Source organism: Acidovorax sp. YS12 (genome assembly GCA_021496925.1).
Lineage (GTDB): Bacteria > Pseudomonadota > Gammaproteobacteria > Burkholderiales > Burkholderiaceae_C > Paenacidovorax.
The window spans coordinates 3,276,307-3,331,608 of record CP053915.1; the positions used below are offsets into that span (position 1 = coordinate 3,276,307).

Consider the following 55,302-nt stretch of genomic DNA (forward strand, 5'->3'; position numbering starts at 1 on the left):
AGCTTCGTGCCGAATCGCAGTCATCCGGCTTCAAGCCCGGACGCTCTGATCTGGACTGACGCTTCGGACCTGCGCGCTACGCTTGTCAATACCGGGGTGGCTGCGTGGTGAGGTGTGGCGGCTTGCTGTTCCCTTCATCGTGCCACGGCGTGCTCGCCGTCAATGACTGCGCACCTTCGGCGCTTGCGGCCTGGCGGCCGTCTTCGATCTTTGACTGCTTGCGCTGCGCCGTGCCCTGCAAGGGCTGGGCAATTCCGCCCGGTAACCTTACAGGAGTTCACCATGAACCACGCATTCATCACGGACGAGCAGCGCATCGTGCTGCTGGCCAACGGCCGCGAATCCTTGGAGAACCCGGACTTCGATCCGGCCCCAGTGGTCAAGCTGTTCACGCCGGATGCCGGCGCGACCTGGCTGCTGACCGAGATTGATCCCGATGACCACGATCACGCCTTCGGTCTTTGCGACCTGGGCCTAGGGATGCCGGAAATCGGCTGGGTCAGTCTTTCCGAACTGGCGACCGTGCGCGGGCGGCTGGGCTTGCCGGTAGAGCGGGATCTGCACTTTCGTGCCGAGAAGCGGCTGAGCGCCTATGCGCGCGATGCGCGGCTGGCGGGGCGTGTCGTTGTCTGACCTGGTTCTGGGGCGCCGCAAGGCGCTCCTGAGCGTTCTCAATCATTTCAGGAGGTCAAGGCCATGAGCAGCCACCACGACTACATCCTCGAAATCACGGCAGAGCATGATGCGTTCAAGCCGTTCCCACCGGAGAACGGCCAGCCCTTGCGCTTTGCGCTCGGCGACGCGGTGATCTATACCAACGAGTTTGGCGCACAGTTCCGGTGCCGCGTCACCGGGTTTTATCGTCCCAGCGGACTTTCGGGCCTGTACGCGCGCGGTGCGCGCTACCTGCTGGACTCGTCATCGCCGTGGATGCCGGTGTCGGAAGCCAGCCTGCGCCCCGACGACCCGGCCTGATGCCTTCGCGCCCCTGGCGGGGCGCTGCGCGCTGCGCTTGCCTCCAGGGGAAAGCCCTGCGGGCTATCCCCGCCGCGCAGGCTTGGCGCCCCTCTCGCGCAGCGAACCGGCTGGTGCCGGATCGCTCCCTTCATGCCGGACATTACGATGGCACTTCGGGCGTGGGTGTGTCGGGTTCGTAGTCGCCCAGCCACTCGAAGAGACGTTCGATATCGCAGTCCAGCTGGTTCAGCGTGGCCTGGGCCATTGCGTACCAGGTGGTGCCGTCGTCCGTTTCTTCGGAGGCGGACAGCAGGACGTTGAGCTGTGCGCGCCGTCCCAGCAGGCGCTGCATCTCGTTGCCTACCGTCTTGCGGTCGGTGGTCCAGATGAGGGTCGGCAGAAAGATGCCAGGCCCTTCTGCTCCAGGCGCAGGCGTTCCGGGTTGCATGGGATCGCTCATGGTGGTTCTCCAGAAGGTGGAGATTCCACGGTAGGCATTGGCCCGTGACCGGGCCACTCGAAATTCGCGCTATTTCGGGGGGATTTCGGGATCAGCGCCGATCGGCCGTGGCGCAGTCATGCGGGCGGGCTGCCTTTGAGCCGGTGCTTACCAGGGCTTCCAGCGCCGCTGGGGTGTTTGCGGCACGGCGCCGAGCAATTGGATCGGCGGCAGTGCATGGGGCGCATTGTTCCTGGGGAAGCGCCGGCGCACTTCGCATTCCAGTTCGTGCGCGAGGCCGCGTGCGTCCTTCTCGCCGCGCAGTGCCCGTTGCCGCCAGTCTCGGGCCTGGGCCATCAGTTCATCGTCTTGTAGGGCTCGTATGTCCATGCCATTGCCATTTTGCCGATGGCTGGGTGGGTAGCTGTCCACGGGGATTTCATTGAAGTCATGTGGGCGTCCCCGGCCACCTGGGAGATGGCCGGTCGCGCTCTCGTGCTAGCGCATCGAGCCGCCTGCGGCGTCTCGCCCCCTTCGGGCTTCGATCGTTCCCTCACTCCGTTCGGCTGACGCCTCCGGCCCGGCTTCCAGCTTCGAGCCTGCGCGCTTCGCTTGCCGTGCGGTCGGCTTGTGGGATGGCCGTTGCCATGTCCAGTCCTCTTCCCTGACTTCATCACCTTGTCCGCGACTGTAGCCCGCGGCCGTGTGCCGTCAAGGCGCGCAGGGCCGTGTCCTCGGCTGCGCCTGCGGGCCGCCCCCACCCTGCGCTTGTTTCCTTGACGGCCCCCGTCCGCGCGCTCCCTTTCGTCGCGGGCGATGAACTCAGGAAAGACGGTGGCAACAGGGCCAACCGGGTTCCTCGCGCCGACCGCACCGAACAGCCGAAAGGCTGGGCTTCGAATCTTGGAATCCGGTGTGCGGTTTTCTTCAACAGCCTTTTTGTTCAGGAGAAAGACCATGCAACTCGCATCCCGCTTCGCTTCCCATTCCCCCGCATTGCGCAGCGACTCCCCGCTGTCCGATGACCAGATCCGCCGCGTGGCCCCGTCCATCTTCGCGGATGCCCCCCATGAAAGCCGCTCCGAGCGGTACAGCTACATCCCCACCGCCGCCGTGCTGACCGAGCTTCGCAAAGAGGGGTTTCAGCCCTTCATGGTGTGCCAGACCCGCGTTCGCAACGAGGGCCGGCGCGAGCACACGAAACACATGCTGCGCCTGCGCCACGCCAACCAGATCAACGCCCGCGAAGCCAACGAAATCATCCTGCTGAACTCGCACGACGGCACGAGCAGCTATCAATTACTGGGTGGCATGTTCCGCTTCGTTTGCAGCAATGGCCTTGTCTGCGGCGACACCGTGGGCGATGTGCGCGTGCCCCACAAGGGCGACGTGGCGGGCCATGTCATCGAGGGCGCCTATCAGGTGCTGAGCGGCTTCGAGCATGCGCAGGAATCGCGCGAATCCATGCAGGCCATCACGCTGGATGCCGGGGAATCGGAAGTGTTCGCCCGCGCCGCGCTGGCCCTCAAGTACGACGACCCAACCAAGCCCGCGCCCGTCACGGAATCGCAAATCCTGATGCCGCGCCGCTTCGACGACCGCCGCCCCGACCTGTGGAGCGTGTTCAACCGCACGCAGGAGAACCTGACCAAGGGCGGATTGCATGGCCGCGCCGCCAATGGCCGCAGACAGCAGACCCGCCCCGTGCAGGGCATTGATTCGGACATTCGCCTGAACCGCGCCCTGTGGCTGCTGGCCGATGGCATGCGCGCCCTCAAGGCCTGACCCCCTCTGACGTGTTCCCCGCCGGAGGGGCGGTTTCCCCTCCATTCCCTTGTTTCACTTGATTGGAGATTCACCATGAACGCCGTTACTTACACCGAAGCTCAAGCCCTCGACAGCCGCGCAAACGTGCTGCAAGCCGCCGACCCGAGCAAGCACATGATTCTGGTTCCGCTGTCGCGGCTGGTGCTGCGCCCCACGGGCCGCAACGTGCGCAAGACCGTCCCGCGCATGTCCATCCCCGAGCTGGCCGCGAGCATTCAGCGCGTGGGCCTGCTGCAAAACCTGATCGTGATTCCCGCCGCCGATGACCTGCATTACGAGGTGGTGGCAGGTGGCCGACGCTTTGCGGCCCTCAAGCTGCTGGCAAAGAAGCACCGTATCGCCAAGGATTGGGACGTGCCTTGCCTGCAGGTGGCCGATGGCACGGCCCGCACCGCCAGCCTGACCGAGAACGTGCAGCGCGAAGCCATGCACCCAGCAGACCAGTTTGAAGCCTTCGCCGCGCTGGTGGCCGAAGGCCGACCGATTGAGGACATTGCGGCGGATTTCTCCGTTACGCCGCTGGTGGTGCAGCGCCGCTTGAAGCTCGCCAATGTCTCGCCGCGTTTGATGGAGGACTACCGGGCCGATGCCGTGAGCCTCGATCAGCTGATGGCGCTCTCCATCACCGACGACCACGCCGCGCAGGAATGCGCGTTCTACGATGCGCCGCAATGGCAGCGCCAACCCTCGCACTTGCGCGAACGTCTGACGGAGCGCGAGATTGACGCCTACCGGCATCCGCTGGTGCGCTTCGTCGGGCTGGACACCTACGAGCAGGCGGGCGGCGGCATCCGCCGCGACCTGTTCGCGGAGGGCGATGCAGGCGTGTACCTGACCGACGCCGCGCTGCTGGAACGACTGGCGCAAGACAAGCTGGCGGGCATCGCCGCAGAGGTGAAGGCCGAGGGCTGGGCTTGGGCTGATGCCACGCCGGGCGTGACCCATGCCGATCTGCACGCCTTCCAGCGTGCGCCGAGGGAGCGCCGCGAGCCGAACAAGCGCGAAGCACAGCGCATCGAGAGGCTGCAAGCCAAGATGCAGGAGGTGGCCGAAGCCATTGATGCCGCGACGGACGCCGACGACGAGGACAAGGCCGATGCGCTGCAAGAGGAAGGCGAGCGGCTGGGCGAGCAGTTGCAGGCGCTGGAAGACGGCTTGCAGGGGTACGGCGCGAACGTGAAGGCCGCAGCCGGGGCCATCGTCACCATCGGCCGCAACGGCGAGGTGGTGATTCATCGCGGACTGCTGCGCGAGGCCGAGGCCAAGGCACTGCGCACACTGGAGAAGCTGCGCCAAGGGTTCAGCGACCCAGATGCCGCGAACGATGACGAAGGCGAGGACGACGAGCCGCCCAAGGCAGCAGCGATTTCCGACCGACTGGCCCAGCGCCTGAGCGCCCATCGCACCGCCGCGCTGCAAATCGAGGTGGCCCGGCATCCGCAGGTGGCGGTGGCCGCGCTGGTGCATGGCATGGTGCAGACCGTCTTGCAGGGCCGCTACTACGGGCGCGACCTGCCGCTGGGCGTGAGCCTGAAAGTCCAAGACCGGCTGGACGGCATGGCCCCGGACTGGCCCGAGTCACCCGCCGCCGTGGCGCTGCGTGAATTGCAGCAGGCGTGGAGCGGCAAGCTGCCCGAGGACAGCGCCGAACTGTTTGCCGCGCTGCTGGCGATGGAGCAAGGCGAACTGGTCAAGCTGCTGGCCGTGTGCGTGGCTTCCACGGTGGACGTGGTGACGCCTCGCGCCACACCGCACCAGCCCGGCGAGGAACTGGCGCAGGCCGTGGGCCTCGACATGGCCGCATGGTGGCAGCCGACCGCCGAGGGGTATTTCAAGCACGTTCCGAAGGCGGCAGTTCTGCAAGCCGTGGGCGAGTACGCGCCCGATCAGGTTTCCCGGCTGGCGAAGCTGAAGAAGGCCGACATTGTCAGCGAAGCCGAGCGGCTGGCCGATGGCGCGGGTTGGATGCCTGCCATCTTTAAGGTCGAAGGCCCGCAGCAGGCAGTGAAGGAAAGCGCGCAGGAGGCAGGCCCGGAGCAGGACGCCCCGGAGGATGCCGAGGCAATGGCGGATGAACCCGCCGAGGCGCTGGCCGCTTGACCCACGCCGAAGGCAAGCGCCCCGGCTTCGACCGGGGCGCTTCGCTGCAAGGAGAAGCCCCCATGACCCGCACCACCACCAACCGCCCGCGCATGGCGGCGGTCTATGCACCCGGCACGGTGCGCGCCCGCCGCTGGCACGGCGATGGCGACGTGCGCGGCTACCGACCGCCCTCGGGCTGGTCGGCCCGCGCTGACCTCACCGACATACATCCCATCACGGGCCGCGCCTTGCCGCGTGCCGTGTGGTGGATCATCGAAACGAAGGAATGATCATCGTCAGCACCGCGCCCAGGCCGTTCCGCCCTGGGCGCGGTGAAACGCATAATCCGGGCGCGGCGGTGGCCGCGCCCGGTGTTGAAGCCGAATAGCCGGGGCATTACGCCGCCGCCTTCACTGGCACTCAGGCGGCGGCGTTGAAGGCATCGCTGTACTGCGCGATGCCTTCGGGCACTGGCCCATGGAAGGCCAGTGCGAGAAAATAGCCGGGCGGCACGCCCGGCAGTTGCAGGCCCACATGGGCCTGGAAGCCAAAGCGCCCGTAGTACGCGGGCTCTCCGAGCAGCACACAGCCTTCGGCCTGCATGGCCCGCAGTTCAGACAGCGCCTGTTCCATCAGGCGCGAGCCGATGCCGTGCCCCTGCCTCTGCGGCAGGACGGAGATCGGCCCCAGGCCGCACCAGCCTTTGGCCTTGTGGCCGTGGTCGTTGGTGATAGTCACCGGCGACAGAGCCACATGGCCGACGACCTGGCCGTGTTCTTCGGCCACGATGGAAAGCGTCAGTTCGCTAGCGTCGCGCAATGCACGCACGATGAATTGCTCCGTGTGGCTGGTGTGCGGCGCATCGGCGAAGGCGGCAATGGTCACGGCCTCGATAGCGGCAATGTCGTTCGTGGTTTCGTGTCGTAGCTGGATGGTCATGGTGTTCTGCGTTCCCTGCTCAAAATATAGAACGGCCTGGGCGTGTCGGCGCGTAGCGCCGCCGGGCTTTCGGGCTGCGCCCCGTGCCGACTTCGCTGTCACGGCCATTCGGCTTCAATCCACTCACGCCTTCGCGCCTGCGGCGCTGCGCGCTGCGCTTGCCTCCGGGGGATCGGCGCAAGGCCCATCCCCGCCGCGCGAGCTTGGCGCCCCTCGATGCCGCCGAACCGTCGATGCCGGATCGGCCCGGCCAGCGCCCCGCCGCAATGGACGGAGCTGGCGAACACGCTGGTGCTTGCTGCGGCAGGTTGTGCGAATGCGTGCCGTCCTCAACGCTGGCGGTTCTCGCCCATCACGTCACGAAGGACGGTTCACGGACATCCCGCCCGGCATCGCTATGGAGCTTCCACGCCACGCCTCAAGACCGGCGCCGCAAGGTGCGGCCGGGGCGTTCTCGCTTGTCGTCGGGTGGTTGACCTGGCCCGCGTCAGTGGGCGAGCCGGTGCTGCCTTCGTGCGGGGATGCCGAGCCGGCCCTGCCTCCTTTCGATGCGGTTCGGCCCAAGGCGTCCTTGTGTTGTTGTGAATCCTAGCGGTGGCGCGGCTGCGCCTCGGGCTTCATGGCTGCAACCGTCCGGCGAAAACAATTTCCCCTGCTTTGTCACTGCGTTCGGCGCATTCCTCGCGGGACAAATTCTTTTCGCCTCCCGGCTCTCCACTGCGTTGCGACCGCAAGCGGTGCAGCCCGCCCGTCCTCCGCCGGCCGGATCACAACAAGGACGCGATGGGCGCGAACCTTGTTCCACCAAAAGGAGTTTCATCATGGCCAACATCGGCACCTTCACCGCAGACAAAGACGGCTTCACCGGCACGCTTCGCACCCTGACGCTCAACGTCAAGGTCAAGCTGGTGCCCAACGACAAGGGGGACAACGAGAAGGCCCCGGACTTCCGCCTGCAGGCCGCCAGCCACGACATCGGCGCGGCGTGGAAGAAGACCAGCGAGGCCGGGCGGGAGTACATCTCCGTGACCCTCGACGATCCTTCGTTCCCGGCCACGGTCTATGCCCGCCTGATCGAAGGAGAGAACGGCACGCACGACCTGATCTGGTCGCGCAGCAAGCCCCAGGCGGCCTGACGGCCGCCAGCGCCCCGCCCACTGCGGCGGGGCGCTGTACTGCTTGGATCAGCAGACTGGAAGGCTTGGCTCTCCCAGCTTCGTGATGGTGGTGGTCGGGCAGCATCACCATGACTTCGTGTTGCCAGGGCGAATGCAGGGCGATTCGGCGCACTGCGCCGACCGGGCTTTGCGGGCTGCGCCCCATGCCGACTTCGCCGTCATGGCCATTCGGCTTCAATCCCTATCGCAGCTGCGCGCTTCGCTTGCCTCCGGGGGAAAACCCTGCGGCCTCTCCCCGCCGCGCGATGCTTGGCGCCCCTGAAGTCCCCGAACCGGCTGCACCGGATCGGCCACGCCAGCGCGGTCGCACGCTATGGCGTGTCACTCTTCTTCGCCACAGTCTCCAACTCCTGGCGCACCTGCGCCAGCAGCTGATCGACCTGCTGCAGGTCGTCGCCGGCATAGGCCAGCGTCAGCAGCGTGAGCGGGTGCACCTCCATGACCTCGCACAGCTCGGCCAGCTTGTTCAAGGTGGGGCTTTTGAGGTCGCGTTCCAGCGTGCTCATGTAGGTGCGGCTGGACACGTCCGAGAACGCTTCCTGGCTCAAACCACGTGCTTTCCTGATGGTCTTTAGTGCCTCCGACAATGTATGTTTCGCTGCCAACCCTGGATCTCCGCAAAATCCAAGATGACATCCGATTGAGCCCTATAGGGCTACAATCTATAGTGTTCAACTATGCCCGCCTGCCGCTTTCGTGCTTTTACGGAAATCCGTATCTGCAGCTTCTCACAGAAGCACAAAACCGCATCCGTGCCTTTCCACAAACCCGCCGATGCGGTTTTGCGCTTTCACGCTTCGGCGGTTTTGTGCGAATGAGGTGACGCCCATGAACCAACTCATGACCGAGGACGAGCGCAAGCAACTGCTGGAACACGGCCGGGTCCGGGCCGCTGGCCGGGCCATCGACCCGCTGCCCGTGGTGCGGTTGTTCACGCCGGACGCACACGCCACTTGGCTGCTGGTGTCGCTTGACCCCGCTGACGGCGATACGGCCCATGGCCTGATCGACTTGGGGATCAGCATGCCTGAGCTGGGCGAGATCAAGCTGTCCGACCTCGCATCCATCGTCGGGCCGAGCAAACAGCCCGTGATGCGAGATCGGTATTTCCGGGCGGTGCGCCCGTTGTCGGAGTACCTGCGGCTGGCCCAGGAGAACGGTTCCGTCCTCGATTGAGCCGTTCGCGCCCCGGCCAAGCCGGGCGCATTGAGACTATTTCGGTCTTGCTCCAGACCTGTCAGGTCTTAGTCGGCACTGTTGCACCAATCGGGTGCCACCTTGGCATAAACAGCCATGACGCCAGCCGTGCCATCGGGCACGGTGGATAGCGCAGGAGGCGCGCATTTCCTCGCGCGCCACCGTCGCATTCAGACGATCCACGCAATCCATCGGATGCTTTTCGTCTTGACACGCAAGTTACTAATCTACCAGCTTATTCACGATTGGATGCTAGTTCGATGCGGTGACGTTTGCGTGTGAAACCGGTGACGGCGGTCCTGCTCTACGGGAGCTTGCGTCATGGCCGAACCGCACCACCTTGCGCACTGGTATCCGACCGCCGCCTACCTCTACGTGCTGTGCCTGGACACACTGGCGCTGGCCTGGGAGTACCTGCGCCGCCATCCCGATTACCGGCTTGACTGGCTGCACCGTGCGCGCCGCCCCGATGCTGCGCATCGCTGGGGCTTGCGTCTGCTGGAAGACCCGGCCCTGGATGCGCGTGACGCGCATCCAGCCTGGCTCCCCGGCCATGGGGCCGTGGCGCAGCTCTACCCTGATGCCGACCCGCCACCGGATGCCGAGCCGTTCGCGTTTTGGCGCATCCCTGGCCACAAGCAACTGCTCCACGACGGCAAGGGCCTGGCGCTGATCGCGCGCAGTCCCGGCCATTGCCTGCGCTTCGTGCTGGCACCTGGCCTGGAGGACGGCATGGCCGTGGCCCATGCCTACCGTGGCCGTGGGGCCACCCACGTGCCTGACACGCCTGCGCCGATGGCTCGCCCCCGACCGCCCCCATCCGCGTTGCTGGAGCTGCACACCCTGCAGGCGCTCGACGCCACCCTCGCGGGTGCGTCCTTGCGTGACGTGGCCGAGGGCTTGTTCGGCGTGGACGCCGCGGCCGGTTGGTACAGCGACGGCGGCCTGCGCTCCAAGGTGCGCCGCCTGGTGCGGCGCGGCGATGCGTTGATGCGCGGCGGCTATCGCCGCCTAGCACAACTGCCTCCGCTTGAGAAGGGTCGTTTTGAAGAGGGCGCAAAACGACCCTGAGCACGAGGGCTTCGTTTTCTGAGACTGCCTCCATCCGGTTGCGCTGTGTGGCCGGAGCTTTGAAAGCTATGGAGGTTCTCACCATGCGTCCTGCTCCCTTGCGGCCTGCTGCCGCTCCCATTGCTTCCGCTGCGCAGCCGCAGCGCTATCTCACCAACGACGAAGCCGCCGACTACCTGCGGCTGTCGCCGCGCACGCTGGAAAAGCAGCGCGTGCTGGGAGGCGGTCCCAAGTTCCGCAAGTTCGGCCGCCGCGTCATGTACGCCGTGGCCGACCTCGACGCCTGGGCTACGGATCGCAGCTTCGAGAGCACGTCCGATCCTGAGTACGCCGAGCACCATGCGGCGGACAGCCGTGCGCGCTGATCGCTGGCGCGCGGGTGGCCTTCGCCATGTCCAGCCCTGCGCTGCCGTCCCGGCAGCGGCCCCTGCCGGAGCGCGAACAGCTCGACCTGTTCCGCGCCCTGCCGGGCGACATGGCGCCGCGCGACAGCCAGGACCTGATGGCCTTTCCGTTCTTCTCGCTGGCGAAGTCACGGCGCACGGCGCCGATCGACTTCCAGGCCAGCGGCGTGACGATCCGCGTGGAGGGGACGCAGGAGCATGGCATCGCGACGATTTGGGACGCGGACGTGCTCATTTGGGCGGCCTCGCAGATCGTGGAAGCGCGCGACGCGGGCTTGCGCCCGTCGCGGCTGATGCAGGCCACACCCTACGAGATCCTGCGCTTCATCGGGCGCGGTACGTCGCTGCGCGACTACCAGCGCCTCAAGGCGGCCTTGGATCGCTTGCAGTCCACCACGGTGGCCACGTCGATCCGCGAGACCACGGGGAGGCGGCTACACCGCTTCTCGTGGATCAACGAGTGGAAGGAACTCGCCGATGCCAAAGGCACACCCTTGGGGCTGGAACTGATCCTGCCGGACTGGTTCTACGCCGGCGTCATGGACGCCGCCTTGGTGCTGACCATCGACACTGCGTATTTCCGGCTCACGGGCGGGATCGAGCGATGGCTGTACCGCCTAGTGCGCAAGCACGGCGGGCGACAGCCTGGCGGCTGGCAGTTCGACTTCCAGCACCTGTACCGCAAGTCGGGCAGCGTGGCGCGGTACTACGACTTCGCCGCCGACCTGCGAGCACTGGTGGCGCGGCAAGCCCTTCCGGGCTACCAGTTGGGCATCGAGTACGTCTCGGGCATTGCCTCGCCGCTGCTGACGTTCCGGCCCGTGCCGTCCACGGCACGGGGATAACTGCTGCGCAGCCTGTGGACGGACTCGTGCTATCAGGCAACAGAGGTATCGTGCTATCAGGCAACGAATCCTCGTGCTATCAGGCAACAAAACCGGCCGCAAAGCTAATACTGGCGCGGGTTTCGGCCTCTCCTAACTTCCCTAACTTAAATACTCTAACTGGTAGTAGCAGCGCCGCGCCTCGGTGGACAACCGCCACAGGACGCGAAGCGCAGCGGCAACAGGCGGGCTTTCCGACACGGAGGGTCCGGTCATGATCGTCGCGCTGCTCAACCAGAAAGGCGGCGTGGGCAAGACCACGCTCGCCACCCACATCGCCGGCGAGCTGGCGATGCGCGGGCAGTCGGTCATCCTGCTGGATGCCGATCCACAGGGCTCCGCGCTGGACTGGACACAGCGCCGCAGCCAGCAAGGTTTGCCAAGGCTATTTAGCGCCGTGGGCCTCGCACGCGAAACGCTGCACCAGGAAGCGCCAGAACTCGCCAGGCGGGCCGATCACGTCGTCATCGACGGGCCACCCAGGATCGCTGCCTTGGCGCGCTCCGCGCTGCTGGCGGCCGAGCGGGTGCTGATCCCGGTGCAGCCCAGCCCCTACGACCTGTGGGCCAGCGCCGAGATGGTGGCGCTGATCCGTGAGGCGCAGGTGTTCCGGCCTGCGCTGCGCGCGGCCTTCGTCATCAACCGGCGCGTGAGCACCACCGTGATCGGACGCGAGGCCCGCGGCGCGCTGGCCGAGCAGCCGCTTCCTGCGCTGCGCGCGGAAGTGCATCAGCGCATCGTGTTCGCCGACAGCGTGGCCGCCGGCCGGCTTGCACGCGAGACGGCGCCAGACAGCGCCGCCGCGCGCGAAATCACCGCGCTGGTCGATGAACTGCTGCGGTGGCCGTCATGAGCACTCCTGCCAGCAAGCGCACGGGCAAGCGCATCGGCATCGGCGCTCGCCCGCCCGCGAATCCGCACGCCGAGGCGTGGATTCGCCAGGGCAGTGCCGATGACCTCCAGAAAGGCGACCTCTACACGGCCCGCCTGACCCTCGACATCACGCCCGCCATGCGGGCGCGCATCAAGGTATCGGCCTTCACGCAAGGCGTGACGGTGGCCGATCTGTTGCGCGCGCTGCTGGAGCGGGAATTCCCGGAGAAGTCCTCATGAACACACCCGCCTCGACGGCTTCGGCACCGCCGTCCATCCCGCCTGTCGGCGTGGCCGACGGCGTACCGCTGACGCGCGTTGCGCTCGCATACATCGACCAACGCTTCGACCTCTACCTGCGCTTCGGTGATCCTGCCCGCATCATCCGGTTCGACCGCTGGCGCCGCTGCGCGGTGTTCACGCCGAATGCGGTTCTCTGCCGCATCCGCTGGCAGGCCAACGACTACGGCACGATCCGCTGGCAGCTCATGGTGATGCAGGCGTGCATGCCGATGGATGGCGCGCAGCGCATCTCCGGCGTGCAACCCGGCGCGCGCCTCTTGCTGCACGCCGAGGGTGAGCAATCGGTGCGTGCCGTGCTGGCGCGCATCGACGCCATCGAGGCGCTGGGCATCACGCCTGTCGGCGTCTCGCCCGCGTACTGGCGCACGCTCGCCAACCGGCTCGCAGCGCACTTGCCGCTGCCCGAATACACCGCCGAGCGGCACGCCGCCTGGCTGGCCGGGAGGGCGCTGCCATGACCGCAGTTTCCACTTCCGGCACCGCGCCGCACCCTCGCTTGCGCGTGCGCGCTCGCCTCGTGCTGGCGGGCCTGTCCGCCTGCGGCCTCGCTGCGCTGGCCTGGGCGTCCTTCGTGCATCCGCTGCCACGCCTGACCTACAACCCGTCCGACAGCGTGGAGGTCGGCTGGTATCGCATCGATCCGCTCGACCATCGCACCAGCTCGCCACCACGTCCGTTGTCGGTAGGCAGCATCGTGCTGGTGCCGCTGCCTGCCGAGGCTGCCGCGCTCGCTGCGCAGCGCGGCTACCTGCCGACGCGCATTCCTCTGCTCAAGCGCGTGGGCGCGGTGGCGCCGCAAGAGGTGTGCATCGCTGACGGCAAAGTCCACATCGACGGCGTGCCTTCAGCCGCCGTGCTGTCTGCCGATCGCTGGGGCCGGCCGCTGCCATCCTGGCAGCAATGCCACCGCTTGCGGCATGGCGAGCTGTTCCTCCTCAGTGTGACCAATCCGGCGTCGTTCGATAGCCGGTATTTCGGGCCGGTCAGCGCAGCTTCCGTGATCGGCGTTGCGCGCCCCGTCTGGCTGGAGTCGCGCCCATGATGGCCACCGATTCGCTGCGCATCATCGTGCTATCGGGCGTGTCGTTCTGCTGGCCGTTGTCATGTCGTCGCGCGTGCAGTGCGAGCGCATCCGCGCTGCACTTCGCGCTGCCTCCGGCGCAGCCGTCCCACGTGCAGGCGTCTTGCCTCGAACACGGCTGGCCTGCGGCCATTGCCGTGTTGGCCGGTGCGCTGGCTGCTGGTGCAGCCTTGCCACCGGGCCGCAGTTGCCGGGATCGAGAACCTGGGGGACAGGGGGAGGCAAATGCGGAAGGCAAGACAAAAGGGGGCGGCACCTGTCGGCCCGCAAAGCCAGTCTGCACGTGGGGGTGGCGCGGCACGGCGCAGCTTCGCCGCCGTGCCGCTGGGGGCGCGAGGCTCGCACCAATGCGGGCATGTCCGCGTGCTTCGCACGACGGCCTACGCCATAGCTTTCAAGGGATGCAGCCATGACCAAGCGCCGCGATGACGATTTCCGCATCCGCCCCAGCGCCCCCAAGAACCGGGGCCAAGGCTTCATCGCCAAGGTGCTCCAGCAGACCGGCAAGGCCAGCAGCGGCAAGTCCTCGGTGCGTCGTCCTGGGGCGACCGGCAACAGCAAATCTACCGGCCAGCGGCCGGGCTCGCGCTTGGGGCGCGGCCACACAGCAGCGCGGTTTGCGGGCGCGAAGCTCACGCCAATGTCGCGGCGCGTGACCATCAAGACCTTGCTGCTCAACCAGCAGCGGGCCAGCCCGCAATCGCTCGCCAAGCACCTGCGGTACGTCGAGCGTGACGGCGTGGGCCGCGATGGCGAGCCCGGCCGAGCCTATGGGCCGCAGACCGATGTCGCCGATCTGGATGCTTTCAAGGAGCGCTGCGCCGATGACCGACACCATTTCCGCTTCATCGTCTCGCCCGAGGATGGCGCGGAGCTGGAAGACCTGCGCAACTACACGCGGTACCTCATGGGGCGCATGGAAGCCGACCTGGGCACGCGGCTGGAATGGGTAGCGGTCGATCACTGGAACACTGACAACCCGCACACGCACCTGATCGTGCGCGGACGCGACGACACGGGCAAAGACCTCATCATCGCGGGTGACTACATCGCCGATGGCTTCCGGCATCGCGCGTCCGCGCTGGCGACCGAATGGCTGGGGCCGCGCACGGAGCTGGAGATCCAGCAGACCTTGCGGCGCGAGGTGGAGCAAGAGCGGTGGACGAGCTTGGATCGCACCCTGAAGCGCGAGCTTGGCGACGACGTCCAAGTGCAGATCGACCGCTTCAACGAACCGCGGCTGCAACGCCAGCGCTTGCTGCTGATCGGCCGCCTGCAACGCTTGCAGCGCCTGGGCCTCGCCGACGAGACGCAGCCGGGCACGTGGGCCGTCCATGCCGACGCGGAGAAAACCTTGCGCGCCCTGGGCGAGCGTGGCGACATCATCCGCACCATGCAGCGGGCCATGCGCGGCGAGCCGCGCGAGCTGGCGGTGTTCGAGCCGGGCGACGACGGCCGAACGATCCTCGGCCGCGTGGCCGCGAAGGGACTGGCCGACGAGCTGCGCGACCGGGGCTATCTGGTCATCGACGGCGTGGACGGCAAAGCCCACTACGTCGCGCTCAATGCGCGCGACGAGCTGGCGAACTATCCGACCGGCGCTGTGGTGGAAGTGAAGGGCTCGGCCGACGTGCGCGCGGCCGACAAGAACATCGCCGCGCTGGCGAGCGATAGCCTGTACCGCACCGACCACCACCTCGCCATCGCGCAGGGGCAGGCCGTGCCGGGCCGTGATCCGCAGGAAGTCGTCGCGGCCCATGTTCGCCGGCTGGAAGCCCTGCGCCGCGCCGGCATCGTGGAGCGCGTGGCCGAGGGACTATGGAAGGTGCCGGACGATCTGCCCGAGCGTGGCCGTCAGTACGACGCGCAGCGCCTGGGCGGCGTGGCCGTGGAGCTGAAATCGCACCTGCCCATCGAGCGGCAGGCGCGCGTGATCGGCGCGACCTGGCTGGATCAGCAGTTGATCGGCGGTGGCTCAGGTCTGGGCGACCTGGGCTTTGGCAGTGAGGCCAAGCAGGCGATGCAGCAACGCGCCGACTTCCTTGCCGAACAGGGGCTGGCCGAGCGGCACGGGCAGCGTGTGATCCTGGCGCGCAACCTGCTGGGAACGCTGCGCAGCCGGGAGCTGGCGCAGGCCGCCAAGGACATTGCGGCCGACACTGGCCTTGAGCATCGGCCTGTGGCCGACGGGCAGCGCGTGACCGGCATTTACCGGCGCTCCGTCATGCTTGCCAGTGGGCGCTACGCCATGCTTGATGACGGCATGGGGTTCAGCCTGGTGCCGTGGAAGCCGGTGATCGAGCAGCGGCTAGGACAGCAGATCGCTGCAACGGTGCGCGGCGGTGGGGTGTCGTGGGAGATCGGGCGACAGAGAGGACCTTCCCTGGGATAGTCGCCGTCAATGAATATCCGTAATTCGGATTGCCCGACCAGTACTGCGTGGAGTCCCCGTCATGTTGTGCTCACCCCCGATAGAAGGTCGGAATATGAGCTCAACGTCAAACCGAAGTATTAAATTGTTCACCTTGTAATAACAATTCCTTCTTCAAAACCTTTGGGGTAGGCAAGCCAGCCAGAAATGTATCGACTCCTGAAGACAGAATCAGCCTTGAAGGCATCATCCTCTTAAAAAGAGCCTTGATTCTAGCTTGCCTCTCACTTGACCTGCTTGCTTTTAGGTCGGAAGCGGCGAAATTTTATCGCCGTCTTTACAGACATGCATGATCCTGCAGAGTACCATTTTCTATACTTATTGCGCGTCCAAAGATGCAGCTAACTAGCTGCTTCGAATAGAGAGGTGGTATGGCTGGAAGGCTAATTGTGGTGTCCAATCGTTTGGCCGATTTTCATAAACCAGCTGCTGGCGGGCTTGCCGTTGCGCTTAGTGGCATTCTGCGGCAGCGAGGGGGGGTATGGTTGGGCTGGAGCGGGAAGATCGTTAACCGTGGAAAAGAGGATGCACAAATAATTCGTACAGCGGTCGGGAATGTAGAGTATCTTTCGATCGATCTCAACGAAGAAGAGTTCAACGGCTACTATAAAGGATATGCAAATGCAACGCTTTGGCCAATTTTACATCATCGTGTTGATTTGGCAAAATTCGACAAGGCATCCGAAAAAATATATCGTTTGATGAATGCACGGTTTGCCAAGGTGCTATTGACTGAAATTCAGGATGATGATGTGGTTTGGGTGCATGACTACCACTTAATTCCCCTTGGTGAAGAACTTCGCGCCGCCGGCAAACTTAATAAGGTCGGGTTCTTTCTCCATACACCGCTTCCGCCCTCCGCCATCCTGGCAACTTTGCCGAATAATTCATCATTGTTGAGTTCTCTTTTTTCATATGATTTGATTGGATTTCAATCGCAAGAGGACAAGAGAAATTTTCTTAATTATGTAGAGTGGCAATTTGGAAAAGATTCAGTTGAAGGATCAAAAGTCATTCGCAGGGGAAAGTCAGTTGTAGGAGCATTCCCAATTGGAATTGATGTCTGCGAATTTCAGAGCATCGCCCAGTCCAAGACAGCGCAAGCCATGCGAGATGGGATGCGGGAGGAGTATTCCAAGCGGCAGCTGGTTGTTGGTGTTGACAGGTTGGATTATTCAAAAGGCATTCCTCATCGCGTCCATTCTTTTGGTGAGTTTTTGCATAGATTTCCGCAAATGCAGCGCAGTGCAACGCTCATACAGATCGCCTCTCCCAGTCGAGGTGAAATAGAGACATATGCTGATATCCAGCGAGAGCTGGAAGCCTTGTGTGGATCAGTCAATGGAGACCTTGGAGAGCTTGACTGGATGCCCGTCAGATATATCCACAAGACTCTGTGTCAAGAAGAATTGGCTGGTTTGTATCAAGCGGCGAAAGTTGCCCTGGTCACACCTTTGAGAGACGGGATGAATCTTGTCGCAAAGGAGTTTGTAGCCGCACAAAACCCATATAAACCAGGCGTACTAGTCCTTTCGCGATTCGCCGGAGTTGCTGAGCAAATGCCAGAGGCCTTGATTGTTAATCCATATGATACGGAATCAGTAGCATATGCCATACACCGCGCTCTCGTCATGCCTCTCGCGGAGCGTCAGGAACGGCATCGTGCGCTTTTGGGAAAGATCAAGGATAACGATCTTCACTGGTGGTGCAGAAGCTTCTTGCAGCGACTGACTCAACCTGAGTTCGAATCCAGATCGATCAAATCTGTCTTGAAGAACTTCTGGGCTCGTTTGGATCCAAATTCAAATCACGCCTGATGAATCCGGTAGCTACTTTTTTCTGGGTCCTTGCATTGGCCAACCTATTTCTCTCGACAGCTTTGCAGTTACGGGTGGCACGGCTTCAGAATACTAAGAATATAAAATTAATGAAAGGTCAAAGAAAAGACGACTGGCTGGGTGCAATCATTATGTCTTTTACTATCATTTGTGATAGCACCTCCTTGACAGGATGGCTCTATCTCAAAGTACGGGAGCTCGCAAGCACCACCTTTGGTGATTTGTCGAGCATTGTCGGTGTTGTTTATCTCCTGAGCACAATAACAATAGCTTGGCTACTAAAAAGGACAGTCCAACGACTTGCTTTATTATCATGGCGATAGCAGTTGGATTGTGTCATTAATCGACACCTCTTATTGGGTTAATTGATGCGCACAGTATTTCGAGCCACTGATCGACATGGGTAACTGAGGCCAATCTATACTTGGCACATGTTGAACCTGAGCCAATCTTGAAGCTCATTCCTCCCATTTCATTAACCACCTCAAACGCAGACTCATCGGTGGCATCATCACCAAAATACACAGGGCTGCGCTCCCGGAATGGTGGCATTTGCATAAAGGCACGGACAGCATTACCTTTGGATATATCCGCAGGTATGACTTCAAAAACATACTTCCCGGGAATGACTTCAACCCCGGAGTACCCTTGAATTAGCTGATCTATGAGCTCTCTGATCAATAATCCTTTTTCCGGTGCCTGGCGATAATGAACGGCGATGGCGCGCTCTCCCTTTTTCTCCAGATAAATATCTGGATGCTCACATCCTAAACGTAATACTGCCTCAGCTAATGGCTTGGGTAGCGTGTTAGATGTAAGTAGCTTGACGCGATTGTTAAAACGAATCTCAGCGCCATGAACTCCTGCAGTTGGCAAAACCAATGGCCGCAGGAAATGATCCAACTCATCTAGCGATCTACCACTGACTATAGCCATAGATCGTATTTTTTCAAAAACATGTCGAAGCTGGACAATTCGACGAGGTGGGACTTTTATTTGGTCAGGATGCATTCCCAACTCCACTAGCGTTCCATCAAAATCAAAGAACAGTGCATGGCGATCCAGCAAATCGACTTTATTTATGAGGTGGATTTCTTTTCCTGCTCTAGATAAGGGATCATCTTCGCTGAATGTACTGCACTGCATCTTCATATCAGTTTGGATAGAACAATGAGCGGGAGGCCAGGGAGGTAGTCTGGGAGGCGGTGTATGATCTTGTAACCTCTCCCCACGTAAAGATTCGCGGTCTTGACAGACAGCGATTCGATCCGAGATTCAATGCATCCCTTTGTGGCAGCATCACTTTCCGCGGTTTTGAGAAGACTAGATCCAATGCCATTTCCACGATAGCAATGTTCGACCCAAAGGTACTCTATATATAGGCGGCGCAATTCCATATGACCGCAGATGCCTCCAATCAATGCGCCATCAATGCGAGCACCGAAATGAATTGATCTTGGAGCTCCCGCCCCAACGGAGACACGGTCATGCAGAATTACCTTGTGGATAATATGCTCCTGCTCGTTTCTGCTTAATTTATTTGTATATTCGACTTCCATACATACCCAGTCATTGACTGACCTAACCACTTCTTTACAGTTAATTCTTTTGATCCGTTGGTTTCTCGGTACCGACGAATCGCAGGCCCACGCCGGGCTCCGTCATGATGTATCGAGGCGCGGATGCATCGTCGTGCAACTTGTGGCGCAACTTTCCGACGAGGATGCGCAGGTAATGCGCATCCTCTTCATGGGAGGGGCCCCATACACCGCGCAGCAGCTGTGCTTGGGTGATGAGCCTTCCTGGCTGCTGGATGAGCAAGGCCAGTAGCGCGAATTCTTTGCGCGTGAGCGCAATGGCCTCACCTGAAATACGCACCTCCCGCTGGGCAAGGTCTACACGCAGGATTCCATCGTCGTAGATGGGACCTGCCGTACCACGCAGGTGAGCAGTGCGCAGAAAAGCCCGGATGCGTGCCATTAACTCCTCTATGCCGAATGGCTTGGTGACATAGTCATTCGCCCCGGCATCCAGCAGGGCGACTTTCTCTTCTTCGCCAGAGCGAACCGTCAGAACGACGACCGGCACACTCGACCATTGCCGCAATTCCTTGAGCACATCCTGACCATCACGGTCTGGCAAGCCAAGATCCAGTACCACGATGTCTGCGCCCTTGCTGGCCAGAAGCGCCAGGCCTTGCTGTCCCGTTTCGGCAAGCAGGGTGGCGTAGCCTTGTGATCGCAAGCTGATATCGACGAATTTGCGTATCTGCGGTTCATCGTCAATGACGAGTACCCGTGGCATAGATGCATTTTCAGTTGGGTTCATCTCTTATGGCTCCAAAGCCGGCGGCTCGCCGCGTGGCAAGACCATGCGGATGAGCGTTCCCCGCCCGTTCGGGCCGGGCAGCGCTTCCACTTTTCCCATATGGGCACCCACAATCCCTTGGACGATGGTCAACCCTAGGCCTGTTCCGTGCTTTCCCCGATCACCACGCTCGACGCTATAGAACATGTCGAATATCCGACGCCGCTCTGCCTCGGGGATACCTGGCCCCATGTCGGAGATGTCTATGCGAACCGTATTGCATTCAAATGGCACAGCGCTGACCTCAATGGGTCTGTCGGGAGGCGAGTATTTTGCGGCGTTCTCCATGACGTTAAAGATGGCCTGCTCAATCAATGCCGGGTGTACGTGGATAAGGCCTAAGCTTGGATCGATCTGGCTTTGAATCTTCACGCCCGGCACATACCGTTGGAGACGATGCCCTGCTGAGCCAATCAATTCATCAACACCGATCCAGTCGCGCGTCAATGTCAGTCCCTGTTGGCCAAGCCGGGTCATGTCCAGCAGGTTCTGGATATAGCGGTCCAGACGCTCTCCTTCGGTGTGGATCGTCTCCAACAAGCTGTTCTGGTCATCCGTCCCCATATCCTTGCCATAGCGGCTGAGGCTTTCGGCGGCACCGATGATCGAGGAGAGTGGGGAACGCAGGTCGTGCGATACGGAGGAAAGTAAGGCCGAACGCAGACGCTCGGTTTCACTAGTGATCCGCGCTGTCTCCAACTCATCGACCAAGCATGTGCGCAGGGCCGCTTGCCCTATGTCCTCCACCATGCTCTCCGCGAGGCGACGTTGCTCAAATGCAAGACGGCCGGTATTGGCTGGAAACCGCAGGCCAACCACTCCCAGCGCCTCCGTGTCCGAGAGAATCGGCAGGAACCACCAGTTCGAGTCAGTAAGTGTGTCCGTATGGCGGCCGCTCGGTTGCCCATGCCGCTGCGCCCAGTCGGCCGCCACCATGTCTGTTTCAGTCATCTCGCGAACAGCGTCTGCAGGCCCAGAATCTCCTTTGATTCGTATCCATGCTTGTGCACGCATGGTTGCCTGTAGAACCGACGATCCTGCACTAATCACTTGCCCCAGATCAGCCGACTTCGAGAGCGCGCGCCCCAGCTTCTGCATTGCTGCGGCGTGGCCATTGGCGGCACGCAACGCCACAACTTGCATTCGCAGCCGGGATGCTAGCCGCCCCGCGATCAGGGCCGCACCGAGAAACAACAACACCGTGGCCACCCCGCGGTGGGCACTGATCAGGAAAGTAAAGCGTGGCTCGATGAAAAAGAAGTCATAGGCCAAAAAGCAAATCACTGCGGTGATAACCGCCGAAGTCATGCGCGTGCGAGAGGCGACCAATAGCACAGCCACTAGGAAAACCATGGAAAGGTCTTGCAGCCCTGCAAAGCGCTCAACCAGAGCCGCCACAGCAGTGGCGCCCGCGCTGGTCAGCAAGATCAACATTGGTTCTCGCCGCGAGAGGCGCTTGCTTGCGACTTCGGCTAGCCGCAACGAGCGGCGGCGGGCTTGGGGTGTACTGATGATGGTCAGTTCGTAGCGCGCACCACGTGACAGCAGTTGCTGAGTCAGCGTGCGGTTAAACATCCGTGCGACCGGTCTTTCGCGCGTGCGGCCGATGACGATGGATTTGGCGCCTCGCAGCTCGGCTGCGTCCAGCAGGCCTTGGGCGATGTCCGTGTCGTGAAGCACTTCCGTTTCGCCGCCAAGGCTGCGTGCCAGGGCGAATGCCTTGTCAATTTCCAGCTGGCGTGCTTGCTCCACCCGAATGACTGCCGAAGCGCCGCCTGGCGCGTCCGCAGCAGAAATTGTTGCTTGTGCGGAGTGGCCCGTGTCTACGGTCACCACCGACCACGGGGCGCCACGGCGCTCCGCAATACGAACCCCGGCTCGCACCATGTATTCGGATTGGCCCATACCGTCGATCGCTATCAGCACGTGGCGCCGTATCGAGACGCCTGTCAAGCCGCGGGCGGTGCGTGTCTCTCGCAGGTCGGCATCGACATGCTCAGCCACGGTTTGCATCGCTAATTCGCGCAACGCTGTGAGATTAGACGGTGAAAAGAAGGCTTGCAGAGCTCTCGCGGCCTGCTCTGGAAGGTAGACCTTCCCGTCATTGAGCCGCTCAATCAGTTCACGTGCAGGGAGATCCACGAGACGGATGTCCCTCAGACGCTCGAACACTGCATCGGGTACTGTCTCGCTCACACGAATACCGGTGATCTGATGCACCACGTCATTCAGGCTTTCTAGATGCTGAATGTTGACGGTGGTGTAAACATCGATACCTGCATCCAGCAGTTCGTCGACGTCTTGCCATCGGCGCTCGTGCCGGCTCCCCGGGGCATTGCGGTGAGCAAGTTCATCCACCAATGCTATTGCCGGCTTTCGCGCCAGCAGACCATCGAGGTCCATTTCCTCCAGAACACGTCCTTGATATTCGACTTTCCGACGTGGCAACTGGGGCAATCCTTCCAGCAAGGCGAGGGTTTCCGCTCGTCCGTGAGTCTCCACAATGCCGATGAGCACATCGATGCGTTGGCGGTGCAACTCGCGTGCACGCATCAGCATTGCGTAGGTCTTCCCTACCCCTGGGGCAGCCCCTAGAAACACCGTAAGCCGGCCGGCGGCCTGGCGGCGAAGCTCGCCTATGAGAGCATCAGCCTTTTTTGCATTCTCGATACTCATCGTTGTTCATCCCATTTCATCCTAGGGCGGTATTTGTAGAACTGCTTTATTGAAAAAAAGGACGGCTGGTCAAGGACCAATCCTCTAGTAGCTGCAATCTGCAATCGCGTATCCTCCCAGCCGTCCAAAAGGGAAACCGTTTGGCTCCTACACAGCGATCACTACGCCTTCATGACCGATCCTCATGTCGAGATTGAAGCAACCCGCTCAATGGGGCCATCGTTCAAATAGCCGCAACACATCAGCAGGGTTCAGACAAGCGCGCAGTGCCGTCCTGAACCCTGGTTCAGAAAACAGTGATGCGACATGGGCGAGGACATCCAGATGCTCTTGCGTCGCTGGCGCGGGTACGAGCAAAACAACAATGTCAGTGACTGGATGGCCGTCTGCCGCATAGGACATCATTGGCACAATTGGTCGCACGTAAAGAACCCGAATATTGTTGAGGCCGATTACGCGTGCATGAGGAACAGCTACGCCATTACCCAAAGCGGTTGATGCCGCAAGCTCCCGCCGATGCAAGGCGGCCGTGACGGACTCGTGGGCGACCCGATGGGTCTTTTCCATGTGTTGACCGATCGCCTCGAACAGGCATTTTTTGCTCGCGGCTTGAAGATTCAGAAGAATATCCTCGTTCGCAAGATGACGGCTCAGGGTACTCATACGGCTTCCTCACTCCCCGTACAACGGCTTTCATTTCGATATCGCTCATAGAAACCCCAAAGAGGGATGTGCCATCCGCTTGCGATGGGGGTATACGAAAATGGATCGGGGGCGACGCTTTCATATCGCCCCCACCAAAGCGCCGCGGCTGCTATCAGAAGAATGGGGTCAACAGGATGTCGATCAGCTTGATCCCGATGAATGGTGCGATGAGGCCACCGACCCCGTAGATCAGCAGGTTGCGCCTGAGCAGATGCGAGGCAGGTTCGGCCCGATACTTCACCCCACGCAGGGCAAGCGGGATCAAGGCAACGATGATCAGCGCATTGAAGATCACTGCGGACAGAATCGCCGAACTGGGGCTGTGCAGTCCCATCACGTTCAAGGCCCCTAATGCCGGATAAGTGGCGACGAACGCGGCCGGAATGATCGCGAAGTACTTCGCCAGGTCATTCGCCACACTGAACGTGGTCAATGCCCCTCGCGTCATGATCATTTGTTTGCCCACCTCGACGACACGCAGAAGCTTGGTGGGATTGCTGTCCAGATCCACCATGTTGCCGGCTTCCTTCGCTGCTTGTGTGCCACTGTTCATGGCCACGGCCACGTCAGCCTGCGCAAGGGCTGGCGCGTCGTTGGTACCGTCGCCCGTCATGGCCACCAAGTGGCCCTCGGCTTGGTACTTGCGGATCAGATTCAATTTGTCTTCGGGCGTGGCTTCAGCCAGGAAGTCGTCCACGCCCGCGTCAGCGGCAATCGTAGCGGCAGTGAGCTTGTTGTCGCCCGTGATCATGACCGTCTTGATGCCCATAGAACGCAGTTGGCCGAAGCGCTCCTTGATCCCACGCTTGATGATGTCTTTGAGCTCGACAACGCCGATGACGCGGGGGCCATCGGCCACAACCAGCGGAGTGCTGCCGCGCCGAGAAATTTCCTCGACTGTCAGGTTGACGGCTTCAGGGAACGTCCCGCCGGCACGCTCCACGTAGGCGCGGATCGCCGATGCGGCCCCTTTGCGCAGTTGCCGATCATCGATGTCGATGCCGCTCATGCGGGTCGTTGCACTGAAGGGGATGGGCTCGGCACCATCCAGTGTCCGAGACTTGACATTGAAGCTGCCTTTGGCCAGCGTCACAATGGAACGGCCTTCCGGCGTTTCGTCAGCCAGCGAAGCCAGGTAGGCAGCATTGGCAACAGCCGACTCTGACAGGCCCGGAGCGGAGACAAATCTGACAGCCTCGCGGTTGCCCAAGGTGATCGTGCCAGTCTTATCGAGCAGGAGCACGTCAACGTCACCGGCAGCTTCAATTGCACGACCAGAGGTCGCCAGAACATTGGCATTCATCATCCGGCTCATACCGGCGATGCCTACTGCCGAGAGTAGCGCGCCAATGGTGGTCGGAATCAGGCACACCAGCAAGGCAATGAGGACCGTGATGCTCACTGGCTGTCCTGCGCCATTGACCTGTACGCCGAAAATAGAGAATGGCAACAGTGTCATGCACACCAGCAGGAAGATCAGCGTCAGGGCGACCAACAGGATGTTCAGCGCAAGCTCGTTCGGTGTCTTGCCTCGCTTGGCACCCTCGACCATAGCGATCATGCGGTCAAGGAACGCCTCGCCAGGCTTCGCCGTGACACGCATGATGATCCAGTCGGAAAGAACGCGGGTCCCGCCGGTAACCGAGCTGAGATCGCCACCAGCCTCGCGGATCACCGGGGCCGACTCCCCAGTGATGGCTGACTCATCGACCGAAGCGACACCAACCAGGACTTCACCGTCCGCTGGGATGGTCTCTCCGGCGTTGACGTGGACATAGGCGCCCACGGCCAATTCGTCGCTGGGAACAGGCCAACTCGTACTGTCCAGACGGGGTTCCTTGAGTACACGGGCAACCACTCGCCGGCGAGAGGCGCGCAGCGCCTGGGCATGCGCTTTGCCGCGGCCTTCGGCCAAGGCCTCGGCTCCGTTGGCGAAGAGCACGGTGAACCAGAGCCAGGCAGCCACTGCAAAAATGAAGCCCGCAGGGGCGTCGCCATCTCCTCGCACGGCCTGAATCCCCAGAACCGTTGCCACGATGCTGCCGACATACACGACAAACATCACTGGATTCTTCATCTGTACACGCGGAGACAGCTTACGGAACGCTTCACCAATGATTGAGGTCCATGGCAAGGCGCCGGGCTGAGGGTCTGGCTGTTTCCCAGACGGGCCGGTGCTATTGGTAGATGTGATGACTTCTGTTTGGGACATAAAAACTCCCAGCCTTATTGAGTGACTGGCCGGGCCTTGAAGGCCTCGTCCAGTGCGAGGTTGAGTTCCAGCACGTTGACGCGGGGTTCGCCAAGAACGCCGAGCTGACGTTGCGCTGTGTTCTGTTCCAGCACCGACAGCACATCCTGCTCAGGCACATTGCGCGCCTTTGCCACCCGGGACACTTGCAGCCGGGCGTTCGCTAACGAGATGTGCGGATCAAGACCGGAGGCAGATGCGGTCACCGCATCGACCGGTACCTTCGCATCGGCGGCCAGACCGTTTTCCTCGCGATAGGCTTTGGTGCGCTCTGCCACGGCGTCGAGCAGTTTCTTGCTCAACGCACCTTGGTTGCTCGCACCGCTGTTGGCAGCGTTGTACGGCTGGTCGATCGAATTGGCTGGATCGTTCGGGTCTGTGCCGGAGGTGGCACTGGGGCGGCCATGGAAATACTGAGGCTGCGTGAAAAGCTGACCAATGACACGCGAGCCTACGGCCTGCCCATTGCGAGCAACCAAGCTGCCCTGCGCCTGATCGCGAAACAGCAGTTGGGCCGCACCGGTGGTTGCCAGTGGATACATCAGCCCGGTCACGACCATGAAGAACACTGCAGAAACAAGCACCGGGCGGACGACACCGCTGAATGCCGATGTCACGGCCGGGCTGACCTGTGTTTGAATTTCAGTCATAGCTACTCCTTAGAAGGTCTGGCCCGTGAGCATCAGCAAGTGCTCCACGATGGGGCCCAGAGCGAGAGCGGGCAAGAAAGTCAAGCCGCCGACGATGAGGACGATGAACACCAGCAGTCCTGTGAACAGGGGCGTGGCTGTCGAGAGCGTTCCTGCGCTGGCCGGAATGCTGTTCTTGGCTGCCATCACTCCAGCGACCGCAAGCATGGGCAGCAGCGTGAAGTAGCGGCCCACGAGCATGGCCAGGCCGATGGTCGTATTGAAGAACGGTGTATTGGCATTCAGGCCTGCAAATGCAGAGCCGTTGTTCGCTGTACCTGACGTATACGCATACAGGACTTCACTGAAGCCGTGTGGCCCGAGATTGGCCAGGCTTTCCATGGTGGCCGGAACCAGGCATGCGATGGCCGTGAATCCGAGAATGCTCAACGGATGGGCGAGTACGGCGATCATCACGTATTTCATCTCGCGTGCCTCGACTTTCTTGCCCAGGAACTCCGGAGTACGGCCGATCATCATGCCCACAAGGAACACCGTGAGGATGGCGTAGGTGACCAGGTTGATCAGGCCCACGCCATCACCACCGAATACGTTGTTGAGCATCATCTGCGCCAACGGAACGAAACCGCCCATCGGGGTGTAGGAAGCGTGCATCGAGTCCACCGAGCCGGTGGTCGCGGCGGTGGTCACTGCTGCAAACATGCTGCTTTGAGCCACGCCAAAGCGCAGTTCCTTGCCCTCCATGTTGCCGCCACCCTGCAGAGCGGTTTGCGTCTGGTCCACGCCCAGGGGCGTCAACATCGGGTTGCCGGCGTACTCAGCGTTGTAGATCAACGCCAAGAAGCCTACGAACATCACAACGAAGGCGCCAAAGAAGGCCCAGCCCTGGCTGCGGCGCATGATCATCGAGCCGAGCGTGTAAGTCAGCGCCGAGGGGATCAACAGCATGCTGAGCATGTGCAGCGTGTTGGTCAGCGGCGTCGGATTCTCGAACGGATGTGCGGCATTCATGCCGAAAAAGCCCCCGCCGTTGGTGCCGATGTGCTTGATCGTCTCCAAGCTTGCGACCGGCCCCATGATGATCTGTTGCTTGGCTCCTTCGAGCGTGGCAACAACCGCGTCGGCACTCAGCGTTTGCGGCATACCTTGCCAGACATAGATGAGTGCCATCACGAAGCACAGCGGCAGCAAGAGCCGATAGAGCACACGGGTGAAATCCACCCAGTAGTTACCGATGTCGCCCGTGGACCTGCGGCTCAGGCCCCGGATAAATCCCCCCGCGGCAGCCACGCCTGTCGCTGCGCTGACGGACATCAAGAAGGTGATGACCGCCATTTGGGAGAAGTTGGACAGGCTGCTTTCGCCTGAATAGGCTTGCCAGTTGGTGTTGGTGATGAACGAAGCCGCAGTATTGAATGCCAGATCAGGCGATTGAGACGCCCTCGCCAGCGCATCGCCAGGCAAATACTGCTGCGCGCGCAGCAGAACGTAGCCAAGGATCATCATGGCGGCGTTGCTCAGGACGAGGACCATCCCGTAGCGCTTCCATGACATTTTCTCCGACGGGTCAACGCCAAGAACTCGATAGGTGCCGCGCTCCAGAAAACTGTGCGCAGGATTTGTGAAAAGACGTGCCATCCATTTCCCGAGCACCACAACCAGGCCGGTCATGATCACTAGGATGATGGCGAATTGAACAGTGTCGACAGTCATCTTGGACTCCGATCAGATTTTTTCGAGGCCAACGATGAACCCCGCCGTGATTACGAAAAATCCGCAAGTTAATGCGAAAAACAAGAAATCACCCATAAATGCACCTCGATTGATTTGTATGATTTTGCGATCAGAATTTCTCAGGTTTTACCAGTGCATAAAGCAAATATGCAAACAATCCAAACGATATCAATCCGACAATAAAATTCATGATCCACCTTTATTGAAAATGCCGTGCGGCGGGCAAGTTATTAATTTTTAGAAAGAGGCTTGCAGGGCAAACTCAACACGAGAGCCGGCCATACCGGGAAACATTCTTTTTGCGGCGGAGTCCGTCCCGTGCAGCATCAGCCTTGCCTCGAATGGGGCTTGAAATGCCCACACCACGCCCAGGGAACCGTGCGTGTAGCTATCCGCGTAGGCGCTGTCCAGGAAGTAGCGCGCTAGCGTGCCCTCGATACGCCATTTGTCATTGACGGGGTATCGCGCACCGACGAGCGCATAGGTACCAGTTGTCTTGCTGGCCATCGCGTTCGTGGAGTGCCCCACCGACAGCCAGTAGTTGTCGCGCCAAGTGAGCGCCACGTTGATTTCGTTCCAGTTGGGGGAGCCTTGCGCACCGGGGTATTGGTAGCGCAGGTAGTACGCATCAAGCGCCCAGTCTTCTGCCAGCTTGCCGCTCCAGCCCAGAGCGATATCGAATTCGCTACTGGCATCGTTATCTGGCTTGAACTTGACGTTGGAGCCCCAAACCGAGGCATAGAAGCCGGAGTCGTGGGCGTACTTGACCCCTGCCTGAACCGCCGGCTTCTCACGTGTCTGTGAGGAGCCGCGCCACACGTAGTCAGACGTCAGGCTGACATTGCCGGTGAGCTGCGCGGCGGCCATTGAGGGCAGCATCGAAAGAACGGCACCGCCAAGCGCTGCCGCATAGCTCAGGGATGAAAGGGATTTGGACATACCAGGAATTCTTTGAGTGGCGAAATTGCCATTCACCAGTATTTGCCAACACCCCGTAAATTTTCCATTCTCAAATGACGCCTCGGCGTAAATTTTGCGTAATTTTTTCGATATCTCCTTCGGACGAAATTTATGCGGAATTTACGAGACTTGACATTGAATCGACCTATAGTTTATCCACCTTTTTAACTTGGCGTGGATGGTAATGTCGCAGGCACTTCAAGACATATTTTTTGTCGCGCTTGTAGCTGTAGGTTTTGTAGCTTTTTTTCGAGGATTCGATCGTCTCCTGAAGTTGCTCGAAATGTCTCGTCGCTGTAACGAGAGCTCCCACAGTGCCCCCTATGAAAAATGACTTCTGGCTTGCCTGCCTTGCCTTGCTTGTCGTCATCGTGCCACTACTATTGGCATGGTTTATCGTCAGTCTTCCCGATCAAATAAAAAGACGGGAGCTCAAGAAAAGAGCACGAATAACAAATGAAAGACTTTGATATCCGATTGGCTATAAATACTGATCTTCAAGCCCTTTACGAATTGGAAAAAAGGGCATTTTTCACTGATCGGATCAGCTTACGTAGTTGGCGCAGAATGCTCATTAGTCCGTCTGCGACGGTGATCGTCGCCACATCAGAAAACATCATCGTTGGATCAGCAGTTGTTCTTTTCAGAAATAGTACTTCTGTTTCGCGCATTTACTCGGTAGCTGTCAGCGAAGATTTTCAACATTGTGGCATCGGGCGGGCATTGATAACTTATGCATGCCTGATCGCAAATAAGAAAAATCATCGCGAAGTTCGACTTGAGAGTCGAATCGATAACGCAAGCGCTCATAGGCTTTTCCGCTCTCTCGGTTTCTCCCCTTGGGGGAAGCCGGTGGACGGATACTATGCAGATGGAACAGCAGCATGCCGGTTTCGCTTCAGGCTACCGGTTTCACAGCCCGTTTTGAATGAAAAACCCATGGCGATTCATCACTTACCACACAGGTCAGAAGAATCTGATCCCGGGGCAGCCTCATTCAGTCGCGCGCACCATTGATTTAACTAGGCAAATGCGCGCGCACAGGAGAATTTTATGAACTCGGATCATCTTATCATCGTTGAGAAGGCTTCGGATTTCCGCTGGAGTAATCCGGAAATTGAGATTGTGACTGCGGAGCAATATCTTGCCGATGGGCCTCGAATACGAAGTCGTCCGCGAAAAGTTATCAATCTGTGCCGCAGCTACAGCTATTTGAGTGTGGGCTACTATTGCTCACTTCTCGCGGAGGCTCGTGGAGACAGGGTAACGCCAAGTGTTGAGACCATCCTGGAAGTGGCTCGGCGCAAACCCCAAGGCACCATGTTGCCGATACTCAGTTCTCTGGTCGGCCCTCTCAAGGATGTGCCACGCTCCGTGCGAAGTCTTACGTTGCACGTGTTCTTTGGAGAAATTGAAGATCCTCAGTTGGCCACGCTTGCCCGCAAGAGTTTCGAGTTATTCCATTGCCCTTTGCTGGAAATTGAAATTGAACGGGCTGGAAAATCCCATATTTGGGAAGTGTCCGCAGTCCACCCGCTCAAGCCATCGGACGTGAGTCCCGAGCAAGACGATATCCTGGTCCGCGGCTTGGCCAGGTTTACCCGACGCGCTTGGAATCCCCCGCCACGCCCGCGGACTTATCGCATGGCACTCGCGATACTGCATGATCCCAAAGATCCTCTTCCCCCATCCAACTTGAAGACCTTGGCGAGAATTGCCGAAATAGGAGAGAGCATGGATATTTCGGTTGAATTGATCGAAAAAAAAGATCTCTCCAGATTAACCCAGTTTGATGCACTTTTCATTCGCGAAACGACGGCAGTATCACATCATACTTATGAATTTGCGCGTAAGGCAGAATTGGCGGGAATGCCAGTTATTGATGATCCAGCATCTATTCTTCGGTGCGCCAACAAGGCATATCTTGCTGAAATCCTCAAGGGAAACGACATCCCCACTCCAAAGACTTTTCTAATAAGCAAGCAGAGTCTGAATAGTATGGCGATGCTCCTTCCTTATCCGGTAGTGCTGAAGGTCCCTGATGGGGCCTTCAGCAAAAGTGTAAAGAAGGCAAATGATGCAACTCAGCTTCATGATATCTCCCGCGAAATGCTGAAAGAATCGGATGTTATCCTTGCGCAGGAGTTCATGTACACCGCCTTCGATTGGCGTATTGGTGTTTTGGATGGAAAGCCATTGTTTGCCGCCCGTTATCACATGTGCAAAGACCATTGGCAGATCATCAAACATGCTGGGGACGGGAAGTTCCAGGAAGGCCGCGTGGAATCTGTCCAACTGACCGACGTTCCAGGTTCAATTCTGGCGCTGGCATGCACGTCAGCAAAACTGATTGGAGATGGGCTTTACGGCATTGACATCAAATCCAACGATCAGAAGTCTTTCGTTATCGAAATCAATGATAATCCAAATATTGATGTTGACATGGAGGATTATCATGAGGGCGTCGATATTTACAGAAAAATACTAGCCCATATACTGGAACGCTTTGAGAAGCGTCACAAAATATCAAAGGAATATGAAAATATTTCTATTGAATCCACAAATAGAAAATTCAACAAAAATACAAATCATATTAATTCAAATGAAGGAAAGGTGGCCAACAAACAGAGTTCTCAAGGTCCAAACCCAAAAATTCGGAATCGAGATAATTTGGTTGAAGCTGGTATTGTCAATATTAATTAATAATTTCGGCAGAGTCAGGGGTGGATAGATAATGGAATTACGCCATCTCCGTTGCTTTCTGGCCGTGGCTGAGGAGCTTCATTTCGCCAGAGCTGCCGAGCGACTTCACATTGACCAATCTCCGCTGTCGCGCACCATCAAGGAGCTGGAGGAGGACCTTGGCGCACGCTTGTTCGTTCGCACGACCCGTAGCACTCAGCTCACGCGAGCGGGGCGGTTGTTCCTAGAGCATGTCCGACGTGTTTTCCTGGTTCTTAGCCAGGCACGTGATAGTGTGAAGTCCGTTGCCAACGGGTTTCACGGCCAGTTGCGCATTGCGTTGTCCGACGGGATCACGCCATCGCGTCTTCCAACGCTCTTGGCGCAATACCGCGAAGAGGATCCCGAAATCGAAATCAGGCTGTTCGAGGTTCCGCTGGCCCAACAGATCAAGGGGCTGCATGACGACCTGTACGACGCCGGGTTTTCGATGGCCGAAGATGCGGGCGATGGTATTGCGGCGACCCCTGCGTGGGAGGACGAATTGATGCTGGCGGTGCCAGCTCGTCATCCGTTGCTCGCGTTTAAGAAGGTGCCGCTGGAGGAAGTGCTGCGCTATCCGCTGGCACTTGGCGACCCGGCCATCTGCGAAGGTCACGCTCGCCAGGTCGATCGCTTTCTACGCAAGTTAGTGCAGGAACCGCTGATCGCGCAGCGCGTGGCAACCTTCGACGTGATGATGACCTTGGTTTCCGCCGGCCTGGCCTTGGGCCTGGCAGGCGAGGCGCACATCGCCGCTAGCCGCGAGCCGGGTGTCGTGGCTCGCCGCTTGGCAGGCAAACCGCCCATGCTTACGACGTATCTGCTGCGCCGCGATGCGGAGCCTTCCGAAATGCTGGCCCGGTTCATCGAACGAGTGGCCTTCATCGATTCAGCGGATGACCTCGACGATGCCGAAGAATCCCGCCACATCCGATGAAAGGACGGGAACCATGAACAAAGCGATGCTGCTGATGGTCGTCGCCACATTGACGGCATGTGGCCCATCCCAACCTTCGGAAACCGTGGATTTCCTCGTGGCTCATCCCGAGCGCATCAAGGAGATTCAACGGCAATGCAAGGAAGATCGCAAAAAGGTCGGTGATGAACTTTGCCGCCGTGCCGCCGAAGCCGCCAATCGACGCTTCTTCGGTGATCGACCTGAGCAGAAGTCCAAATAGCTCTGCTGTAGTCGCTTCGCAGCGACAAAGTTCTTGCTGCCATCTCACCACGCCGCAACGCGCTCGCGTCTGCGGCGTTTTTATCGCCTTCGCTCCTGCAAGTAATCAGGCTTTTTCGGCCTAAATCACAGCCATAACGGCCTTTGACCGGCCTGCACGCACACCTTGATCCTCGGCGCTGCGGCAACTCAGTGTGCCGTGATTGGAGGCCAGGTCATGCAAGGGACGAACGTGCTGTTCGGTCAGATCGCCGTGGTATTCGGCATCGTGATTGCTGGCGTATGGAGCGCCACGCAATGGACAGCAGCGGCCTTGGGCTATCAACTACGCCTTGGCTCGCCTTGGTTCGATTTTCTTAGCACGCCGATCTACCACCCGTGGAAGCTGTTCGAGTGGTGGTTCTTCTTCGACGCCTACGCGCCGCGCGTGTTCGATACCGGCGGCGCCATCGCGGGCGGCAGCGGCCTGCTGGCGATGGTGGCCGCCATCGGCATGTCGATCTGGCGTTCGCGGCAGTCGCGCCTGGTCACGACCTACGGCTCGGCGCGCTGGGCGAACGTAGATGACATTCGCAAGGCGGGTCTTACGCGGCCTGCCGGAGTGTTCCTGGGCCAGCAGGACCGCCAGTACCTGCGCCATGAAGGCCCGGAACACGTCCTGACCTTCGCGCCCACGCGCTCGGGCAAGGGCGTCGGCCTCGTGGTGCCCACCTTGTTGAGCTGGCCCGCATCCGCCGTCATCCACGACATCAAAGGCGAGAACTGGCAGATCACCGCAGGCTGGCGCTCGCGCTTCTCGCACTGTCTGTTGTTCAACCCGACCGATCCGAAGTCGGCGGCCTACAACCCACTGCTGGAGGTGCGGCGCGGCGCGCATGAGGTGCGCGACGTACAGAACATCGCGGACATTCTGGTCGATCCCGAAGGCGCGCTGGAGAAGCGCAACCATTGGGAAAAGACTTCGCACGCGCTACTGGTCGGGGCCATCCTGCATATGCTCTACGCAGGCGACGACAAGACGCTGCGCGGCGTCGCCAACTTTCTTTCCGATCCGGCCAGCCCCTTCGAGCTGACCTTGCACCGGATGATGACCACGCCGCACCTCGGCGATGGGCCGCATCCGGTCGTCGCATCGGCCGCGCGTGAAGTCCTCAACAAGAGCGACAACGAACGCTCGGGCGTGCTGTCCACGGCCATGTCGTTCCTCGGCCTGTACCGCGATCCCACGGTGGCCGAAGTCACCTCGCGCTGTGACTGGCGCATCGCCGACCTCATTTCCGCCGAGCACCCCGTATCGCTGTACCTGGTGGTGCCGCCTTCGGACATATCGCGGACGAAGCCGCTCATTCGCCTGATCCTCAACCAGATCGGGCGGCGCCTCACGGAATCGCTCGATGGCTCCGACGGCATCGAGCGCCGCCACAAGCTGCTGCTGATGCTCGACGAGTTCCCGGCGCTGGGGCGCCTGGACTTCTTCGAGACGGCGCTGGCCTTCATGGCGGGCTACGGCATCCGCAGCTTCCTCATCGCGCAGTCGCTGAACCAGATTGACAAGGCGTATGGGCAAAACCACTCCATCCTCGACAACTGCCATGTCCGGGTGACGTTCGCCACGAACGACGAACGCACCGCCAAGCGCATCTCCGAGACGCTGGGCACCGCCACCGAGCTGCGCGCGCAGCGCAACTATGCAGGCCACCGGCTGGCGCCGTGGCTGGGCCACCTGATGGTGTCGCGCCAGGAAACCGCGCGCCCGCTGCTGACACCGGGCGAAGTCATGCAGCTTCCGCCCGACGAGGCCGTGGTGATGGTGTCCAGCGTGGCGCCGATCAAGGCCAAGAAGTTGCGCTATTACGCGGACAGCAACTTCAGGCGCCGCGTGCAGCCGCCGCCCGTGCTTGCGGTCGGGCGCTATGCCGACGTGCCGCCCTCGCGGGCCGACGACTGGAGCGAGCTGGCGATTCCCTCCATGCCCGCCACACCAGCCACTGCACCCGCTGATGGCCTGGGCAGTGCCGACGACGGCGGCGGCCCGCGCCGTCAGCCCGAACTCTCTGAAACCGTCGCCTACGACCCCGAGCTGGCCGCAGCCGCAGCCGACCTCGCGCTGCTCGATGACGACGACGACCTGCCACTTCCCCTTCCTCGCCAGCTTGATCCGGCCATGCAGCGCACGGCCCGGCTGGCTTCCCTCGACCCCAACGACGGAATCGAGCTATGAGCCACTACCGCCTCAACCTGTTCATACAGCCGGAGCACGCCAAGCGACTCGACGAGCTGGCCGCCAAGAAAGGCGTGTCCAAGTCGTCCATCGTCGCCGCTGCCTTGGCGTCCTGGCTGTCGCCGGACGCGGCAGACCAGCGCGAGGCAGCCATCGCCAAGCGCCTGGATCGCCTGTCGCGCCACGCCGAGCGCATGGAGCGCGACCAGAACATCCAGATCGAAACGCTGGCCCTGTTCATCCGCTACTTCCTCACGGTGAGCACACCGGTGCCCGAGGCCCACCAAGACGCGGCCCGCGCACAGGGCAAGGCGCGCTTCGAGCAGTTCGTGGAGCAATTGGGCCGCCACCTGCTGCGTGGGCGCAGCCTGGTGCGTGATGTGGTGGAGGAACTGCACCCCGACCCGATGCGGATGGATGACGCGGCGGCAGTTGCCGAAGCGCAGGAGCGTGCCTCATGAGCGCCGTTCCCTCGTCCTTCGCCACCTCGCTCGACCGCCGCATCCAGATGCTCCGTACCGCGATGGGGCCGCTGATCGCTGCCGCGCTCGAAGACCCGGACGTGGTGGAAGTCCTGCTCAATCCTGATCGCACCCTTTGGGTGGATCGGCTTTCATCGGGCCGCGCGCCGATGGGCGTGGAGCTGTCCGAGGCGGATGGCGAGCGAATCATCCGGCTGGTCGCCGCCCACGTCGGCGCGGAAGTCCATCGCGGCCAGCCGCTGCTGTCCGCTGAACTACCCGAAACCGGCGAACGCTTCGAGGGCATCTTGCCGCCGGCGGCGCCGGGGCCGGCCTTCGCGCTGCGCAAGCGCGCCATCGGCGTGATTCCACTGGAGCGGTACGTCATCGACGGAATGATGACCAGCGCGCAGGCGGGCTTTCTCGTTCGCGCCGTGCGCGAGCGACAGAACGTGTTGATCGCCGGGGCTACCAGCAGCGGCAAGACCACGCTCGCCAATGCGCTGCTGGCCGAAATCGCCGCGACGGGCGACCGCGTGCTGGTGCTCGAAGACACCGTGGAGCTGCAATGCGCGGCCCGCGACCACGTGCCGCTGCGAACGCGCGCGGGCGTGGTGTCCATGACCGAGCTGGTGCGCTCGTCCATGCGCCTGCGCCCGGATCGCGTCGTCGTCGGCGAAGTGCGCGGCGCGGAGGCGCTGGATCTCATCAAGGTGTGGGGCACCGGCCATCCGGGCGGCATCGCCACGATCCACGCAGGCTCCGCACTGGGCGCGCTGCTGCGCCTGGAGCAACTGATTCTCGAAGTGGCGGTGAACCCGCCCCGTGCGCTGATCGCGGAAGCGGTCAACGTGGTGATTCACATCGCCGGGCGCGGGCGCAAGCGCCGCATCGAGAGCATCGCCCGCGTCGTCGGTTTCGACGGCGTGGGTTACCGACTGGCGGATGCGATGGAAACACCGTTTCCCGAGATGCCGCCACTTCCCGATGCCGCACCCGCTGCGGCGACTTCCCCATCCCTCGACCTTTCTGGAGAACTGCCATGACAACGCACGCCCATGCTTTCCGTGTTTCCGTAAATCCGCTTCCACGCCGCTCCAGTCCCGCGCGGCTGGATGGCTTGGCTCGCCCGGCCATGCAAGGCTTGATGCTCGCTGCCTTCATGCTGCTGCTTGCGGGCACTGCGCAGGCCGCCGGCTCCTCGATGCCCTGGGAAGGCCCGCTGCAATCCATCCTCGAATCCATCCAGGGGCCGGTGGCGCGCATCGTCGCGGTCATCATCATCATCGCCACGGGCCTCGCGCTCGCGTTCGGTGACACGTCGGGCGGCTTTCGCAAGCTGATCCAGATCGTGTTTGGCCTGTCCATCGCGTTTGCGGCTTCGAGCTTCTTCCTGTCGTTCTTCAGCTTCTCGGGCGGGGCCGTCGTATGAGTGCCCCGGACACCTTCGCGGCCGGGTTCGAGGTGCCGCTGCATCGCTCGCTGACCGAGCCGATTCTGCTGGGCGGCGCGCCGCGCACCGTGGCGATTGCCAACGGCACGTTGGCCGCCGCTGTCGGGCTGGGCCTGCAACTGTGGATTCCCGGTGTCGTGCTCTGGATCGTCGGCCATTCGCTGGCGATGTGGGGCGCGCGCGTCGATCCGCAGTTCATGGCCGTGTTCGCCCGGCACATCAAGCACCGCCCGCTGTTGGACGTGTAGGGGAGGACGCCGCGATGCTGAACCTCGCCGAATACCGCCAGCGCCCGGCCTTGCTCGCCGACTGGCTGCCCTGGGCCGGACTGGTGGCGCCGGGCGTCGTCTTGAACAAGGACGGCAGCTTCCAGCGCACGGCGCGCTTTCGTGGCCCCGACCTTGACAGCGCGACGCAAGGCGAGCTGATCGCCACGTCGGCTCGCTTGAACAACGCGCTGCGCCGCCTGGGTTCGGGCTGGGCGCTGTTCATCGAAGCCGAGCGCCGCGCCGCCGCCCACTACCCGCACTCTGATTTCCCCGAACCGTTGTCCTGGCTGGTCGATGAGGAACGCCGCGCCACGTTTGAGGACTCGGGCAATCACTTCGAGAGCTGCTACCACCTGACGCTGGTGTACCTGCCGCCAGAGGAATCGCGCGCCCGCGCGGCGGGGATGCTGTACGAGAACCGGCCCACCGAAGGCGTGGATTGGCGCGAGCGTCTGACGGCCTTCGTCGCAGAGACGGATCGCGTCTTTGACCTGCTCGACGGCGTGATGCCGGAGATCGCCTGGTTGGACGACAGCCAGACGCTAACCTACCTGCACGCGACCGTCTCGACGCGACGCTACCGCGTCGGCGTGCCCGAAGTGCCGTTCCATATCGACGCGCTGCTGACGGACTCCGCGCTGGTCGGCGGCCTGGCGCCCATGCTGGGCGACCAGCACCTGCGCGTGGTGTCGGTGCGAGGCTTTCCGACTTCGACCTGGCCGGGGATTCTGGACGACCTCAACCGCCTGGGCTTTGCGTATCGCTGGAGTACGCGCTTTCTCTGCCTGGACAAAGCTGAGGCGGAACGGGAGTTGGGGCGCCTGCGCCGCCAGTGGTTCGCCAAGCGCAAGAACATCATCGCGCTGCTGCGCGAAACGATTTTCCAGCAGGAAAGCCCGCTGGTCGATACCGACGCCAACAACAAGGCCGCCGATGCGGATGCTGCGTTGCAGGAGCTGGGCAGCGATCAAGTCGCCTTCGGCTACCTGACGGCGACCGTCACTGTCATGGATGCAGACGCTACTGTGGCCGACGAGAAGCTGCGGATGGTGGAGCGTGTGATTCAGGGCCGGGGTTTCGTGACGATCCCCGAAACCTTGAACGCCGTGGATGCGTGGCTGTCCTCGATCCCCGGCAACGCCTATGCGAATGTGCGCCAGCCCATCGTCTCGACGCTGAACCTGGCGCACATGATGCCGGTGTCGGCGGTATGGGCCGGCCAGGAGCGCAATGCGCATCTCGATGGCCCGCCGCTGATCGTCACGCGCACAGACGGCGCGACGCCGTTCCGGCTGGTGACGCACATCGGCGACGTGGGCAACACGCTGGTGGTCGGCCCCATCGGCATGGGCAAGTCGGTGCTGCTGGCGACGATGGCGATGCAGTTCCGCCGCTATCGCGGCTCGCGCATCTTCGCCTTCGATATGGGGCGCTCGATCCGCGCGGCCATCCTGGGCATGGGCGGCGAGCACTACGACCTGGGCGCGGATGACGAAATCGCCTTCCAGCCACTGGCCCGCATCGACCGCGAGGGCTACCGCACCTGGGCCAGCGAATGGGTGGAAGGCCGCCTGCTGCACGAAGGCGCGGCCATCGGCCCGGACGAGAAGGCGGCCATCTGGTCTGCGCTGGGGAGCTTGGCCAGCGCGCCGGTGGAGCAACGCACGCTCACGGGCCTGACGGCCTTGCTGCAATCGAACACCTTGCGCCAGGCACTCGCGCCCTACGTCCTGGGCGGAGCGCACGGCAGGCTGCTGGATGCCGACCACGACCGCCTCGGCACGGCCGACGTGCAGGCGTTCGAGATGGAGGAGCTGATGCACAGCAAGGCCGCTGTGCTCGCGGTGCTGCGCTACCTGTTCGCGCGCTTCGAGGAGCGGCTGGATGGTGCGCCCACGCTGCTGATTCTCGATGAAGCGTGGTTGTTCCTCGATGACCCGGTGTTCGCGGCGCGCATCCGCCAGTGGCTCAAGACGCTGCGCAAGAAGAACGTCAGCGTCATCTTCGCCACGCAGTCGCTCGCGGACGTGAAGGACTCGGCTATTGCGCCGGCCATCATCGAAAGCTGCGCAAGCCGCATCTTCCTGCCGAACCCGCAGGCCACAGAGCCGCAGATTCGCACGATCTACGAAGGCTTCGGCCTCAACAGCCGGCAGATCGAGATCGTCGCCACCGCGCAACCCAAGCGCGACTACTACTACCAATCCCGCCTCGGCAACCGCGTGTTCGACCTCGCCCTGGGGCCGGCGACGTTGGCGTTCGCTGGCGCTTCCACGCCGCAAGACCAGCGCGCCATTGATGACGTTCTTGGCCGCGTGCTGCTGGACGCCGGCGTGCCCGGCTTCGCGGGCGCCTGGCTGCGCCATCGCTGCCTCGATTGGGCGGCTGACCTACTGCCCTCGTTCCCCGGCCTCGCGCCGGGTTCCCTCCGTACCGCTGACCACCCCCAGGAGAACCAACCATGAAATTGCATACCCCCAAACTCGCCGCGCTGACCGCTGCCTGCGTGCTCGCCTTCGGCATCGCGCAGCCCGCGCATGCCTTGTTCGGCGTCGGCGACATCGTGCTCGACCCGACCAATCTGATTCAGAACACGATGACTGCTGCGCGCACGCTGGAGCAGATCAACAACCAGATCCGCCAGCTCCAGAACGAAGCGCAAATGCTCATCAACCAGGCGCGCAACCTAGCCAGCCTGCCGTCCAGCGTGGTCGGCCAGTTGCGCGCGAACCTGGCGACCACACAACGACTGATCGCGCAGGCCAAGGGCCTGGCCTACGACGTGACGAGCATCGACCGCGAGTTCGCGCGTCTGTACCCCGAGAAGTACGCCGCCACGGTGAGCGGCAATCAGATGTACCTCGATGCGCAGGAGCGTTGGAAGAACACGCTCAACGGCCTGCAAACCACCATGCAGATGCAGGCCCAGGCGTCGCAGAACCTGAGCGACGACGAAAGCGTGCTGGCCGACCTTGTGGGCAAGAGCCAGTCGGCCGAGGGTGCGCTGCAAGCGATGCAGGCCATGAACCAGTTGCTGGCCTTGCAGGCCAAGCAGTCGATCCAGACGCAGCGGCTCCAGATCACGCAAGACCGCGCCGCCTCGCTGGAGCTGGCGCGGCAGGCGGCGGCCACGGAGCGCGGGCGCGAGGTGACGCGCCGTTTCCTGGGCACAGGCACGCCGTACACGCCACAGCCCGTCAATTTCTACAACCGCTGACGGAGGCTGCCATGCAACGCACGCCCGTCGTGTTCGCCTTCGCCGTTCATGCGCTGGTGCTGACCGGCTGTGACCGGCCGCTGCAGTTGCCGGTGAATGCGCTCGCAGCCGACCCGGCCCGGCTGCACGCGCTGCGCGCGCAGTGCCGCGCGGGCGCGCACGACGGCGCGTTTTGCGCGCAGGTGGCCCAGGCCGACCTGCGGCGCTTTCTCTCCGGCCACGCTGGGCCGGGCGAGTACCAGACGCTGGCCGACCTGCCGCCGATCCCGCCCAGCTTCGATGAACCCGCCGATGGCAGTGGGGCAATGGCTCTGCCTGGGCAGGAGGACTCGCCATGAATGACGTGACGGTCATCGACCGCTTCCTCGATACCTTCTCGCGTTACATCGACTCGGGCTTCGGCCTGTTGCACGGCGAAGTGGCGTTTCTGACGGCCACGCTGATCATCATCGACATGACGCTCGCCGGGCTGTTTTGGGCGATGGGCCATGCCACCGGCCAGGGCGAGGACGTGATCGCCAAGCTGATCCGCAAGGTGCTGTACGTCGGCGCCTTCGCCTACATCATCGGCAACTTCAACTGGCTGGCCGGCATCGTGTTCCGCTCGTTCGCGGGCCTCGGCCTGACGGCCAGCGGCTCGACCCTGAGCATGGAGAACTTCCTGCAGCCGGGACGGCTGGCGAAGGTCGGCATCGACGCCGGGGCGCCGATCCTTCAGCAGATCGGCAACATGGCGGGCTTTCCCGAGGTGTTCGTGAACATCACGCCCATCGTCGTGATGTTCCTGGCGTGGCTGATCGTCCTCCTGTGCTTCTTCGTGCTGGCGATCCAACTTTTCATCACGCTGATCGAGTTCAAGCTGACCACGCTCGCGGGCTTCGTGCTCGTGCCGTTCGCCCTCTGGAACAAGACGGCGTTCCTAGTCGAGAAGGTGTTGGGCAATGTGGTGTCGTCCGGCATCAAGGTGCTGGTGCTGGCGGTGATCGTGGGCATTGGTTCGGGGCTGTTCGCGGAGTTTCAGGTACAGCCCGCCGAGCCATCCATCGACCACTCCGTGGTCGTGATGCTGGCCTCGCTGACGCTGCTGGCCTTGGGCATTTTCGGGCCGGGCATTGCGACCGGGCTGGTGTCCGGCGGGCCGCAACTCGGCGCGGGTGCGATGGCCGGTGCGGCGCTGGGCGCGGCCGGCGCTGCCGTTGCCGTGGGCGCTGCGGCCACGGGCGTCGGCGGCGCAGTCGCCGCCGGGGCGCGCATGGCGCCCGCAGCCGCCAAGCTGGCCGGTAGCGGAGCGCGTGCCGCCACCGGAGCCGCGAGCAGCGCCCGGTCAGCGTTTCAGGCAGGTTCTGCATCCGCCGGCGGTGGCCTCAAGGGCGCTGCCGCCGGCGTGGGCAATGTCGCCAAGACCGGCGCGCAGGCGGCCGGGCAGAAGGTGGCCTATGGCGCGCGTTCGATGAAGGAGCGCATGGCGGCGGCCTTTCGACCCGACGACGCCGGATCGGCGTCTGGGGCCGGTGCCGCCCAGGCGGCAAACGAGCCAACCCCATCCACCGAACAACCCGCCTGGGCCAAGCGCCTGCACCGCAGGCAGCAACTCACCCATGCCGCTACGACCGCCGCCCACACGCTGCGCGGCGGCGATGGCGGCAGCTCCAGCCAGGGGCCAAGCCTGCGCGATTCCGAATCCTGATCTTCAAGGAGAACTCCCATGCGATTCAAACGACCGCAGGTGCGCTACGCCGACACGCCGCAGCCTGCCACCCCGTACCAATCCGCCGCGCAAGTCTGGGACGAGCGCATCGGCTCGGCCCGCGTGCAGGCTAGAAACTGGCGTTTCATGGCCTTTGGCTGCCTCACCTTGGCCGTGCTGATGGCCGGTGGTCTGGTCTGGCGCTCCGCGCAATCCATCGTCACGCCCTACGTCATCGAGGTGGATAACGCGGGCCAGGTGCGCGCGGTCGGCGAGGCCGCCACGCCGTACCGGCCCAGCGATGCGCAGATCGCCTACCACCTGGGCCGCTTCATCGGCCTGGTGCGCAGCCTGTCCATCGACCCCATCGTGGTGCGGCAGAACTGGCTCGATGCCTACGACTACACGACCGACAAGGGCGCTGTTGTGCTCAACGAGTACGCCCGCGTGAACGATCCGTTCGCGCGCATCGGCAAGGAGTCAGTGACGGTGCAGATCACCAGCGTGACCCGCGCCAGTGACACGTCTTTCAACGTGCGCTGGACGGAGACGCGCTTCGTCAATGGCGCGCTGGATCGCACCGAACGCTGGAACGCCGTGGTTTCCATCGTGCAGCAGACGCCGCGCACCGAGCAGCGCCTGCGCAAGAACCCCCTGGGCATCTACGTCAACGGCCTGTCGTGGAGCCGCGAACTGGAAGGAAACGAAGGAGCAAAACCATGAATGATCTTTTCCGTAAATCCGTCTTGCCGGTGATGCTTCTGGCTTCGACCGTGCTGTTCTCTGGCTGCGCCACGCAGGGCAAGCCGCCGCCGACCATTTCGCTTGATGAGCCGGTACAGGCCCAGCCGCTGCCAGAGCCGCCTGCGCCTGTGGAGGTGGTGACCGTGCCGCAGGTGCTGCCGATGCCGGCGCAGATGAAAAGTGTGCCGGATGCCAAGCCCACGCCGGAACCCGCCGATGAAACCGTGCGCGTGTCCCGCGCCAATGCCGAAGCGCGCATTGCACCGACGCGCGAGGGCTACGTCAACGCAATTCAAGTCTGGCCCTTCACGGACGGCGCGCTGTATCAGGTCTATGCGGCCGTAGGCCGCGTGACGGTAATCGCGCTCCAGCCCGGTGAGGAGCTGGTGACGGTGGCGGCGGGCGACACGGTACGCTGGATCGTCGGGGACACATCGAGCGGCAGCGGTGATGCGCTGCGCGTCAATGTGATGGTCAAGCCGATCCGCTCGGGGTTGAAGACGAATCTGGTCATCACCACCAGCCGGCGCACCTACCTGCTGGAACTGACATCGACAGAGAAGACGTGGATGGCGTCGGTGTCCTGGGAATATCCCAAGGACAAGATGCTGGCCTTGCAGCGCCAGTCGCAGGCGGCCAGCGCCGCCGCGCCGGTCGATACCGGCCTGTCGCTGGAGAAGATCCGCTTCCGCTACGCCGTGTCGGGCAGCAATCCGCCGTGGAAGCCGCTGCGCGCCTTCGATGACGGCGAGAAGGTCTATATCCAGTTCCCGCCGGGCATCGCGCAAGGCGAGTTGCCGCCCTTGTTCGTGATCGGCGCGCAGGGCGACGGGCAACTGGTGAACTACCGTTTCCGCCCGCCGTACTACATCGTGGATCGGCTGTTCGGCGCGGCCGAACTGCGCCTGGGCGGTGATGGCGGTGACGTGGTGCGGATCGAGCGCACGGATGGCGTGGCGCGGAGGAACTGACCATGAGCCAGGACGACACTCCTGACCTCGCCGCGCCGCAGGCGGGCAAGGTAGCACCCGAGGCGGTGGCGCTGCGCGCCCAGCCGCGTCCGGTCACACGCTTGAACCGGCGCACGCTGGCCATCCTCGTCGGCGGCCTGTCGGTCGCCGTGCTGGGGGCCACGATCTGGTCATTGCAGCCGCATCGGCGTGGCGCGGGCGAGCAGACCGAGCTGTACAACGTCGATCGCGTGTCGAAGTCCGAAGGGCTGGATGGCCTGCCGGCCGACTACTCGAAGCTGCCGCCGAAGGTGCCCGAGCTGGGGCCGCCGCTGCCGGGCGATCTCGGCCCGGCCATCGTGAAGTCGCAGCAGCCGGTGACGCCGACGTATGCGCCACCGGGGCACGACCCGGAGGATGCACGGCGCAAGGAGGCTGATGCGGCGGCGGGTTCGTCGGTGTTCTTCCGCTCGGGCAACCAGGGCAAGGCCGCCGCACCGGGAACAGCGCAAGCCGCTGCGGTTGCGCCTGGCAGCGCCTTGGCCGGCTTCGACCCGCTGGCCGCCGGGCCAGCCTCGACGGCGGCCCAGCCTGCCGACCCCACCGCGGTGCAGAACCGGCAAGACCAGAAAGAGGCGTTCCTGAAAGGCGGTTCTACGGAAACCCGCAACTCCGGCAATCTGCAAATGCCGGTCTCGCCGTATCAGGTCATGGCGGGAACGGTGATCGCCGGGGCGCTGGTGACGGGCATCAAGTCGGACTTGCCGGGCGACGTGATCGTCACGGTGACGGAGCCGGTCTACGACACGGCCACGGGCAAGTTTCTGCTGATCCCCCAAGGCTCGCGCATCCTGGGCAAATACAACAGCCAGGTGAGCTACGGGCAGAGCCGCGTGCAGGTGGTGTGGAACCGCGTCATCCTGCCGGACACGTCTTCGCTGAAGCTCGACAACCTCGCGGGCACCGACCCGGCCGGTTACGCCGGCCTGGAGGATGGCGTCGATTGGCACTGGGATCGCGTCTTCGCGGGTGCGGCGTTGACCACGTTGCTGGGCGTGGGTGCCGAGTTGGCCGCGCCGGAGAACCGGCAGAACGGCAACCGGATCGTGATCGCCGGACGCGACAGCGCGCAGGACAGCATCAACCAGGTCGGCCAGGAGATGATCCGGCGCAACATGAACATCCAGCCGACGCTGACCGAACGGCCGGGCCTGCCGGTGCGGATCATCGTCAATCGCGATCTGGTGTTGCGGCCGTACCAGCCACTGTTCTTCAATCGGGGTGCAATGCGATGAGCGCGACCAAGAGGCTGCGGCTCGGGCCGCTGCCCAAGACCGAGAATGTGAAGCTGACCTTCGCTTGCCCGGCCAGCCTGAAAGCCGACCTCGACCGCTACGCCGCGTTGCACGCGCAGGCATACGGCAAAGCGGTCGATGCGACGACGTTGATTCCGCACATGCTGGAGGCGTTCATGGCGGGGGATCGGGGATTCAGGAAGGGAAGCGGGAGCAAGGCCGCACCGCCGAAGTCGGGTTGACGATGCGGGCGTATCCGCCATCCACTCACCAAGAAGGCGCAGCCCACTGGCTGCGCTTTCGCTTTTGAGGAGCTTTCTGGGAGTGCAGGACTATGACGACCGATGCGACCTTGCCTGCTGCGGTGCCCTTGCGCTTACCACCGCGAAGCGCCTATGCGACACCTAGCTCGAAAAGCAGCAAGAGCACACAACGGCTGAAATCTAGCCTAACCTACTACCCCATAAGACCTTTTGCCCCGCTGCATGTCTGCATGGAAGACTTGACAGCGGACATTTTTCATCGCCGGGGGCCGCCCCCAGATGAAAAAGCGGCCCCCTCGCGGGGGCAGCGAACTACGCGAAGCGAGGTAGCGTGGGGGCTTTTTCCATGGCGTCATTGCCCTGCCCGGTGCTTGCGCGGGCGCCCCGCGAGCAGGCGGTCGAACAGCGCATCGGGCAGCAGGCGCAGCAGCTTGGCCACCACGGCCATCTGCCACGGAATGACGCGGTAGCTGGTGCCCGCCGCGATGGCCCGGAAGGCCTGCCGCGCGAAGGCCTGCGGCGCCATCAGGAACGGCATGGCATAGCGGTTCTGCCGCGTCAGCGGGGTATCGACGTAGCCGGGGCAGAGCGTGACGACGCGCACGCCCGTGCCGCGCAGTTCGCCGCGCAGGCTTTCGCAGTAGCTGATGACGGCGGCCTTGCTGCTGCAGTACGCCCCGTGGCCCGGCAGCCCGCGAATGCCGGCCACGCTGCCGATGCCCACCAGGCGCCCGCTGCCGCGCCGCACCATGGGTGCCACGAAGGGCTGGAAGGTGGCGGCCATGCCGATGTTGTTGGTGGCGTAGAGGCGCGCCATCACGTCGATGTCCTCGCGCCGCGCCGTGTCCACGCCGATGCTGATGCCGGCGTTGGCGATCACCACATCGGGCAGCCCCTGGCGCGCGATGCAGTCCTCTCCTGCCGCGATGATGCTGTGCGGATCGGCCACGTCAGCGCTATAGATTGCATAGCTGCTGGCGCTGTACCCCTGGGCCTCGGCCCAGGCTTCCATCACATCGGCACGGCGCGCCACCAGCGCCAGGCGCCAGCCGGCCTGGTGGTAGTGCGCGGCCAGCGCCTGGCCGATGCCGCTGGAGGCGCCGGTGATGAAGACCAGGGGAGCCGTGGCCATGGCGTTCAGCGGGCCGGAGGCTGGAGAACGCCGTGCACGCGCCCGCGCAGCTGGAGCTGCTGGTCGAGGTTGTCGTAGTCCATGCTGTCGGCGGTGAAGCGGTCATGGCCACGCAGCAGCACCACGGGCAGGTGCGAGCGCACGCGCTCGTCGCGCGTCCAGGCGTGCAGGAACTCGCCCTCGAACTGCAGGCGCGGCAGCAGCTTGCCATCGCGCTGGCGCAAGGGCTCGCGCGTGATGACGGCGTTGCCGAACAGCTGCACCTGCGAGCCGTCGGCGTTGCTCACGCCGCGCCGCGCCGTGGCCACGGTGACGCGCCCTTCGGGCGAGATGGAGCGCATGCGCACCTGGTCGATCTCCAGCGTGTCGGTGTCGGGGTAGTGGTGCGCCACCTGGCCCTGCACCTCGCTTTGCAGGCGGCCCGCGCCGTCGAAGGTCTTGACCGAGAAGCCCTTCATCGAATAGTCGGGCTCGTGCCGGGGCGCGCCCTCGGCCGTGGGCGGGCGCAGCACCGGGGCGTTGCGCACCAGCCACCAGGTGCCCATGGCCAGCAGCCCCATGAGCAGCACCGGCAGGTACAGCGACAGCCGGTCCCAGGTGCGCCGCAGCCGCGTCTTCATTCGGCCGCCTGCGCCAGCAGCGCCGCGTAGCGGCCACTGGCCACGAGCAGCAGGTCGCACAGTTCGCGCACCGCGCCGTCGCCGCCGCGCGCCTGCGTGACGATGTGGGCCACGGCGCGCACCTCGGCGTGCGCATTGGCGGGGGCGCAGGCCAGGGCGGCGCGGCGCAGCATGGGCAAGTCGGGCCAGTCGTCGCCCATGGCGGCGGCCTGGTGCCACTGCAGGCCCAGGCCGGCGAGGATGTCCTCGGCGGCGGGGCGCTTGTCCTCGGTGCCGAAACGCGCGTGCTGCACGCCCAGGGCCCGCAGGCGCAGGCGCAGCGCGGGGGAGTCGCGCCCCGTGACCACCGCGGGCGTGATGCCCGCCTGCTGCAGCAGCTTGATGCCGTGGCCATCGAGCGTGTGGAAACGCTTGAGCGACTCGCCCGCCTCGCTGAAGTACAGGCCGCCATCGGTGAGCACGCCATCCACGTCGAAGAACACGACGCGCACGTCCTGGGCGCGCAGCAGCCGTTGCGGGTCGGGTTGCAGCACGGGGGGCAGGGTGGGCAGGGTGGCGTGCATCAGATCACCTTGGCGCGCATCAGGTCGCGCACGTGCACCAGGCCCACGAGGCGGGCGCCCTCGGCCACCAGCACGCTGGTGATGCCGTGCTCCTCCATCATGGCGGCGGCGTCGGCGGCCAGCGCCGTGGCGGCGATGGTGCGTGGCCCGGCGTGCATCACGGCGCCCGCGGTGGCGGCGCGCAGGTCCGCCCCGGCCTCGATGCGGCGGCGCAGGTCGCCATCGGTGAAGATGCCTTGCAGGGCGCCTTGCGCATCGACGATGGCGGCGCAGCCCAGGCCCTTGGCGCTCATCTCGCGCATCAGTGCGCTGAACGAGGCCTCGGGCGCCACCACGGGCAGCTCGGCGCCCGCGCGCATGACGTCGCCGACCAGGGTGAGCAGCTTGCGCCCGAGCGCGCCGCCGGGGTGCGAGCGTGCGAAGTCCTCGGCGCGGAAGCCGCGCGCGTCGAGCAGGGCCACGGCCAGCGCGTCGCCCAGTGCCAGTTGCACCGTGGTGCTGGTGGTGGGCGCGAGGTTGAGCGGGCAGGCCTCGCGCTCGACGCTGCTGTCGAGCACCACGTCGGCGTGGCGCGCCAGCGTGGACTGCGCCCCGCCCGTCATCGCCACCAGCGGCACGCCCAGGCGCCGCAGCATGGGCAGGATGGCCGTGAGTTCGGTGCTCTCGCCGCTGTTGGAGATGGCCAGCACCAGGTCCTGCGGCGTCACCATGCCCAGGTCGCCATGGCTGGCCTCGGCGGGGTGCACGAAGAAGGCAGGCGTGCCGGTGGACGCGAGCGTGGCGGCGATCTTGCGGCCGATGTGGCCGCTCTTGCCGATGCCCATGACCACCGCGCGCCCGCTCACCTGCAGCATGCGCTGCACCGCCTGGGCAAAGCGCCCGTCGAGCCGCTGGCCCGTCGCGTGCAGGGCAGCGGCTTCGATTTCGCAGGTCTCGCGGGCCAGGCGCAGGGCCCGGGTGGCATCAAAAGGGCGCAAAGCGGAAGGCATCGGGCGATTTTATCGGGGTGGTGCGGCGCATCGCTCGGATAGCATCGGGTGAATGTCTTCGCTTGCGCTTACCTTGCTGTACCTCCTGGCTGCCGTGCTCGGCGTCGTGGCCTGCCGCAGCCTCAAGCTGCCGCCCATGCTGGGCTACCTGAGCGCGGGCATCCTGATCGGCCCGCACGCCTTCGCGCTGGCGCAGAACTCCGAGGGCGTGCGCCACCTGGGCGAGTTCGGCGTGGTGTTCCTGATGTTCGCCATCGGGCTGGAGTTCAGCCTGTCCAAACTGCGCGCCATGCGCCGCTTCGTGTTCGGCCTGGGGCTGCTGCAGGTGGCGCTGACCATGGCCGCCGCCATGGGCGGCGCGCTGCTGCTGGGGCGCTGGCTCGGCGGCGCGTGGGACATGGGCTGGCAGACCGCGCTGGCGCTGGCCGGCACCCTGGCGCTGAGCAGCACGGCCATCGTCGTCAAGCTGATGGCCGAGCGCGCCGAGCTGGAGAGCGAGCACGGGCGGCGTGTGCTGGGCATCCTGCTGTTCCAGGACCTGGCCGTGGTGCCGCTGCTGATCCTGATTCCCGCGCTGGGCAGCGCGCCCGACCGGCTGCTGGCGGCCCTGGGCCTGGCGCTGCTCAAGGCCGCCGTGGTGGTGGGCGTGCTGCTGTGGGGCGGGCAGAAGGTGATGCGCTGGTGGCTCACGCTGGTGGCGCGGCGCAAGAGCGACGAGCTGTTCATGCTGAACCTGCTGCTCATCACCCTGGGCCTGGCCTGGCTGACCGAGCTGGCGGGCCTGAGCCTGGCGCTGGGCGCGTTCATCGCGGGCGTGCTGGTGTCCGAAACCGAATACCGCCACCAGGTGGGCACCGACATCCGCCCGTTCCACGACGTGCTGCTGGGGCTGTTCTTCATCACCGTGGGCATGCTGCTGGACTGGCACATCCTGATCGAGCACTGGGCGCTGGTGCTGGCGCTGCTGGTGCTGCCCATGCTGCTCAAGGCCGGCATCATCCTGGCGCTGGCGCGCGGCACCGGCGCCACCACGGGCACGTCGCTGCGCACCGGGCTGTACCTGGCGCAGGCGGGCGAGTTCGGCTTCGTGCTGCTCACGCTCACGCAGACGCACGGGCTGGTGCCGCCCGCGCTGCTCAACCCGATCCTCGCGGCCATGGTGCTGTCGATGCTGGCCACGCCCTTCCTCATCGCGTACAGCAACGCCATCGTCATGAAGCTGGTGGCCAGCGACTGGCTGCAGCAGTCGCTGCAGATGACGACGATCGCGCGCAAATCCATCAACACCAGCCAGCACGTCATCATCTGCGGCTACGGGCGCTGCGGCCAGAACCTGGCGCGCCTGCTGGAGCGCGAGGGCATTCCGTACATGGCGCTGGATCTGGACCCCGACCGCGTGCGCCAGGCCGCTGCCGCTGGCGACTCGGTAGTGTTCGGCGACGCCTCGCGCCTGCAGGCGCTGATGGCCGCCGGCCTGGTGCGCGCCAGCGCGGTGGCCGTGACCTACCTGGACATCGCGGGCACGCTGCGCGTGCTGGCCAACGCGCGCGAGCACGCGCCCCAGGTGCCGGTGGTGGTGCGCACGCAGGACGACCTGCACCTGGACAAGCTGCAGGCCGCCGGCGCCACCGAGGTGGTGCCCGAGGCCATCGAGGGCTCGCTGATGCTGGCCGGCCACCTGCTGGCGCTGGTGGGCGTGCCCATGCGGCGCGTGATCCGCACGCTGCAGGACCAGCGCGAGGCGCGCTATGGCCTGCTGCGCGGCTACTTCCACGGCGCCGACGACGACGCCACCACCGGGCGCGACCAGGCGCGCCTGTCCAGCCTGACGCTGCCGCCCGGCGCCGGCAGCCTGGGCCAGCCGCTGGCGCATCTGGCGCTGCACGCCGTCGGGGTGCGCGTGGTCAGCGTGCGCCATGGCAGCGGCCGGGTGGCCGCGCCGGACGAACAAAGGCCCCTGGCCGAAGGCGACACGCTGGTGCTCTCGGGCCACCCCACGGCACTGGCGCTGGCCGAGGACAAGCTGCTGCGCGGCGGCTAGGTTCAAGCATAAAAATGGCCTCTAGCGCTTATGCAGCAAGCGCTAGCAGCTATCAAAAAAGGAGTTTTCAGTCGCGCAGCGCGGCTGCGGGTGCGGGGCGGCCGAACAGGTAGCCCTGGAAACGCTGGCAGCCGTTGCGCAGCAGGAACTTGCGCTGCGCGGCGGTTTCCACGCCTTCGGCCACCACGTCCAGTCCCAGGCTGCGGCCCAGCCCGATGACGGTGCAGGCGATGGCAGCATCGTTCGGATCGGTCAGCACGTCGCGCACGAAGCCCTGGTCGATCTTGAGCTGGTCCAGCGGCAGGCGCTTCAGGTAGGACAGCGACGAGTAGCCGGTGCCGAAGTCGTCCAGCGCGAAGCGCACGCCCTTGGCGCGCAGCGCCTGCATCTTGGCGATGCACTCCTCCACGTCGTGCAGCAGCAGGCTTTCGGTCAGCTCCAGCTTGAGCTGGCGCGGATCGACCTCGGCATGGGCCAGCGCGTCGAGCACCTGCTGCACGAAGCCGGGGTGGCGGAACTCCTGCGCGCTCACGTTCACCGCCAGCGTCCAGTGCGCGCAGGCATCGTCGCGCGCCCAGCACGCCAGTTGCTGGCAGGCCAGGCGCAGCACCAGCTGGCCCAGGGGCACGATCAGGCCGGTCTGCTCGGCCACGCCGATGAACTCGCCCGGCGGCACCATGCCGCGCTGCGGGTGCTGCCAGCGCACCAGGGCCTCGGCGCCCAGCACCGCGCCCTGGGCGTCCACCACGCGCTGGTAGTGCAGCAGGAATTCGTCGCGCTGCAGCCCGGCGCGCATGTCCGTCTCCAGCGCCGAGCGCGCGTTGGCCGCCGCCTGCATGCTGGCGTCGAAAAAGCACAGCGTATTGCGGCCGCGCGACTTGGCCTGGTACATGGCCAGGTCGGCGTGCTGCAGCAGTTCGGACACGGGGGTTTCCTGGCCCTGGAACAGGGCGATGCCGATGCTGGGCGTGCTGTACAGGGTGCGCCCGCCCAGCTGGTAGGGCTGGCCCAGGGCCGCGATGATCTTGTGCGCCACCACCTCGGCCATGGCCGCGGCGCGCTCGGGCGCGCCGTCGAGCCCCTGCAGCACCACCACGAATTCGTCGCCCCCGAGGCGGGCCACGGTGTCGCTGGCGCGCACGCAGCCGCTCAGGCGCATGCTCACCTGGCTGAGCAGGTGGTCGCCCCAGTCGTGGCCCATGCTGTCGTTGATGGCCTTGAAGTTGTCCAGGTCCAGGAACAGCAGCGCGCTGTGCTTGCCGTCGCGCACGCTCTGGCGCATCGATTGCTGCAGCCGGTCCTGCAGCAGGCGCCGGTTGGGCAGGCCGGTGAGCTCGTCGTAGAACGCCAGGCGCGCGATTTCGGCCTCGGCGCGCTTGCGCTCGGTGATGTTGCGCGCCACGCCCCGGTAGCCGGTGAACTGGCCCTGGTCGTCAAAAATCGGCTCGCCGCTGATGGAGGCCCATTGGACCGTGCCGTCGGACCGCACGCGCTGCATCTCGAAGTCCTGAAAGACCGCGTGCGCCTCCAGTTGCGCGCGGTGGGCCGCCCACTGGGCCTGGGTCACGCCAGCGTGGGGCAGTTCCCAGCGCCGCTTGCCATACAGCTCCTCGTCGCTGGCGCCCAGCTCGCGGTCGGGGCTGCCGTCGAAACGCACGAAGCGGAACTCCGCATCCTGCTCCCAGTACCAGTCCGACGACAGCTGGGTGAGGCTGCGCCAGCGCGCCTCGCTCTGGCGCAGCGCTTCCTGGATGGAGACGTAGTCGGTCACGTCGGTGAAGGTGCGCACGTGGCCGCCTTCCTCGACCGGGCGGGTGCGCACCTCCAGGTAGCGGCCCGCGGGCGTGCGGCGCAGGTACATCTCGGGCATGGGCGGGCGCTCGCCCGCGGGCGCCGCGCATTCCGAGGCCACGTAGGAGCGGCCCACAGCGTCGACCAGGGCCATCTGCGGCCCGAAGTCGCCGCGCGCCGCCTGGAACTTCACCACCGCTTCCAGGGGCGGATGGTCGCGCAGCAGCGCTTCCGGCAGGTCCAGCAGCTCTAGAAAGCGCTGGTTGTAGACACGGATGCGGCCCTGCCCATCGACCTTGATGATGGCCTGCGACACGCTGGCCAGGGTGACTTCGAGTTCGCGCGTCTTTTCGGCCAGCAGGGCGCTGGTGCGGTCGAGCTCGGCCTCCACCTCGCGGCGCGCGCGCTCGGCAGCGGTGCGCACCAGCAGGTCCTCGATCTGCCCCGGGAGCTGGTGCAGGTAGCCCAGGTCGGCGTCGCGCAGCACGAAATCGCCGAAGCCGCGGCGCATGGCCTGGGCCGCGGCCTCTTCCTGGCCGGGCGGCAGCACGATGATGGAGGGCAGGCCGGGCAGGCCATCGAGCGCGTCGAAGGCGCTCCCGTCGGCCAGCGCATGCGCCACCAGCACCGCGTCGAACGGCGGGTCGGGCTGCCCGAGCAGGGCACGCGCCTGGGCGACGCTGGGCGCCACATCGACCCGCCACCCCAGCGGCCCGCCGACCAGCGCACGCACCACCGCGTCGGCGTGCTGCGCGTCGCCTTCGATCAGCAGGACAGAAACAGGCATGGGTCTCCAGGGAGTGGGGGCGAGAAGTCCAGGACTATCCAGGGCATGCGGCCGCTGTAACGGGGATTATGGGGTGATTACACTGGCTGACCGTTTCAGCACCATCCCAGCGCCCCATGCAGCCCTTGAGCGTTTCCGAATACCTGCGCCAGCATATCCGCACCGTGCCCGACTGGCCCGCGCCGGGCGTGCAGTTCCGCGACATCACGCCGCTTCTGCAGGACCCGCAGGTGTTCCGGGTGCTGATCGACGCCTTCGTGCACCGCTACATGGGCCGCGGGATGCGCCCCGACGTGGTGGCAGGCCTGGACGCGCGCGGCTTCATCCTCGGCTCCGTGGTGGCCTATGAGCTGGGCGTGGGCTTCGTGCCCATCCGCAAGAAGGGCAAGCTGCCGTTCACCACGGTGCAGGAGACCTACGAGCTGGAATACGGCAGCTCCACCGTGGAACTGCACACCGACGCCGTGCGCCCCGGCGACCGCGTGCTGCTGATCGACGACCTGATCGCCACGGGCGGCACCATGATGGCCGGCAAGAAATTATTGGAAAAACTCGGCGCCCAGGTGACCGAGGGCGCCTCCATCGTCGATCTGCCGGAGCTCGGCGGCTCGCAGCGCCTGAGGGACAGCGGGCTTGCGCTGTTCACGCTGGTCGATTTCGCCGGGCACTGAGAACGAGTGAACGACCCCTGGCGGATTCGTTCACTCGTTCTCAGTGCAGGTCGCCGTACTGGGTGCGGCTGAGGTCGGACGACGCCGTGTTGTCGTCGGGCATCTCGGTGTCCTCGAAGCCCGTCGATGCCGATGGTGCCAGGCGCGGGCCGGAGCGCACGGAAACCCCCGTGGGCGCGGGCGCCACGGCGGGGCCCGTGGCGGCTGCTTCGGTCAAGGCGCGCTTGAAGGCGGCCACTTCGTCGGCCTCGATGGGCTCGTAGCGCGTGCCGTTGCGCGGCGACAGCAGCGGCGCGGCGGGCGCGGCAGGAGGCACCAGCGGTTCGGCACCGATGACCGGCAGCATCGGCTCCGGCGGCGCGGGCGGCACCAGCGGCGCCGGGCGGCGCGGCGGGCGTGGCGCCAGGGTGGGCGCAGGCGCGCCCGTGGCGGGTGCATGCGCATGTGCGAGGGCGCCGGGCGTGCCGCTCTTGAGCGGCTGGCCGACGGCGACATGCTCGTTGGTGCGCCAGTAGACCGCCGTCACCAGGATGTCGAAGCGCGCCTTGGCGGTCTGGGCGATCAGTGCCTCGATTTCCGCCAGGCGCGCGGTATCGCCGCCATACTCGCGCGCCAGGTCGATCATGACCAGGAACTGGCGGCCGTGCTGGTCCAGCGACAGCACCTTGAACTTGTAGCTGCTGGACAACACGCTGGCGCGCACCATGGCGTCGCGCACCACGAGGTACAGCAGCTCGCGGCGCTCGATGCGTTCGTTCTTGCGGTTCGCGGCCGGGTCGGGCGGCGGCAGCGGCCGTCCCGGCACCAGGGGAATGGTGGCATCGGCACCGAGCACGCCATGGGTTTCGCCCGCTGGACGCGGCTTGGGTGGCGAGGGTTTGCGAGAAAACCAACTGAACAGTGACATGCCTTCCCTTCAGCGGATACACGAACGAAATGTGACCGAGTGTACCCTGAGCCCCCCGCGGGGCGGCGCCCGGTACGGTGCCTTGTCAGGTGGCCGCGACGCGCCTGCGGCGGTTGCCCAGGCGCTTGGCGAGCACCGCGCCAGCGCCCATGGCGACACCCAGCGCAATGGCCGGCTGGCGGTTGGACAGCTCGGTGAACCGCAGCGCCGACAGCCCCCACAGCTTGCATGGCGCCGCCGCCTGCACCGTGGCGCTGCGCGGGCGCATGGAGAAGAACGCCCCCTCGCCCACCACTGACCCCGCGGCCACGAGCGCCAGGCGCAGGCGTGACTTCTCGTCTTCGTAATGGACGCTGAGGCTGCCGCTTTCGATGAGGTAGAGCGTGCGGTCGTTCGTGCCCTGGCTGAACAGCACCTGGCTGGCGGCGAGCACGCAGGGCTGAAGGTAGGGCGCCAGCACCTCCCATTGGGCCGGGGCGAGCATGTTGGGGCC

General features: G+C 63.8%; 57 protein-coding genes (1 of these 57 only partly in view). 36 read left to right on the forward strand and 21 right to left on the reverse strand.

What is annotated here, in order from left to right; translation table 11 throughout:
• The first annotated feature begins 282 nt into the window (after positions 1-282).
• Entirely contained in the window at positions 283-633 is a 351-nt protein-coding gene (locus YS110_14755; protein UJB65924.1) for a DUF2958 domain-containing protein, read from the forward strand.
• Positions 634-696: 63 nt separating this feature from the next.
• On the forward strand, positions 697-975 hold the full coding sequence (locus tag YS110_14760; GenBank protein UJB65925.1) for a hypothetical protein: 279 nt from the start codon (positions 697-699) through the stop codon (positions 973-975).
• Positions 976-1,117: 142 nt separating this feature from the next.
• On the opposite strand, the gene YS110_14765 is transcribed toward YS110_14760, so the two are convergent.
• Both YS110_14765 and YS110_14770 read right to left on the reverse strand, forming a co-directional pair.
• Positions 1,118-1,417 carry a hypothetical protein gene (locus tag YS110_14765; protein ID UJB65926.1) on the reverse strand — a complete coding sequence of 100 codons (300 nt, stop codon included), beginning with the start codon at positions 1,415-1,417 and terminating at the stop codon, positions 1,118-1,120.
• A gap of 147 nt (positions 1,418-1,564) precedes the next feature.
• Positions 1,565-1,786 (reverse strand): hypothetical protein, encoded by a 222-nt coding sequence (locus tag YS110_14770; GenBank protein UJB65927.1) that lies wholly within the window; start codon positions 1,784-1,786, stop codon positions 1,565-1,567.
• A gap of 567 nt (positions 1,787-2,353) precedes the next feature.
• Here YS110_14770 and YS110_14775 point away from each other — a divergent pair.
• The 3 genes from YS110_14775 to YS110_14785 all read left to right on the forward strand — a co-directional run bounded on the left by YS110_14775 (position 2,354) and on the right by YS110_14785 (position 5,595).
• Positions 2,354-3,181: a DUF945 domain-containing protein gene (locus YS110_14775; protein UJB65928.1), complete on the forward strand. Its 828-nt coding sequence runs from the start codon at positions 2,354-2,356 to the stop codon at positions 3,179-3,181.
• Positions 3,182-3,256: 75 nt separating this feature from the next.
• The gene (locus tag YS110_14780; protein UJB65929.1) at positions 3,257-5,323 is read left to right on the forward strand and encodes a ParB/RepB/Spo0J family partition protein; all 2,067 of its coding nucleotides are present in this window, start codon (positions 3,257-3,259) and stop codon (positions 5,321-5,323) included.
• A gap of 62 nt (positions 5,324-5,385) precedes the next feature.
• Positions 5,386-5,595 (forward strand): hypothetical protein, encoded by a 210-nt coding sequence (locus YS110_14785; GenBank protein UJB65930.1) that lies wholly within the window; start codon positions 5,386-5,388, stop codon positions 5,593-5,595.
• Between the two features lie 130 nt (positions 5,596-5,725).
• On the opposite strand, the gene YS110_14790 is transcribed toward YS110_14785, so the two are convergent.
• Positions 5,726-6,244: an N-acetyltransferase gene (locus YS110_14790; protein ID UJB65931.1), complete on the reverse strand. Its 519-nt coding sequence runs from the start codon at positions 6,242-6,244 to the stop codon at positions 5,726-5,728.
• A gap of 821 nt (positions 6,245-7,065) precedes the next feature.
• Here YS110_14790 and YS110_14795 point away from each other — a divergent pair.
• Positions 7,066-7,380, forward strand: a complete 315-nt coding sequence (locus tag YS110_14795) for a DUF736 domain-containing protein (GenBank protein ID UJB65932.1) — start codon at positions 7,066-7,068, stop codon at positions 7,378-7,380.
• Between the two features lie 353 nt (positions 7,381-7,733).
• Here YS110_14795 and YS110_14800 read toward each other — a convergent pair whose 3' ends face one another.
• Positions 7,734-8,027 (reverse strand): helix-turn-helix transcriptional regulator, encoded by a 294-nt coding sequence (locus YS110_14800; protein ID UJB65933.1) that lies wholly within the window; start codon positions 8,025-8,027, stop codon positions 7,734-7,736.
• A 223-nt stretch (positions 8,028-8,250) separates the two neighbouring features.
• On the opposite strand from YS110_14800, the gene YS110_14805 reads away from it, so the two are divergent.
• From YS110_14805 to YS110_14850, 10 genes are all read left to right on the forward strand, one after another.
• Positions 8,251-8,598, forward strand: coding sequence for a DUF2958 domain-containing protein (locus tag YS110_14805; protein UJB65934.1), 348 nt, complete (start codon positions 8,251-8,253; stop codon positions 8,596-8,598).
• A gap of 342 nt (positions 8,599-8,940) precedes the next feature.
• Positions 8,941-9,690, forward strand: coding sequence for a DUF2285 domain-containing protein (locus tag YS110_14810; GenBank protein ID UJB65935.1), 750 nt, complete (start codon positions 8,941-8,943; stop codon positions 9,688-9,690).
• An 83-nt stretch (positions 9,691-9,773) separates the two neighbouring features.
• Positions 9,774-10,055 (forward strand): helix-turn-helix domain-containing protein, encoded by a 282-nt coding sequence (locus YS110_14815; GenBank protein ID UJB65936.1) that lies wholly within the window; start codon positions 9,774-9,776, stop codon positions 10,053-10,055.
• 26 nt (positions 10,056-10,081) lie between these two features.
• Positions 10,082-10,939, forward strand: coding sequence for a replication initiator protein A (locus tag YS110_14820; protein UJB65937.1), 858 nt, complete (start codon positions 10,082-10,084; stop codon positions 10,937-10,939).
• A 253-nt stretch (positions 10,940-11,192) separates the two neighbouring features.
• The gene (locus YS110_14825; GenBank protein ID UJB65938.1) at positions 11,193-11,831 is read left to right on the forward strand and encodes an AAA family ATPase; all 639 of its coding nucleotides are present in this window, start codon (positions 11,193-11,195) and stop codon (positions 11,829-11,831) included.
• Positions 11,828-12,091, forward strand: coding sequence for a chromosome partitioning protein ParB (locus tag YS110_14830; GenBank protein UJB65939.1), 264 nt, complete (start codon positions 11,828-11,830; stop codon positions 12,089-12,091). Before YS110_14825 ends, YS110_14830 begins: the two co-directional genes overlap by 4 nt.
• On the forward strand, positions 12,088-12,612 hold the full coding sequence (locus tag YS110_14835; protein ID UJB65940.1) for a DUF2840 domain-containing protein: 525 nt from the start codon (positions 12,088-12,090) through the stop codon (positions 12,610-12,612). The genes YS110_14830 and YS110_14835 overlap by 4 nt, the downstream gene beginning before the upstream one ends.
• Entirely contained in the window at positions 12,609-13,196 is a 588-nt protein-coding gene (locus YS110_14840; protein ID UJB65941.1) for a S26 family signal peptidase, read from the forward strand. Before YS110_14835 ends, YS110_14840 begins: the two co-directional genes overlap by 4 nt.
• A gap of 448 nt (positions 13,197-13,644) precedes the next feature.
• On the forward strand, positions 13,645-15,627 hold the full coding sequence (locus tag YS110_14845; protein ID UJB65942.1) for a relaxase/mobilization nuclease and DUF3363 domain-containing protein: 1,983 nt from the start codon (positions 13,645-13,647) through the stop codon (positions 15,625-15,627).
• Between the two features lie 410 nt (positions 15,628-16,037).
• A complete protein-coding gene (locus YS110_14850) occupies positions 16,038-17,483 on the forward strand; it encodes a trehalose-6-phosphate synthase (protein ID UJB65943.1) in 1,446 nt (481 codons plus the stop codon).
• A gap of 360 nt (positions 17,484-17,843) precedes the next feature.
• Here YS110_14850 and otsB read toward each other — a convergent pair whose 3' ends face one another.
• From otsB to YS110_14900, 10 genes are all read right to left on the reverse strand, one after another.
• Positions 17,844-18,656, reverse strand: coding sequence for a trehalose-phosphatase (gene otsB / locus YS110_14855; GenBank protein ID UJB65944.1), 813 nt, complete (start codon positions 18,654-18,656; stop codon positions 17,844-17,846).
• The gene (locus YS110_14860; protein ID UJB65945.1) at positions 18,653-19,063 is read right to left on the reverse strand and encodes a GNAT family N-acetyltransferase; all 411 of its coding nucleotides are present in this window, start codon (positions 19,061-19,063) and stop codon (positions 18,653-18,655) included. Before YS110_14860 ends, otsB begins: the two co-directional genes overlap by 4 nt.
• A 40-nt stretch (positions 19,064-19,103) precedes the next feature.
• Positions 19,104-19,832 (reverse strand): response regulator, encoded by a 729-nt coding sequence (locus YS110_14865; GenBank protein ID UJB65946.1) that lies wholly within the window; start codon positions 19,830-19,832, stop codon positions 19,104-19,106.
• A 3-nt stretch (positions 19,833-19,835) separates the two neighbouring features.
• The gene (locus YS110_14870) at positions 19,836-22,547 is read right to left on the reverse strand and encodes a sensor histidine kinase KdpD (GenBank protein ID UJB65947.1); all 2,712 of its coding nucleotides are present in this window, start codon (positions 22,545-22,547) and stop codon (positions 19,836-19,838) included.
• A 207-nt stretch (positions 22,548-22,754) separates the two neighbouring features.
• Complete coding sequence (locus YS110_14875) at positions 22,755-23,210, reverse strand: PTS sugar transporter subunit IIA (protein ID UJB65948.1); 456 nt, start codon at positions 23,208-23,210, stop codon at positions 22,755-22,757.
• 154 nt (positions 23,211-23,364) lie between these two features.
• Positions 23,365-25,464, reverse strand: a complete 2,100-nt coding sequence (kdpB, locus tag YS110_14880) for a potassium-transporting ATPase subunit KdpB (protein UJB65949.1) — start codon at positions 25,462-25,464, stop codon at positions 23,365-23,367.
• A 14-nt stretch (positions 25,465-25,478) separates the two neighbouring features.
• The gene (gene kdpC, locus YS110_14885; GenBank protein UJB65950.1) at positions 25,479-26,153 is read right to left on the reverse strand and encodes a potassium-transporting ATPase subunit KdpC; all 675 of its coding nucleotides are present in this window, start codon (positions 26,151-26,153) and stop codon (positions 25,479-25,481) included.
• Between the two features lie 9 nt (positions 26,154-26,162).
• Positions 26,163-27,866: a potassium-transporting ATPase subunit KdpA gene (gene kdpA, locus YS110_14890; GenBank protein ID UJB65951.1), complete on the reverse strand. Its 1,704-nt coding sequence runs from the start codon at positions 27,864-27,866 to the stop codon at positions 26,163-26,165.
• A 130-nt stretch (positions 27,867-27,996) separates the two neighbouring features.
• Positions 27,997-28,077 carry a K(+)-transporting ATPase subunit F gene (gene kdpF / locus YS110_14895; protein ID UJB67469.1) on the reverse strand — a complete coding sequence of 27 codons (81 nt, stop codon included), beginning with the start codon at positions 28,075-28,077 and terminating at the stop codon, positions 27,997-27,999.
• Positions 28,078-28,124: 47 nt separating this feature from the next.
• On the reverse strand, positions 28,125-28,826 hold the full coding sequence (locus YS110_14900) for a hypothetical protein (protein UJB65952.1): 702 nt from the start codon (positions 28,824-28,826) through the stop codon (positions 28,125-28,127).
• 344 nt (positions 28,827-29,170) lie between these two features.
• On the opposite strand from YS110_14900, the gene YS110_14905 reads away from it, so the two are divergent.
• From YS110_14905 to YS110_14990, 18 genes are all read left to right on the forward strand, one after another.
• Positions 29,171-29,317, forward strand: coding sequence for a hypothetical protein (locus YS110_14905; GenBank protein ID UJB65953.1), 147 nt, complete (start codon positions 29,171-29,173; stop codon positions 29,315-29,317).
• Positions 29,304-29,864 carry a GNAT family N-acetyltransferase gene (locus YS110_14910; protein UJB65954.1) on the forward strand — a complete coding sequence of 187 codons (561 nt, stop codon included), beginning with the start codon at positions 29,304-29,306 and terminating at the stop codon, positions 29,862-29,864. Before YS110_14905 ends, YS110_14910 begins: the two co-directional genes overlap by 14 nt.
• Positions 29,865-29,900: 36 nt before the next feature.
• Complete coding sequence (locus YS110_14915; protein ID UJB65955.1) at positions 29,901-31,550, forward strand: RimK family protein; 1,650 nt, start codon at positions 29,901-29,903, stop codon at positions 31,548-31,550.
• A 31-nt stretch (positions 31,551-31,581) separates the two neighbouring features.
• Positions 31,582-32,508, forward strand: a complete 927-nt coding sequence (locus YS110_14920; GenBank protein ID UJB65956.1) for a LysR family transcriptional regulator — start codon at positions 31,582-31,584, stop codon at positions 32,506-32,508.
• A 13-nt stretch (positions 32,509-32,521) separates the two neighbouring features.
• On the forward strand, positions 32,522-32,749 hold the full coding sequence (locus tag YS110_14925) for an EexN family lipoprotein (GenBank protein UJB65957.1): 228 nt from the start codon (positions 32,522-32,524) through the stop codon (positions 32,747-32,749).
• Positions 32,750-32,965: 216 nt separating this feature from the next.
• Positions 32,966-34,969: a conjugal transfer protein TraG gene (locus YS110_14930; protein UJB65958.1), complete on the forward strand. Its 2,004-nt coding sequence runs from the start codon at positions 32,966-32,968 to the stop codon at positions 34,967-34,969.
• Positions 34,966-35,430 carry a ribbon-helix-helix protein, CopG family gene (locus YS110_14935; protein UJB65959.1) on the forward strand — a complete coding sequence of 155 codons (465 nt, stop codon included), beginning with the start codon at positions 34,966-34,968 and terminating at the stop codon, positions 35,428-35,430. Before YS110_14930 ends, YS110_14935 begins: the two co-directional genes overlap by 4 nt.
• On the forward strand, positions 35,427-36,476 hold the full coding sequence (gene trbB, locus YS110_14940) for a P-type conjugative transfer ATPase TrbB (GenBank protein UJB65960.1): 1,050 nt from the start codon (positions 35,427-35,429) through the stop codon (positions 36,474-36,476). The genes YS110_14935 and trbB overlap by 4 nt, the downstream gene beginning before the upstream one ends.
• A complete protein-coding gene (locus tag YS110_14945; protein ID UJB65961.1) occupies positions 36,473-36,862 on the forward strand; it encodes a TrbC/VirB2 family protein in 390 nt (129 codons plus the stop codon). Before trbB ends, YS110_14945 begins: the two co-directional genes overlap by 4 nt.
• On the forward strand, positions 36,859-37,131 hold the full coding sequence (locus YS110_14950; protein ID UJB65962.1) for a VirB3 family type IV secretion system protein: 273 nt from the start codon (positions 36,859-36,861) through the stop codon (positions 37,129-37,131). Before YS110_14945 ends, YS110_14950 begins: the two co-directional genes overlap by 4 nt.
• A gap of 14 nt (positions 37,132-37,145) precedes the next feature.
• Positions 37,146-39,617, forward strand: a complete 2,472-nt coding sequence (locus YS110_14955; GenBank protein UJB65963.1) for a conjugal transfer protein TrbE — start codon at positions 37,146-37,148, stop codon at positions 39,615-39,617.
• Positions 39,614-40,369, forward strand: a complete 756-nt coding sequence (gene trbJ / locus YS110_14960) for a P-type conjugative transfer protein TrbJ (GenBank protein UJB65964.1) — start codon at positions 39,614-39,616, stop codon at positions 40,367-40,369. Before YS110_14955 ends, trbJ begins: the two co-directional genes overlap by 4 nt.
• An 11-nt stretch (positions 40,370-40,380) precedes the next feature.
• Positions 40,381-40,707, forward strand: coding sequence for a hypothetical protein (locus tag YS110_14965; protein ID UJB65965.1), 327 nt, complete (start codon positions 40,381-40,383; stop codon positions 40,705-40,707).
• Positions 40,704-42,056, forward strand: coding sequence for a P-type conjugative transfer protein TrbL (gene trbL / locus YS110_14970; protein UJB65966.1), 1,353 nt, complete (start codon positions 40,704-40,706; stop codon positions 42,054-42,056). Before YS110_14965 ends, trbL begins: the two co-directional genes overlap by 4 nt.
• An 18-nt stretch (positions 42,057-42,074) precedes the next feature.
• Positions 42,075-42,779 (forward strand): conjugal transfer protein TrbF, encoded by a 705-nt coding sequence (locus YS110_14975; GenBank protein UJB65967.1) that lies wholly within the window; start codon positions 42,075-42,077, stop codon positions 42,777-42,779.
• On the forward strand, positions 42,776-43,771 hold the full coding sequence (trbG, locus tag YS110_14980) for a P-type conjugative transfer protein TrbG (GenBank protein ID UJB65968.1): 996 nt from the start codon (positions 42,776-42,778) through the stop codon (positions 43,769-43,771). Before YS110_14975 ends, trbG begins: the two co-directional genes overlap by 4 nt.
• A 2-nt stretch (positions 43,772-43,773) precedes the next feature.
• On the forward strand, positions 43,774-45,045 hold the full coding sequence (locus YS110_14985) for a TrbI/VirB10 family protein (GenBank protein UJB65969.1): 1,272 nt from the start codon (positions 43,774-43,776) through the stop codon (positions 45,043-45,045).
• Positions 45,042-45,287, forward strand: a complete 246-nt coding sequence (locus YS110_14990; protein UJB65970.1) for a DUF2274 domain-containing protein — start codon at positions 45,042-45,044, stop codon at positions 45,285-45,287. Before YS110_14985 ends, YS110_14990 begins: the two co-directional genes overlap by 4 nt.
• Positions 45,288-45,660: 373 nt before the next feature.
• Here the strand turns inward: YS110_14990 and YS110_14995 are convergent, their stop codons facing one another.
• Genes YS110_14995 through YS110_15010 form a run of 4 tightly spaced genes read right to left on the reverse strand, consistent with a single transcriptional unit; the run spans position 45,661 to position 48,612 of the window.
• Positions 45,661-46,440, reverse strand: coding sequence for an SDR family oxidoreductase (locus tag YS110_14995; GenBank protein ID UJB65971.1), 780 nt, complete (start codon positions 46,438-46,440; stop codon positions 45,661-45,663).
• Positions 46,441-46,445: 5 nt separating this feature from the next.
• Positions 46,446-47,060 carry an LPS export ABC transporter periplasmic protein LptC gene (gene lptC / locus YS110_15000; protein UJB65972.1) on the reverse strand — a complete coding sequence of 205 codons (615 nt, stop codon included), beginning with the start codon at positions 47,058-47,060 and terminating at the stop codon, positions 46,446-46,448.
• Positions 47,057-47,623, reverse strand: a complete 567-nt coding sequence (locus YS110_15005; protein UJB65973.1) for an HAD hydrolase family protein — start codon at positions 47,621-47,623, stop codon at positions 47,057-47,059. The genes lptC and YS110_15005 overlap by 4 nt, the downstream gene beginning before the upstream one ends.
• Positions 47,623-48,612: a KpsF/GutQ family sugar-phosphate isomerase gene (locus YS110_15010; GenBank protein ID UJB65974.1), complete on the reverse strand. Its 990-nt coding sequence runs from the start codon at positions 48,610-48,612 to the stop codon at positions 47,623-47,625. Before YS110_15010 ends, YS110_15005 begins: the two co-directional genes overlap by 1 nt.
• A gap of 52 nt (positions 48,613-48,664) precedes the next feature.
• On the opposite strand from YS110_15010, the gene YS110_15015 reads away from it, so the two are divergent.
• Positions 48,665-50,653, forward strand: coding sequence for a cation:proton antiporter (locus tag YS110_15015; protein ID UJB65975.1), 1,989 nt, complete (start codon positions 48,665-48,667; stop codon positions 50,651-50,653).
• Positions 50,654-50,720: 67 nt separating this feature from the next.
• Here the strand turns inward: YS110_15015 and YS110_15020 are convergent, their stop codons facing one another.
• Complete coding sequence (locus YS110_15020; GenBank protein ID UJB65976.1) at positions 50,721-53,231, reverse strand: EAL domain-containing protein; 2,511 nt, start codon at positions 53,229-53,231, stop codon at positions 50,721-50,723.
• 116 nt (positions 53,232-53,347) lie between these two features.
• On the opposite strand from YS110_15020, the gene YS110_15025 reads away from it, so the two are divergent.
• A complete protein-coding gene (locus YS110_15025) occupies positions 53,348-53,902 on the forward strand; it encodes an adenine phosphoribosyltransferase (protein UJB65977.1) in 555 nt (184 codons plus the stop codon).
• A 40-nt stretch (positions 53,903-53,942) separates the two neighbouring features.
• Here YS110_15025 and YS110_15030 read toward each other — a convergent pair whose 3' ends face one another.
• The gene (locus tag YS110_15030) at positions 53,943-54,809 is read right to left on the reverse strand and encodes a hypothetical protein (GenBank protein UJB65978.1); all 867 of its coding nucleotides are present in this window, start codon (positions 54,807-54,809) and stop codon (positions 53,943-53,945) included.
• A gap of 85 nt (positions 54,810-54,894) precedes the next feature.
• Positions 54,895-55,302 carry the 3' portion of a cyclic nucleotide-binding domain-containing protein gene (locus YS110_15035; GenBank protein ID UJB65979.1) on the reverse strand. It continues 87 nt past the right edge of the window, so only the last 408 of its 495 coding nucleotides appear in the window; the start codon falls outside the window, past its right edge; it ends in the stop codon at positions 54,895-54,897.

Bases quoted from the DNA above. Each gene is read 5' to 3' on its own strand.
- YS110_14755 (UJB65924.1), top strand. From the start codon at position 283: ATGAACCACGCATTCATCACGGACGAGCAGCGCATCGTGCTGCTGGCC.
- YS110_14760 (UJB65925.1), top strand. From the start codon at position 697: ATGAGCAGCCACCACGACTACATCCTCGAAATCACGGCAGAGCATGAT.
- YS110_14765 (UJB65926.1), bottom strand. From the start codon at position 1,417: ATGAGCGATCCCATGCAACCCGGAACGCCTGCGCCTGGAGCAGAAGGG.
- YS110_14770 (UJB65927.1), bottom strand. From the start codon at position 1,786: ATGGACATACGAGCCCTACAAGACGATGAACTGATGGCCCAGGCCCGA.
- YS110_14775 (UJB65928.1), top strand. From the start codon at position 2,354: ATGCAACTCGCATCCCGCTTCGCTTCCCATTCCCCCGCATTGCGCAGC.
- YS110_14780 (UJB65929.1), top strand. From the start codon at position 3,257: ATGAACGCCGTTACTTACACCGAAGCTCAAGCCCTCGACAGCCGCGCA.
- YS110_14785 (UJB65930.1), top strand. From the start codon at position 5,386: ATGACCCGCACCACCACCAACCGCCCGCGCATGGCGGCGGTCTATGCA.
- YS110_14790 (UJB65931.1), bottom strand. From the start codon at position 6,244: ATGACCATCCAGCTACGACACGAAACCACGAACGACATTGCCGCTATC.
- YS110_14795 (UJB65932.1), top strand. From the start codon at position 7,066: ATGGCCAACATCGGCACCTTCACCGCAGACAAAGACGGCTTCACCGGC.
- YS110_14805 (UJB65934.1), top strand. From the start codon at position 8,251: ATGAACCAACTCATGACCGAGGACGAGCGCAAGCAACTGCTGGAACAC.
- YS110_14810 (UJB65935.1), top strand. From the start codon at position 8,941: ATGGCCGAACCGCACCACCTTGCGCACTGGTATCCGACCGCCGCCTAC.
- YS110_14815 (UJB65936.1), top strand. From the start codon at position 9,774: ATGCGTCCTGCTCCCTTGCGGCCTGCTGCCGCTCCCATTGCTTCCGCT.
- YS110_14820 (UJB65937.1), top strand. From the start codon at position 10,082: ATGTCCAGCCCTGCGCTGCCGTCCCGGCAGCGGCCCCTGCCGGAGCGC.
- YS110_14825 (UJB65938.1), top strand. From the start codon at position 11,193: ATGATCGTCGCGCTGCTCAACCAGAAAGGCGGCGTGGGCAAGACCACG.
- YS110_14830 (UJB65939.1), top strand. From the start codon at position 11,828: ATGAGCACTCCTGCCAGCAAGCGCACGGGCAAGCGCATCGGCATCGGC.
- YS110_14835 (UJB65940.1), top strand. From the start codon at position 12,088: ATGAACACACCCGCCTCGACGGCTTCGGCACCGCCGTCCATCCCGCCT.
- YS110_14840 (UJB65941.1), top strand. From the start codon at position 12,609: ATGACCGCAGTTTCCACTTCCGGCACCGCGCCGCACCCTCGCTTGCGC.
- YS110_14845 (UJB65942.1), top strand. From the start codon at position 13,645: ATGACCAAGCGCCGCGATGACGATTTCCGCATCCGCCCCAGCGCCCCC.
- YS110_14850 (UJB65943.1), top strand. From the start codon at position 16,038: ATGGCTGGAAGGCTAATTGTGGTGTCCAATCGTTTGGCCGATTTTCAT.
- otsB (UJB65944.1), bottom strand. From the start codon at position 18,656: ATGAAGATGCAGTGCAGTACATTCAGCGAAGATGATCCCTTATCTAGA.
- YS110_14860 (UJB65945.1), bottom strand. From the start codon at position 19,063: ATGGAAGTCGAATATACAAATAAATTAAGCAGAAACGAGCAGGAGCAT.
- YS110_14865 (UJB65946.1), bottom strand. From the start codon at position 19,832: ATGAACCCAACTGAAAATGCATCTATGCCACGGGTACTCGTCATTGAC.
- YS110_14870 (UJB65947.1), bottom strand. From the start codon at position 22,547: ATGAGTATCGAGAATGCAAAAAAGGCTGATGCTCTCATAGGCGAGCTT.
- YS110_14875 (UJB65948.1), bottom strand. From the start codon at position 23,210: ATGAGTACCCTGAGCCGTCATCTTGCGAACGAGGATATTCTTCTGAAT.
- kdpB (UJB65949.1), bottom strand. From the start codon at position 25,464: ATGTCCCAAACAGAAGTCATCACATCTACCAATAGCACCGGCCCGTCT.
- kdpC (UJB65950.1), bottom strand. From the start codon at position 26,153: ATGACTGAAATTCAAACACAGGTCAGCCCGGCCGTGACATCGGCATTC.
- kdpA (UJB65951.1), bottom strand. From the start codon at position 27,866: ATGACTGTCGACACTGTTCAATTCGCCATCATCCTAGTGATCATGACC.
- kdpF (UJB67469.1), bottom strand. From the start codon at position 28,077: ATGAATTTTATTGTCGGATTGATATCGTTTGGATTGTTTGCATATTTG.
- YS110_14900 (UJB65952.1), bottom strand. From the start codon at position 28,826: ATGTCCAAATCCCTTTCATCCCTGAGCTATGCGGCAGCGCTTGGCGGT.
- YS110_14905 (UJB65953.1), top strand. From the start codon at position 29,171: ATGAAAAATGACTTCTGGCTTGCCTGCCTTGCCTTGCTTGTCGTCATC.
- YS110_14910 (UJB65954.1), top strand. From the start codon at position 29,304: ATGAAAGACTTTGATATCCGATTGGCTATAAATACTGATCTTCAAGCC.
- YS110_14915 (UJB65955.1), top strand. From the start codon at position 29,901: ATGAACTCGGATCATCTTATCATCGTTGAGAAGGCTTCGGATTTCCGC.
- YS110_14920 (UJB65956.1), top strand. From the start codon at position 31,582: ATGGAATTACGCCATCTCCGTTGCTTTCTGGCCGTGGCTGAGGAGCTT.
- YS110_14925 (UJB65957.1), top strand. From the start codon at position 32,522: ATGAACAAAGCGATGCTGCTGATGGTCGTCGCCACATTGACGGCATGT.
- YS110_14930 (UJB65958.1), top strand. From the start codon at position 32,966: ATGCAAGGGACGAACGTGCTGTTCGGTCAGATCGCCGTGGTATTCGGC.
- YS110_14935 (UJB65959.1), top strand. From the start codon at position 34,966: ATGAGCCACTACCGCCTCAACCTGTTCATACAGCCGGAGCACGCCAAG.
- trbB (UJB65960.1), top strand. From the start codon at position 35,427: ATGAGCGCCGTTCCCTCGTCCTTCGCCACCTCGCTCGACCGCCGCATC.
- YS110_14945 (UJB65961.1), top strand. From the start codon at position 36,473: ATGACAACGCACGCCCATGCTTTCCGTGTTTCCGTAAATCCGCTTCCA.
- YS110_14950 (UJB65962.1), top strand. From the start codon at position 36,859: ATGAGTGCCCCGGACACCTTCGCGGCCGGGTTCGAGGTGCCGCTGCAT.
- YS110_14955 (UJB65963.1), top strand. From the start codon at position 37,146: ATGCTGAACCTCGCCGAATACCGCCAGCGCCCGGCCTTGCTCGCCGAC.
- trbJ (UJB65964.1), top strand. From the start codon at position 39,614: ATGAAATTGCATACCCCCAAACTCGCCGCGCTGACCGCTGCCTGCGTG.
- YS110_14965 (UJB65965.1), top strand. From the start codon at position 40,381: ATGCAACGCACGCCCGTCGTGTTCGCCTTCGCCGTTCATGCGCTGGTG.
- trbL (UJB65966.1), top strand. From the start codon at position 40,704: ATGAATGACGTGACGGTCATCGACCGCTTCCTCGATACCTTCTCGCGT.
- YS110_14975 (UJB65967.1), top strand. From the start codon at position 42,075: ATGCGATTCAAACGACCGCAGGTGCGCTACGCCGACACGCCGCAGCCT.
- trbG (UJB65968.1), top strand. From the start codon at position 42,776: ATGAATGATCTTTTCCGTAAATCCGTCTTGCCGGTGATGCTTCTGGCT.
- YS110_14985 (UJB65969.1), top strand. From the start codon at position 43,774: ATGAGCCAGGACGACACTCCTGACCTCGCCGCGCCGCAGGCGGGCAAG.
- YS110_14990 (UJB65970.1), top strand. From the start codon at position 45,042: ATGAGCGCGACCAAGAGGCTGCGGCTCGGGCCGCTGCCCAAGACCGAG.
- YS110_14995 (UJB65971.1), bottom strand. From the start codon at position 46,440: ATGGCCACGGCTCCCCTGGTCTTCATCACCGGCGCCTCCAGCGGCATC.
- lptC (UJB65972.1), bottom strand. From the start codon at position 47,060: ATGAAGACGCGGCTGCGGCGCACCTGGGACCGGCTGTCGCTGTACCTG.
- YS110_15005 (UJB65973.1), bottom strand. From the start codon at position 47,623: ATGCACGCCACCCTGCCCACCCTGCCCCCCGTGCTGCAACCCGACCCG.
- YS110_15010 (UJB65974.1), bottom strand. From the start codon at position 48,612: ATGCCTTCCGCTTTGCGCCCTTTTGATGCCACCCGGGCCCTGCGCCTG.
- YS110_15015 (UJB65975.1), top strand. From the start codon at position 48,665: ATGTCTTCGCTTGCGCTTACCTTGCTGTACCTCCTGGCTGCCGTGCTC.
- YS110_15020 (UJB65976.1), bottom strand. From the start codon at position 53,231: ATGCCTGTTTCTGTCCTGCTGATCGAAGGCGACGCGCAGCACGCCGAC.
- YS110_15025 (UJB65977.1), top strand. From the start codon at position 53,348: ATGCAGCCCTTGAGCGTTTCCGAATACCTGCGCCAGCATATCCGCACC.
- YS110_15030 (UJB65978.1), bottom strand. From the start codon at position 54,809: ATGTCACTGTTCAGTTGGTTTTCTCGCAAACCCTCGCCACCCAAGCCG.